65 protein-coding genes and 1 tRNA gene (2 of these 66 cut by a window edge) are annotated in these 54,309 nt (G+C 68.4%); 43 read left to right on the top strand and 23 right to left on the bottom strand.

Annotated elements, in window-relative coordinates; genetic code table 11:
* The 6 genes from ASF58_RS24475 to ASF58_RS27585 all read left to right on the top strand — a co-directional run.
* Positions 1–154, top strand: partial view of a LapA family protein gene (locus tag ASF58_RS24475; RefSeq protein ID WP_055959105.1) — the end only. The gene continues 221 nt to the left of window position 1, outside the view; the window shows 154 of its 375 coding nt (coding positions 222–375); its start codon lies beyond the left edge, outside the window; its stop codon occupies positions 152–154.
* A gap of 161 nt (positions 155–315) precedes the next feature.
* Positions 316–957: a phosphoribosylanthranilate isomerase gene (locus ASF58_RS24470; RefSeq protein WP_055959201.1), complete on the top strand. Its 642-nt coding sequence runs from the start codon at positions 316–318 to the stop codon at positions 955–957.
* Positions 958–1,104: 147 nt separating this feature from the next.
* Complete coding sequence (gene trpB / locus ASF58_RS24465; protein ID WP_055959198.1) at positions 1,105–2,346, top strand: tryptophan synthase subunit beta; 1,242 nt, start codon at positions 1,105–1,107, stop codon at positions 2,344–2,346.
* 111 nt (positions 2,347–2,457) lie between these two features.
* Positions 2,458–2,534: transfer RNA gene (locus ASF58_RS24460), tRNA-Met, on the top strand.
* A gap of 245 nt (positions 2,535–2,779) precedes the next feature.
* Positions 2,780–2,998, top strand: a complete 219-nt coding sequence (locus ASF58_RS24455; protein WP_156375895.1) for a hypothetical protein — start codon at positions 2,780–2,782, stop codon at positions 2,996–2,998.
* Positions 2,999–3,121 carry a hypothetical protein gene (locus ASF58_RS27585; protein WP_272481521.1) on the top strand — a complete coding sequence of 41 codons (123 nt, stop codon included), beginning with the start codon at positions 2,999–3,001 and terminating at the stop codon, positions 3,119–3,121. It begins immediately after the preceding gene.
* 76 nt (positions 3,122–3,197) lie between these two features.
* Here the strand turns inward: ASF58_RS27585 and ASF58_RS24450 are convergent, their stop codons facing one another.
* The 10 genes from ASF58_RS24450 to ASF58_RS26455 all read right to left on the bottom strand — a co-directional run bounded on the left by ASF58_RS24450 (position 3,198) and on the right by ASF58_RS26455 (position 6,947).
* A complete protein-coding gene (locus tag ASF58_RS24450) occupies positions 3,198–3,665 on the bottom strand; it encodes a hypothetical protein (protein ID WP_055959100.1) in 468 nt (155 codons plus the stop codon).
* 34 nt (positions 3,666–3,699) lie between these two features.
* Positions 3,700–3,921: a hypothetical protein gene (locus ASF58_RS24445; RefSeq protein ID WP_243214760.1), complete on the bottom strand. Its 222-nt coding sequence runs from the start codon at positions 3,919–3,921 to the stop codon at positions 3,700–3,702.
* A gap of 75 nt (positions 3,922–3,996) precedes the next feature.
* A complete protein-coding gene (locus ASF58_RS24440) occupies positions 3,997–4,788 on the bottom strand; it encodes a hypothetical protein (protein WP_055959093.1) in 792 nt (263 codons plus the stop codon).
* Between the two features lie 61 nt (positions 4,789–4,849).
* On the bottom strand, positions 4,850–5,044 hold the full coding sequence (locus tag ASF58_RS24435) for a hypothetical protein (RefSeq protein WP_055959090.1): 195 nt from the start codon (positions 5,042–5,044) through the stop codon (positions 4,850–4,852).
* Positions 5,041–5,496, bottom strand: coding sequence for a hypothetical protein (locus ASF58_RS24430; protein ID WP_055959087.1), 456 nt, complete (start codon positions 5,494–5,496; stop codon positions 5,041–5,043). The genes ASF58_RS24435 and ASF58_RS24430 overlap by 4 nt, the downstream gene beginning before the upstream one ends.
* Positions 5,493–5,723: a hypothetical protein gene (locus tag ASF58_RS24425; RefSeq protein WP_055959084.1), complete on the bottom strand. Its 231-nt coding sequence runs from the start codon at positions 5,721–5,723 to the stop codon at positions 5,493–5,495. The genes ASF58_RS24430 and ASF58_RS24425 overlap by 4 nt, the downstream gene beginning before the upstream one ends.
* On the bottom strand, positions 5,720–6,079 hold the full coding sequence (locus ASF58_RS24420; protein WP_146180520.1) for a hypothetical protein: 360 nt from the start codon (positions 6,077–6,079) through the stop codon (positions 5,720–5,722). The genes ASF58_RS24425 and ASF58_RS24420 overlap by 4 nt, the downstream gene beginning before the upstream one ends.
* Before the next feature lie 2 nt (positions 6,080–6,081).
* On the bottom strand, positions 6,082–6,462 hold the full coding sequence (locus ASF58_RS24415) for a hypothetical protein (RefSeq protein WP_055959078.1): 381 nt from the start codon (positions 6,460–6,462) through the stop codon (positions 6,082–6,084).
* Positions 6,463–6,464: 2 nt separating this feature from the next.
* Positions 6,465–6,743, bottom strand: a complete 279-nt coding sequence (locus tag ASF58_RS24410; protein WP_146180521.1) for a hypothetical protein — start codon at positions 6,741–6,743, stop codon at positions 6,465–6,467.
* A 9-nt stretch (positions 6,744–6,752) separates the two neighbouring features.
* On the bottom strand, positions 6,753–6,947 hold the full coding sequence (locus ASF58_RS26455; protein WP_146180522.1) for a hypothetical protein: 195 nt from the start codon (positions 6,945–6,947) through the stop codon (positions 6,753–6,755).
* A gap of 110 nt (positions 6,948–7,057) precedes the next feature.
* On the opposite strand from ASF58_RS26455, the gene ASF58_RS26450 reads away from it, so the two are divergent.
* Positions 7,058–7,357, top strand: a complete 300-nt coding sequence (locus ASF58_RS26450; RefSeq protein WP_055959069.1) for a hypothetical protein — start codon at positions 7,058–7,060, stop codon at positions 7,355–7,357.
* Positions 7,358–7,368: 11 nt separating this feature from the next.
* On the opposite strand, the gene ASF58_RS26445 is transcribed toward ASF58_RS26450, so the two are convergent.
* A complete protein-coding gene (locus ASF58_RS26445) occupies positions 7,369–7,539 on the bottom strand; it encodes a hypothetical protein (RefSeq protein WP_156375894.1) in 171 nt (56 codons plus the stop codon).
* Positions 7,539–7,871: a hypothetical protein gene (locus ASF58_RS24395; RefSeq protein ID WP_055959066.1), complete on the bottom strand. Its 333-nt coding sequence runs from the start codon at positions 7,869–7,871 to the stop codon at positions 7,539–7,541. The genes ASF58_RS26445 and ASF58_RS24395 overlap by 1 nt, the downstream gene beginning before the upstream one ends.
* Positions 7,872–8,233: 362 nt before the next feature.
* Between ASF58_RS24395 and ASF58_RS24390 the strand changes: the two genes are divergently transcribed.
* From ASF58_RS24390 to ASF58_RS24360, 6 genes are all read left to right on the top strand, one after another.
* Positions 8,234–8,527, top strand: a complete 294-nt coding sequence (locus ASF58_RS24390; RefSeq protein ID WP_055959065.1) for a helix-turn-helix transcriptional regulator — start codon at positions 8,234–8,236, stop codon at positions 8,525–8,527.
* A gap of 185 nt (positions 8,528–8,712) precedes the next feature.
* Positions 8,713–10,401: an AAA family ATPase gene (locus tag ASF58_RS24385; RefSeq protein WP_055959062.1), complete on the top strand. Its 1,689-nt coding sequence runs from the start codon at positions 8,713–8,715 to the stop codon at positions 10,399–10,401.
* Between the two features lie 27 nt (positions 10,402–10,428).
* Positions 10,429–10,695 carry a hypothetical protein gene (locus tag ASF58_RS24380; protein ID WP_055959058.1) on the top strand — a complete coding sequence of 89 codons (267 nt, stop codon included), beginning with the start codon at positions 10,429–10,431 and terminating at the stop codon, positions 10,693–10,695.
* A 52-nt stretch (positions 10,696–10,747) separates the two neighbouring features.
* On the top strand, positions 10,748–11,347 hold the full coding sequence (locus tag ASF58_RS24375; RefSeq protein WP_055959056.1) for a hypothetical protein: 600 nt from the start codon (positions 10,748–10,750) through the stop codon (positions 11,345–11,347).
* Between the two features lie 320 nt (positions 11,348–11,667).
* A complete protein-coding gene (locus ASF58_RS24365) occupies positions 11,668–12,459 on the top strand; it encodes a metallophosphoesterase (protein WP_055959048.1) in 792 nt (263 codons plus the stop codon).
* A 2-nt stretch (positions 12,460–12,461) separates the two neighbouring features.
* Positions 12,462–12,782 (top strand): hypothetical protein, encoded by a 321-nt coding sequence (locus tag ASF58_RS24360; RefSeq protein WP_055959045.1) that lies wholly within the window; start codon positions 12,462–12,464, stop codon positions 12,780–12,782.
* Positions 12,783–13,045: 263 nt separating this feature from the next.
* On the opposite strand, the gene ASF58_RS24355 is transcribed toward ASF58_RS24360, so the two are convergent.
* Both ASF58_RS24355 and ASF58_RS26590 read right to left on the bottom strand, forming a co-directional pair.
* A complete protein-coding gene (locus ASF58_RS24355) occupies positions 13,046–13,912 on the bottom strand; it encodes a phage antirepressor KilAC domain-containing protein (protein ID WP_055959042.1) in 867 nt (288 codons plus the stop codon).
* Positions 13,909–14,541, bottom strand: a complete 633-nt coding sequence (locus ASF58_RS26590; protein WP_162238979.1) for a hypothetical protein — start codon at positions 14,539–14,541, stop codon at positions 13,909–13,911. Before ASF58_RS26590 ends, ASF58_RS24355 begins: the two co-directional genes overlap by 4 nt.
* Positions 14,542–14,746: 205 nt before the next feature.
* Here ASF58_RS26590 and ASF58_RS24345 point away from each other — a divergent pair, with 205 nt between their 5' ends.
* The 3 genes from ASF58_RS24345 (at position 14,747) to ASF58_RS26440 (ending at position 18,004) form a co-directional block, all read left to right on the top strand.
* Positions 14,747–15,010: a helix-turn-helix domain-containing protein gene (locus tag ASF58_RS24345; protein WP_146180523.1), complete on the top strand. Its 264-nt coding sequence runs from the start codon at positions 14,747–14,749 to the stop codon at positions 15,008–15,010.
* An 802-nt stretch (positions 15,011–15,812) separates the two neighbouring features.
* Positions 15,813–17,051, top strand: a complete 1,239-nt coding sequence (locus ASF58_RS24340; protein ID WP_055959032.1) for a hypothetical protein — start codon at positions 15,813–15,815, stop codon at positions 17,049–17,051.
* Between the two features lie 800 nt (positions 17,052–17,851).
* The gene (locus ASF58_RS26440) at positions 17,852–18,004 is read left to right on the top strand and encodes a hypothetical protein (protein WP_156375893.1); all 153 of its coding nucleotides are present in this window, start codon (positions 17,852–17,854) and stop codon (positions 18,002–18,004) included.
* Positions 18,005–18,521: 517 nt separating this feature from the next.
* On the opposite strand, the gene arsH is transcribed toward ASF58_RS26440, so the two are convergent.
* Positions 18,522–19,274, bottom strand: a complete 753-nt coding sequence (gene arsH / locus ASF58_RS24335) for an arsenical resistance protein ArsH (protein ID WP_055959029.1) — start codon at positions 19,272–19,274, stop codon at positions 18,522–18,524.
* A 47-nt stretch (positions 19,275–19,321) separates the two neighbouring features.
* Between arsH and ASF58_RS24330 the strand changes: the two genes are divergently transcribed.
* The 6 genes from ASF58_RS24330 to ASF58_RS24305 all read left to right on the top strand — a co-directional run bounded on the left by ASF58_RS24330 (position 19,322) and on the right by ASF58_RS24305 (position 24,080).
* A complete protein-coding gene (locus ASF58_RS24330; RefSeq protein ID WP_055959026.1) occupies positions 19,322–19,669 on the top strand; it encodes a metalloregulator ArsR/SmtB family transcription factor in 348 nt (115 codons plus the stop codon).
* Positions 19,669–20,094 carry an arsenate reductase (glutaredoxin) gene (arsC, locus tag ASF58_RS24325; protein WP_055959023.1) on the top strand — a complete coding sequence of 142 codons (426 nt, stop codon included), beginning with the start codon at positions 19,669–19,671 and terminating at the stop codon, positions 20,092–20,094. Before ASF58_RS24330 ends, arsC begins: the two co-directional genes overlap by 1 nt.
* 36 nt (positions 20,095–20,130) lie before the next feature.
* The gene (locus ASF58_RS24320) at positions 20,131–21,426 is read left to right on the top strand and encodes an arsenic transporter (RefSeq protein ID WP_055959020.1); all 1,296 of its coding nucleotides are present in this window, start codon (positions 20,131–20,133) and stop codon (positions 21,424–21,426) included.
* Positions 21,427–21,433: 7 nt separating this feature from the next.
* A complete protein-coding gene (locus ASF58_RS24315; protein WP_055959019.1) occupies positions 21,434–22,606 on the top strand; it encodes an MFS transporter in 1,173 nt (390 codons plus the stop codon).
* A gap of 113 nt (positions 22,607–22,719) precedes the next feature.
* Positions 22,720–23,106: a metalloregulator ArsR/SmtB family transcription factor gene (locus tag ASF58_RS24310; protein ID WP_055959016.1), complete on the top strand. Its 387-nt coding sequence runs from the start codon at positions 22,720–22,722 to the stop codon at positions 23,104–23,106.
* On the top strand, positions 23,103–24,080 hold the full coding sequence (locus tag ASF58_RS24305) for an arsenic resistance protein (protein ID WP_055959013.1): 978 nt from the start codon (positions 23,103–23,105) through the stop codon (positions 24,078–24,080). Before ASF58_RS24310 ends, ASF58_RS24305 begins: the two co-directional genes overlap by 4 nt.
* 127 nt (positions 24,081–24,207) lie before the next feature.
* On the opposite strand, the gene ASF58_RS24300 is transcribed toward ASF58_RS24305, so the two are convergent.
* Complete coding sequence (locus tag ASF58_RS24300) at positions 24,208–24,621, bottom strand: helix-turn-helix domain-containing protein (protein ID WP_055959010.1); 414 nt, start codon at positions 24,619–24,621, stop codon at positions 24,208–24,210.
* Between the two features lie 44 nt (positions 24,622–24,665).
* Here ASF58_RS24300 and ASF58_RS24295 point away from each other — a divergent pair, with 44 nt between their 5' ends.
* From ASF58_RS24295 to ASF58_RS24265, 7 genes are all read left to right on the top strand, one after another.
* Positions 24,666–25,103, top strand: a complete 438-nt coding sequence (locus tag ASF58_RS24295) for a mercury transporter MerT (protein WP_162238978.1) — start codon at positions 24,666–24,668, stop codon at positions 25,101–25,103.
* Positions 25,104–25,111: 8 nt separating this feature from the next.
* Positions 25,112–25,342: a GDCCVxC domain-containing (seleno)protein gene (locus ASF58_RS24290; protein ID WP_055959007.1), complete on the top strand. Its 231-nt coding sequence runs from the start codon at positions 25,112–25,114 to the stop codon at positions 25,340–25,342.
* Between the two features lie 286 nt (positions 25,343–25,628).
* A complete protein-coding gene (locus ASF58_RS24285) occupies positions 25,629–26,024 on the top strand; it encodes a hypothetical protein (protein ID WP_055959004.1) in 396 nt (131 codons plus the stop codon).
* An 81-nt stretch (positions 26,025–26,105) separates the two neighbouring features.
* Positions 26,106–26,510 carry a FixH family protein gene (locus ASF58_RS24280; protein ID WP_055959001.1) on the top strand — a complete coding sequence of 135 codons (405 nt, stop codon included), beginning with the start codon at positions 26,106–26,108 and terminating at the stop codon, positions 26,508–26,510.
* Positions 26,507–28,033 carry an efflux RND transporter periplasmic adaptor subunit gene (locus ASF58_RS24275; RefSeq protein ID WP_055958997.1) on the top strand — a complete coding sequence of 509 codons (1,527 nt, stop codon included), beginning with the start codon at positions 26,507–26,509 and terminating at the stop codon, positions 28,031–28,033. The genes ASF58_RS24280 and ASF58_RS24275 overlap by 4 nt, the downstream gene beginning before the upstream one ends.
* Complete coding sequence (locus ASF58_RS24270; protein ID WP_055958995.1) at positions 28,030–31,206, top strand: CusA/CzcA family heavy metal efflux RND transporter; 3,177 nt, start codon at positions 28,030–28,032, stop codon at positions 31,204–31,206. The genes ASF58_RS24275 and ASF58_RS24270 overlap by 4 nt, the downstream gene beginning before the upstream one ends.
* Positions 31,207–31,366: 160 nt before the next feature.
* A complete protein-coding gene (locus tag ASF58_RS24265; protein WP_055958992.1) occupies positions 31,367–31,699 on the top strand; it encodes a four-helix bundle copper-binding protein in 333 nt (110 codons plus the stop codon).
* A 28-nt stretch (positions 31,700–31,727) separates the two neighbouring features.
* Here the strand turns inward: ASF58_RS24265 and cueR are convergent, their stop codons facing one another.
* Positions 31,728–32,201: a Cu(I)-responsive transcriptional regulator gene (gene cueR / locus ASF58_RS24260; RefSeq protein WP_055958989.1), complete on the bottom strand. Its 474-nt coding sequence runs from the start codon at positions 32,199–32,201 to the stop codon at positions 31,728–31,730.
* A 137-nt stretch (positions 32,202–32,338) separates the two neighbouring features.
* Here cueR and ASF58_RS24255 point away from each other — a divergent pair, with 137 nt between their 5' ends.
* Positions 32,339–33,088: a glutaredoxin gene (locus ASF58_RS24255; protein WP_055958985.1), complete on the top strand. Its 750-nt coding sequence runs from the start codon at positions 32,339–32,341 to the stop codon at positions 33,086–33,088.
* 5 nt (positions 33,089–33,093) lie between these two features.
* Positions 33,094–33,837, top strand: a complete 744-nt coding sequence (locus tag ASF58_RS24250) for a DUF4396 domain-containing protein (RefSeq protein ID WP_055958982.1) — start codon at positions 33,094–33,096, stop codon at positions 33,835–33,837.
* A gap of 92 nt (positions 33,838–33,929) precedes the next feature.
* Here the strand turns inward: ASF58_RS24250 and ASF58_RS24245 are convergent, their stop codons facing one another.
* A complete protein-coding gene (locus ASF58_RS24245; protein ID WP_055958979.1) occupies positions 33,930–34,196 on the bottom strand; it encodes a hypothetical protein in 267 nt (88 codons plus the stop codon).
* Positions 34,197–34,428: 232 nt separating this feature from the next.
* Positions 34,429–36,612 carry a heavy metal translocating P-type ATPase gene (locus ASF58_RS24240; protein WP_055958976.1) on the bottom strand — a complete coding sequence of 728 codons (2,184 nt, stop codon included), beginning with the start codon at positions 36,610–36,612 and terminating at the stop codon, positions 34,429–34,431.
* A gap of 99 nt (positions 36,613–36,711) precedes the next feature.
* Between ASF58_RS24240 and ASF58_RS24235 the strand changes: the two genes are divergently transcribed.
* Positions 36,712–37,113, top strand: a complete 402-nt coding sequence (locus ASF58_RS24235; RefSeq protein ID WP_055958972.1) for a helix-turn-helix domain-containing protein — start codon at positions 36,712–36,714, stop codon at positions 37,111–37,113.
* A 222-nt stretch (positions 37,114–37,335) separates the two neighbouring features.
* On the opposite strand, the gene ASF58_RS24230 is transcribed toward ASF58_RS24235, so the two are convergent.
* The 3 genes from ASF58_RS24230 to ASF58_RS24220 form a co-directional block, all read right to left on the bottom strand.
* Positions 37,336–40,581 (bottom strand): CusA/CzcA family heavy metal efflux RND transporter, encoded by a 3,246-nt coding sequence (locus ASF58_RS24230; protein ID WP_055958969.1) that lies wholly within the window; start codon positions 40,579–40,581, stop codon positions 37,336–37,338.
* An 11-nt stretch (positions 40,582–40,592) separates the two neighbouring features.
* Positions 40,593–41,900 carry an efflux RND transporter periplasmic adaptor subunit gene (locus ASF58_RS24225; RefSeq protein ID WP_055958966.1) on the bottom strand — a complete coding sequence of 436 codons (1,308 nt, stop codon included), beginning with the start codon at positions 41,898–41,900 and terminating at the stop codon, positions 40,593–40,595.
* A 139-nt stretch (positions 41,901–42,039) separates the two neighbouring features.
* Positions 42,040–42,438 carry a hypothetical protein gene (locus tag ASF58_RS24220; RefSeq protein ID WP_243214755.1) on the bottom strand — a complete coding sequence of 133 codons (399 nt, stop codon included), beginning with the start codon at positions 42,436–42,438 and terminating at the stop codon, positions 42,040–42,042.
* A 388-nt stretch (positions 42,439–42,826) separates the two neighbouring features.
* Between ASF58_RS24220 and ASF58_RS24215 the strand changes: the two genes are divergently transcribed.
* From ASF58_RS24215 to ASF58_RS24200, 5 genes are all read left to right on the top strand, one after another.
* Positions 42,827–43,144, top strand: a complete 318-nt coding sequence (locus ASF58_RS24215) for a type II toxin-antitoxin system MqsR family toxin (RefSeq protein WP_055958963.1) — start codon at positions 42,827–42,829, stop codon at positions 43,142–43,144.
* The gene (locus ASF58_RS24210; RefSeq protein ID WP_082473294.1) at positions 43,141–43,743 is read left to right on the top strand and encodes a type II TA system antitoxin MqsA family protein; all 603 of its coding nucleotides are present in this window, start codon (positions 43,141–43,143) and stop codon (positions 43,741–43,743) included. The genes ASF58_RS24215 and ASF58_RS24210 overlap by 4 nt, the downstream gene beginning before the upstream one ends.
* Positions 43,740–44,405: a hypothetical protein gene (locus ASF58_RS24205; RefSeq protein ID WP_056149076.1), complete on the top strand. Its 666-nt coding sequence runs from the start codon at positions 43,740–43,742 to the stop codon at positions 44,403–44,405. Before ASF58_RS24210 ends, ASF58_RS24205 begins: the two co-directional genes overlap by 4 nt.
* Before the next feature lie 168 nt (positions 44,406–44,573).
* Entirely contained in the window at positions 44,574–45,317 is a 744-nt protein-coding gene (locus ASF58_RS26435; protein ID WP_146180524.1) for a hypothetical protein, read from the top strand.
* Positions 45,318–45,577: 260 nt separating this feature from the next.
* Positions 45,578–45,823, top strand: coding sequence for an SDR family oxidoreductase (locus ASF58_RS24200; RefSeq protein ID WP_055958954.1), 246 nt, complete (start codon positions 45,578–45,580; stop codon positions 45,821–45,823).
* Between the two features lie 229 nt (positions 45,824–46,052).
* Here ASF58_RS24200 and ASF58_RS24195 read toward each other — a convergent pair whose 3' ends face one another.
* Positions 46,053–48,659, bottom strand: a complete 2,607-nt coding sequence (locus ASF58_RS24195) for an AAA family ATPase (RefSeq protein ID WP_055958950.1) — start codon at positions 48,657–48,659, stop codon at positions 46,053–46,055.
* Between the two features lie 338 nt (positions 48,660–48,997).
* On the opposite strand from ASF58_RS24195, the gene ASF58_RS26430 reads away from it, so the two are divergent.
* The 6 genes from ASF58_RS26430 to ASF58_RS24170 form a co-directional block, all read left to right on the top strand.
* Positions 48,998–49,153, top strand: coding sequence for a hypothetical protein (locus ASF58_RS26430; RefSeq protein WP_156375892.1), 156 nt, complete (start codon positions 48,998–49,000; stop codon positions 49,151–49,153).
* Positions 49,154–49,522: 369 nt separating this feature from the next.
* A complete protein-coding gene (locus ASF58_RS24190) occupies positions 49,523–50,161 on the top strand; it encodes a 2,3-bisphosphoglycerate-dependent phosphoglycerate mutase (RefSeq protein ID WP_055958948.1) in 639 nt (212 codons plus the stop codon).
* A gap of 182 nt (positions 50,162–50,343) precedes the next feature.
* On the top strand, positions 50,344–51,405 hold the full coding sequence (locus tag ASF58_RS24185; protein ID WP_055958946.1) for a putative sulfate exporter family transporter: 1,062 nt from the start codon (positions 50,344–50,346) through the stop codon (positions 51,403–51,405).
* 244 nt (positions 51,406–51,649) lie between these two features.
* Entirely contained in the window at positions 51,650–52,873 is a 1,224-nt protein-coding gene (locus tag ASF58_RS24180; RefSeq protein WP_055958942.1) for a molybdopterin-dependent oxidoreductase, read from the top strand.
* An 11-nt stretch (positions 52,874–52,884) separates the two neighbouring features.
* A complete protein-coding gene (locus tag ASF58_RS24175) occupies positions 52,885–53,223 on the top strand; it encodes a cytochrome c (protein ID WP_055958939.1) in 339 nt (112 codons plus the stop codon).
* Positions 53,224–53,408: 185 nt separating this feature from the next.
* Positions 53,409–54,309, top strand: partial view of a beta-propeller fold lactonase family protein gene (locus ASF58_RS24170; protein WP_055958936.1) — the 5' portion only. The gene runs 83 nt beyond the window's last position; the window shows 901 of its 984 coding nt (coding positions 1–901); the start codon lies at positions 53,409–53,411; the stop codon falls past the right edge of the window.

The raw sequence follows: 54,309 nt of genomic DNA, 5'->3' as shown, positions 1-54,309 counted from the left end.
CCGCCGCACCAGCGCCGAGCGCCGGCGCGAGATCCGCCGCCTGGAGGGCGAGACCGCCCGTCTCAAGACCTATGCGCCGGCCCCGACCCATGAGGGGCCGAACGGCATCTACCGCAACGCCTCGGACCGCGTCGCCCTGCCGGCGCCGCGCTGAGCGCGGCGGCCGGCTTCGGACCCGCAGGGGTCCGAACCGCGGGCCTCGACACCGCAGATTTGGCGAAACCGCAGAYYTCGAAACCGCAGACCTCGAAACCGCAGACCTCGAAACCGCAGACCTCGAAACCGCAGACCTCGAAACCGCAGACCTCGAAACCCATGTCCGCCATCGCGATCAAGATCTGCGGGCTCAGCACGGCGGCGACCCTCGACGCCGCCCTGGAGGCCGGTGCCGATCTCGTCGGGTTCGTGCACTTCCCCAGGAGCCCCCGCCACGTGGACCTGGAGACCGGCCGCGCCCTCTCGGCGCGCGCGAAGGGCCGGACCGAGCGGGTGGTGCTCCTCGTCGACCCGGACGACGCTGCGGTGGCGGCCGCTGTCGAGGCCCTCGACCCGGACTGGATCCAGCTCCACGGCCGCGAGACGCCCGAGCGCGTGGCGGCCATCCGCGCCGCGACGGGTCGCCGGGTGATGAAGGCGATCGGGGTCGCCGGCGCGGCGGATCTCGACGCGGTGACCGCCTTCGCGGGCCGGGCCGACCGCATCCTCCTCGACGCCAAGGCGCCCCCGGGTGCGGCGCTGCCCGGCGGCAACGGCCACGCCTTCGACTGGGACCTTCTGGGGGGTGCCGTTCTCCCGGCGGATTACATGCTCTCGGGCGGCCTCACCCCCGACACCGTGGCGACGGCGCTCGCCCGCACCGGCGCGCGCGCCGTCGACGTCTCGTCGGGCGTCGAGACCGGTCCGGGCGAGAAATCGGCGGCGCGGATCGCCGCCTTCATCGCGGCGGCGCGGGGCTGAGGGGGCAGGGGACGCGCGCCCGGGAGCGCCTTGCTTTCCGCGCCGAAAGGCCCTGAATTCGCGATTCGACGCGTTGGCCGCATTGTCGGCGCCCCCCGTGCGGGTCTAGGCCTATCGACAAACGCAGCTCTGACAAGGACCATGCCCGTGACCATCGCTCCCCCTCCGAACTCGTTCCGCAACGGCCCGGACGAGCGCGGCCGCTTCGGCATCTTCGGCGGACGCTTCGTGGCCGAGACGCTGATGCCGCTGATCCTGGACCTGGAAGCGGCCTACACGGCCGCGAAGGCGGACCCGGCCTTCCAGGCCGAGATGAACAGCCACCTGACCCACTATGTCGGCCGGCCGAGCCCGCTCTACTACGCCGAGCGGATGACGGAGCACCTGCGCGCGCAGGCCGCCCCGGGGCAGGGCGCGAAGATCTTCTTCAAGCGTGACGAGCTGAACCACACCGGCTCGCACAAGGTGAACAACGTGCTCGGCCAGATCATGCTGGCGCGCCGCATGGGCAAGCCGCGCATCATCGCCGAGACCGGCGCCGGCCAGCACGGCGTCGCCACCGCCACCCTCTGCGCCCGCTTCGGCCTGAAATGCGTGGTCTACATGGGCGCCGTCGATGTGGCGCGCCAGGCGCCCAACGTGTTCCGCATGAAGATGCTCGGCGCCGAGGTGGTGCCGGTTCAGTCCGGGACCAAGACCCTGAAGGACGCGATGAACGAGGCCCTGCGCGACTGGGTCACCAACGTCGCCGACACCTTCTACTGCATCGGCACGGTGGCGGGGCCGCACCCCTACCCGGCGATGGTGCGCGACTTCCAGTCGATCATCGGCCGCGAGACGAAGCAGCAGATGCTGGAGATGGAGGGCCGCCTGCCGGATTCCCTCGTCGCCTGCATCGGCGGCGGGTCCAACGCCATGGGCCTGTTCCACCCCTTCCTCGACGATCCCGACGTGGCGATGTACGGCGTCGAGGCGGCGGGTCACGGCATCTCCAGCGGCCTGCACGCGGCCTCGCTGTCGGGCGGCAAGCCCGGCGTGCTCCACGGCAACCGCACCTACCTGCTGCAGGATGGCGACGGCCAGATCGCGGACGCGCACTCGATCTCGGCCGGCCTGGACTACCCGGGCATCGGTCCCGAGCACGCCTGGCTGCACGAGGCCGGCCGCGTCACCTATCTCTCGGCCACGGACAACGAGGCGCTGGAAGCCTTCAAGATGTGCTCGATGCTGGAGGGCATCATCCCGGCCCTGGAGCCGGCCCACGCCCTGGCCAAGGTCCAGGAACTGGCGCCGCAGAAGCCGCAGGATCACCTCCTGGTGGTCAACCTCTGCGGACGTGGCGACAAGGACATCCCCCAGGTCGCCGAGATCCTCGGCACCCGGCTCTGACGTTCCCACGGGGCCGGCCATTTTCTCCGGGCGGACCCCGTTGACACCTCACGGCGGGGTTCCCTATACCGCCGATCTCATCGCGGCCACGTTCTTCGGCGGCCGCGGTCTGGCGGGGTAGCTCAGCTGGTTAGAGCAGAGGAATCATAATCCTTGTGTCGGCGGTTCAAATCCGTCCCTCGCTACCAACAATTCCAAGTCATCACAGCGACTTAGACGACAAGCCCTGGACACCGTGTCCGGGGCTTTTTGCTTCTCGGGCGGAGTTCGGGCGGACTTTTCTGCACGGCTGCCGGGAGGCCCGCCCGAAATCCATTCCCGGGCGGGTCGAAATCCGACGCTGGCACGCGCCGTGGACAGTCCCAAGCCCAACCGGTTGGATTTGAGTGATCGGCTTAGCCAGCCCTCAACGCGGGCCTGCCACGGTGACCGCGTGAGCCGCGCACCTTCACTCCCCCCGTCCTATGCCCGCATGCGGAACCTGCAGCGCGAGGTTCACGACCTCTGCTACCTCGCCCTGCGGAAGGACCTGACGCGTCCTGAGCGGCGCGCCCGTCTGCAGGAGATCGACAGCCGGATGAGCGATCGGCTGCCCCTCGACGGGCGGGGGATCGACGCCACCATCGAACGGCTGGAGGCCGACCGGGCCTAGGTGCTGGAGGACCACCGCATCAGTCGCGGCGTCATCTACGACGGGCTGACCGACTTCACCCGGCCCTACCGGTGCATGGCCGAGGACCCCGGGCCCTACGTCTACCAAGCCGAGCACGTCTAGAGGCGGGCGGGTTTCAGCCGAGCGGGTGATTTCGGCGCCGGCCGCTTGGATTCCCGCGAGCGGCTAAACCCGGATCTCAGGGTGCGAGGCCGCCGAGGTCCCCGCGATCCTCGGGATCGATCGGGGCCGACAGGTGCCGCTCGCTCTCGACAACGTGCGTCACGCTCTGGCCTAGCCGGCGCTCGGTCAGGAGCCGGTAGGTGCCGTTCCGGAGCAGCGTCACGCCGAGGCAGCGCTCCTGCTTCTTGGCGCCTGGTACCGACGTCAGGAAGATCCCGGCGTACTCGCCGCGCCACGGCTTGAACCAAACCGTCAATGCGACGGTCGTCGCCGGGCCGTCCTCCTGCGGTTTCGGGAGCCACTCCGTCGTCGCGACCCAGGCCTCCTCCGCCTCCTGGAGCACGCGCTTCCGGTTGACGCCCGACAGCGTGGAGGCCGCCCACAGGGGATGCGCCTCGATCGCGTCGACAGGAATCGGCGTGAAGACGACCTCGCCGTCGGGGGCCCAGGCGCGCGTGAATTTTTCGGTGACCGGATCTCGCATGCCCGCATGATGCGGGCGAGCCGTTAACCGGCCGTCAGCCGGCGGAGCGGGCAGCCTCTCGGGCCCGGCGCTCCGGCCCCAGCTTCCGCGCCAGGTCCGCCGGCCGGGACGCCCTCACGAACCCGCGGCTGACCTTCCCCGAGATCTCAGCCATCTCGATCAGGGCGTCGCCGAGCGCCCGCCTCAGGGCGTCCCGCGCGTCGCCGTCGGCGGCTTCCATGTAGGCCCGCTCCATCTCGTCCACGATCCGCTCCATCGATTCTGTCATAGAACGAATGGAGAACAAATCCGCTCGGGAGTCGATCCCTGGACGCGACGTTTCGGCCCTTGGTCAGACGAACCAGCTGACCACCAGTGCGACCGCGATGCAGAGGCCGACCTGCAGAACGGTGGAGCGCAGGCGGTCGATCGCTGCGGCGAGGTTGGCGGTATCCAGGTTGGGGGCGGGATCCGCGGGAGCCTGAAGCGGCGGCCCCTGTTCCGGCACCCCATCATCCTCGTCGACCTTTGGCTGCGGCGCGTCGCTCCAGCTGAGATGCCGGACCGTGCCCCGTGCCACCTCTGGGCTCTCGCTCGCGTGGTCCGCGTGGGGAGCCAGATACCAGGTGACCCCGTAGCCGGGCGGCGTGTGCTCGTCGCCCTTCGTGATCCAGAGATCGAGCTTCACGCCGAGGTGGAACGACGGCATCTCGCCAGCGCGGTAGGCCGCGAGCATCGCGGCCATGTCCATCTCGGGGATCCAACACTCCAGGAACCAGGCGTCCTCGCTCCTGAACTCCCGGTCTCCGGCGATGAAGCCGAGCACGCCGGTGAACGGGGTGTAGCCGTTGCCGTCCTCCTGAGGGATGGCGGGCCGGATCGTCACGGGCAGGACCCGGCAGGTGTCGCCCCATCCAGCGAGCCGGACAGTGTCCCTCCGGATCGCGGCCATCCCGGACAGCTGGGGTGTCCGGCTGATGGTCCCGTAGTCCGTGGAGACGGCCTGGCCCATCTTGAGGTTCGAGACCTCGACCCAGAGGGTCCGATAGGGGTCGTGGTGCCACTCTCCCTCGACCTCCGGGATCGCCATCGTCCCGTCCGTGACGATCGATTTCAGCCGCGCGCGCTTGTCCTGTCTCACCATGTGCCCCCCGAGGTTGAGGCACTCTCGCGGGCTGGCAAGGCCCCGTCCAGGGTTCCCGTCCTTAAGCCTGCCTGCGTCCCACGCGGCGCCGGTCGTTGATGACCTCCCGCTTCACGGCGTGCGAGATCCACAGGGCGAGCTCCCTCCGGAGGCGGGCCGGTCGCTCCACCGGGGTGTCCGCCGGGTTCTCGGAGATGACCTTCTCGACGGTCCAAGCGGCCCCGCCGGCGATCTCGTCGATCGTGGACTGCCTCATGCCACCACCATCAGCTGGACCTCGACGACCTCCGCCTCCAGCCGCTCGGGGAAGAGCGTGGGGTGGTGCAGGCGGAGGTCCTCCCACTGCTCGCGGACCTGCCGCGCCGTCGCCTCGGCCGCCTCGCGCTTGAGGTAGACCTGCGCGGTCGCCAGCCCGTCCCACTCCTTCCGGTTCGGGTGCATGGACCGGTTGCAGAACAGGAGCCCCGTCACGGTGTCCCGGACAGCGAACCTGGTCACCGGCGCGGAGGCCTGCTCGGCGCTCGGCGGGTAAGCCTCCGCCTTTCGCAGGGCGGCGACCGCGCAGGTGCGGCAGCGCTGCGAGCGCTTCTCGCCGACCGCGCGTTCCCGGCAGTCCCGGCATCGGAACGAGTACAGCCCCGACGACCACCCGAACGGACGGAGGGCGTCGTCGGTGTAGCCGTCGTGGATCGGGCAGGATCTGATCATGCTCGCCTCCGCGCCTTGGCCTCGGCGGCCCGGCGCGCCTTCCGGTTTGGGCCGGCGTCGTCGGGCCGGCGGAAGGCCAGAGACGCGACGAACGGGCTCATCTCCCGGCAGGTCACCTCGAACTCGGCCGCGAGCTCGGTGGATCGTGCCATGCGCTCGACCACCTCGCGCACGCCCATGCGCCTCAAGGGGATCCGGCGACCGGCGATGTGGATGCTCTCGCTCATGCCCGTAGCCCCTGCAGCTGCCTCTCGATGCCGAGGCGGACGGCGATGGCGTGGCGAACCTGGCGGACGAATTCCTCGGAGGGGTCCTCGCGGAAATCGTTCGGGGTGCAGTGCCAGGCGCAGTAGACGATCACGGCGTCGCCCTGCGTCACCCTCGCGCCGTTGACGGTGACGACGTCGCCTTGGGTCCCGATCCGGATCTCTTCGCCGTCCGAGGGGAGGCCGATCGCTTCGAGGGCTTCCCTCGCGATCGGCCCGTTGATGGGGGCAACCCATAGGGACGACATCTCTCCCGGCATGACCACGGCCATCCGGGGCGGCGTCATGCGGAAGGGCGTCTCGGTGTAGATGCGCATGGTCAGGCCCTCCACTCGTACCGATTGACCTCGTCGTTGAGCTTCTCCTCGGAGAGGACGATCTCCCCGGCAGGCGTGCGGACGTCGGCAGGCCACCAGTCCCCGTTGTCTCGACCCCAGAACGCCGTGCTGATGGCCTCGTCGAGGGAGTAGACCTCCACCGTCATCGGGGAGTGGAAGCGCATCCCGTGCACCACGTGAGTGACGACCCGGGCCGCCAACTCGGCCTCCCGCTTCAGAAAGGCCGACACCGCCTTGCTCAGGGCCGTCTCGGCCGCGCCGAGGTCGGTCCATACGGTCTTGTCGCCCCAGGGGGCCGCGCAGGCCTTCACGCGGACCTCGTTCCAGGAGACGGCGGCCGCCTCGATCGGGGAGCGGTGCATGCTCAGGCCTCCACCTTCGGCAGGTGCTTCGAGATATCGTTGAGGAAGCACCACAGGCCTGCGGCGCCAACGTCGTCCTCGTCATTGAAGTGCGCGATGATGGCCGCCTTCACCACGGCGGGGTCCCGGGCGAACAGGGCGTCGAGATCCCGAAGGGTTGCGAGCTTGCTCTCGTGCCGGCCGGCCCGGTACTGAGCGTCATCGCCCTCAAAGACCGTGCCGTCCTCGGCCGTGCGGATCTCCACTTGGACCTTGCGGGTCACGGTCTTGTAGCTGCTCACCGCCATCGCTCAGGCCCCCCTGCGCTGCTCGGCGAGCAACCCGTCGAGGCTGTCCCGGAGCGCCCGGACGTGCGTCGTCCCGTCGAGGTCGTCGGGGTCCGTGCAGGCCTCGGCCTCGCGCAGGGCGGCCCGCACCGCGGCGATGTCGTCCTCGATCGCGACGTGGCGCTTTGGCGCCTCGGTGTTCGTGTCCCTGATGTCCATCGTCCTCTCCATCACCACGCCGACCACACCGCCGGCAGACCGCCCGCCGGGGCCTTCTCCGCATCGTCCCGGGCTTGCCTCCCCGGCGGGGCGCGCCCAGACTCCCGGGCATGCCCGAGGACGCCTACGACGCCGCCGACGCCCGCCACCTTGAGGGCATGCCGCTGCCCCGGGCCCGGCCGGCCGGGCATGTCGAGGACCGCTACCCCGTTGAGGACGGCCCGGGCTCCGGGGAGCGCGTCGAGCTGGTCGTGCGGGTGCTCCGCGGAACGGCACGGTCCACCGTCATCGTGGCCGACCCGGCCACCGGGCGGGCCCTAGCCCAAGACGTCGTCCCGCACGGGGGCGAGGCCGGCGCGGCGGCCGCGGCCGTCTACGCTGCGCTGAAGAAGGCCAACGCTTGCCTGTAGAGATCCGAGGCTCACGGGCAGTCCTCCCCGCGGGCGGCCTGACGGCGCTGGACGGCCGCGACGATGCGGGTGACCTCCGTCGGCGGCCGCGGGCCATCCAGGCGCGAGAGGACGCCCACGCCGAGGATGAGCGCGAAAACCAGGGCGATCGAGACCATCGCGACGATGAGCGTGAGGTCCATCAGGACGAGGCCCCCGCGGACCCGGAGACGGCACGGCGTGCGATCTCGCGTGCGACCGAGGCGTCGATCCAGAACGTGCGCCCGTCCTCCATCCGGTAGGCACCGCCGACCTCGGCCTCGATCGCGGCCGCGGTCCGGGCGTCCTCAACCGCCATCACGGCCGCAGCGTCGTCGAGGAAACCCTGGCGGTAGGAGTGCGGCAGGTTCTGAACCTGCTCGCCCTCAGTGTAGGAGAAGGGCCCCTGAAAGGCCGTCCTGCGAGCGTTCGACCGCCGAACCCAGCGCACGAACAAGGCCTGCGCGATAGCAAGCTGGCGCTCTTGAACGCTCACGTCCGGCCCTCCGAGATGAGGCCCTTGGCCACCAGCACCGCGTAGACGCCCCCGGCGAGCTGCAGGTCGTCGAGCCCATCCTTGCGTCCCTACGTGAGGACGGCGCGGATGAGCTCCCACGGGGCGGGGGACGGCGGCGGGGCCGGGGCCCACCGGGGCTCGTTGGGGAACCGCCGCTGGAGGTGGACCCTCAGTTCCTCGGTAGCCTGTGCCTGGTGCGCCATTCCATTTCCCCCATCGAATCCGTGCAGATGAGAGTCTGCCATGGATCGCCGATTTCCACTGGACGGTGTCCAAAAAATCGCGCAGCCGACTGAGTCGCGGGTAGGTGCCTTGCATGCTGATGCGGTAGGCTCCGGGTCATGAGCATCTTCAACCTCGGCGAGGAGCTTGCCCTCGCCCGCCGCCACCGCCGGCTCTCGCAGCGCCAGCTCGCCGCGAAGGCGGACGTGAGCGTGTCGTGGCTCTCGGCCTTCGAACGGGGAGACAGCTACGAGCCGAGCATGCACCGGGTGATGAGGTGCCTGCACGCCCTCGGGCTCGACCTGCGGCTGTCGACGTACAACCAGGGCCGGCCGTCGCTGGACGACCTCCTGGCGCAGGACGAGGAGGCCGACCGCAGCCCGGCCCTGAAGGCCGCGCTAGGGCTTGGTTAACCCTAGGAACGCGACCCAGTCCGCAACGAATGCACATCCCTTGCACATTGGACCGGCCTGGTGCACATAGGGGTCACACCGGAGTTCTCGCCATGACCTTCCCTCGCTCGAAACGGATGCACCGCCCCGCCGCCTGAGCCCTGCTCGGCGCGCCCCGCGTGCACTCCTTTCCAGCGAGACCTCCCATGACCGACGACGCCTCCCGGGCGCGCGCCGCTGCCGTCCAGGCCGCCCGTGCCACGCTCCTCGACTCCACCGCGCTGACGGGGCCCCGTCAGCCCGAGGCTTCCCTCGGACCGCGAAAGAAGGGCTACGGCGCCGAGTTCGTCGGGTACGACGCCCGCCGCGACGCGGGCCTGGCGATCGCCGCGTTCCTAGCCGAGGAGCCTCAGCTCCCGGCGGCGCTCGTCAGGACCCTCGGGCGGACGCGGCGGGACGTGACGATCGCGTCCCTGCAGAAGGCAGACGACGCGCTCCGCGAGCACGCCAACGCCGATGGCGTTTCGGACGCTGGGCAGGACGCCGCGGCGCATCTGGCGGACGACCTCTTGTTCGCCCAGGCGGCCCTGGGGAACGCCAAGGCCGCGGCCTACTGCGCCAGCATCTGCCTGCGCCTGTTCCACGCCTCGTTGGCGAACGGCAACCATGCGGCTGCCTGGCTCGCCCTGCGGAACGGTATCCGGTACTCCACCGACGCGACGGTGGACCTGCAGGAGTCCGAGTACGTCTCCGATCAGCAAGCGTCGCTGCTCGCTCCCTACGATGGGCTGGCGCTCAAGCTCGGCGAGACGGCCGCGATCGTCGCGGCTGCGCACAGGCAGATCGGGGTCGAGGAAGATCTGCTGCGCGGCGGCGCCGGCGGCGCCGGCGGCAGCGCGAGGGCGTGGGTCGACGAGCAGGCCGACGACCTGGCGGCGCTGGCTCAGCTGGACTGGCCCCTCGGCGACGGCGGGTGGCGGGACCGGGCGGCGCGCCCCGCCCCGACGCTCGTCGTCCTGGCCAAGGGGGCATTGGACCACCTGCCCGGGTCCGAGACCTCGGGGTCGTCCCGGTCGACGCGGGGATCGACGCCGCGCGCGGAGTTCAACGCGCTCGCCGGCGAGGCCCTCCCGCTCGTCCACGGCGTCGACGTCGTGGCCGTCGGCAAGCTGCTCGATGCGCGGTTCCCGTGGTTCAGGGATCTCACCGCGCTGCTGCTGCGGGACCTCGCCAACGGAGGTGTAGCCCGGCTGCGGAACACTCTCGCGGTGAGCCCGCCCGGCAGCGGGAAGACGAGCTACCTGCAGGCGTTCTGCCAGGCGGCCGGGATCCCGTGCGTCCTCTACAACGCCGCCGGCGTCGCCGACGCTGCGTTCGGCGGGACGTCGCGCCAGTGGAGCACGGGGCGCGCAAGCGTCCCGTTGCAGACGATCCAGCGGCTCCGCGTCGCCAACCCCGTCATCATCATCGACGAGATCGAGAAGGCGGGCACGAGGTCGGAGAACGGGCGCCTCACGGACTCCCTGATCGCCCTGCTGGAGCCGGCAGGGAGCCGCGCCTTCCACGAGGTCTATCTGGAAACGAACGCCGATCTGAGCGGCACCCAGTTCCTGGCGACGGCCAACGGGACGGGAGGCGTCCCCGGCCCCCTCCTGGACCGCTTCCGCGTCGTGCACGTCGGCCTTCCCAGGGCCGAGGACCTGCCGGTCGCGGCGGCCAACCTCGTCAGCGAAATCCGCGACGAGCGAGGCCTCGACTCCGGCTGGCTCCCCGATCTCGACGGCGACGAGCTCCACCTCCTTGGCCGCGTGTGGAAGGGGGGCTCGCTCCGCCCGCTCCGCCGCGCCGTGACGACGCTTCTCGACGGCCGCGAGACCCTCGCCCGTCGCCACTGACACCCCACCCCCTGAAGGAGAGATCCCATGACCGACGCACACCCGAGCCGCGCCTCGATCATCGTCCTGGAGGCGGCGATCACCCAAATGCGAGCCCGCCACGAGCAGGACGAACTACGCGACGAGCTCGCCGTCACCGGCCTGTCCGTCCTCCACCTGGCGAGCTGTGCCTACGCCCGCGGGGCCTTCCCGCCATCGGAGGCCCGCTACCTCTGCCCGGGCCTGCTCGCCCTCGCCGACGCGCTGCCTGCGAACCCGGACGACCGCCGTGAACCCCGCGAGGTCCGCGCGTGAAATCGGCGCGCGGTCCCCCCTCTGCTCACCCCTCAGCCCCCAGGAGACCCCCATGCTCATCGACGAATTCCGCACGATCGCTGACGACGCCGTGTGCCGGCACGTAGGCCACGTCGACGTCGTCCCCACGGGCGTCAGCCCGAGCGCCCACGGTCCCCTCGTCACGTGGACGGGTGGCTCCCCGCTGCCCCGTCAGGACGACGGCCGCTTCGTCCCGCCGCCCCCCGCGCAGGACGTCCTCCGCGTCCTGGCGCGCGTCCTCGCCCTGCGCTGGCAGACCGGCCGCGCGGTCGTCCCGGACGATTGGGACGCCACGCTGCGCGGGCGCTACCCGACAACGTTCGAACCCGGGGGGCCGTACTCGGGCGGCGGCTGGCGCTGGCTGTGGGAGGCGGGCGCGAGCCTGGTCTCCGAGGCTGGGGCGACGGGATTCCGGACCGAACAAACGAAGGAGAAGTTCGCGCAGGCCCGCTGGCATTACTCAATCGAAGGCAAGACTAGGAAGGCAACGCGCAATGAAGTCTCGACTATAGTTGACTGCGTGGAGCACCTGTCGGCCTATGTCTGTGAGACCTGCGGGGCCCCCGGCCGTATCCGCAAGGGCGGGTGGGCGAAGACGTGCTGCGATCTCCACGCCAATGGCAAGGCATGACGTCTACCGGAACCTGACCCGCCGCGCCTGGAGCGTGCGCGAGCGGGGCAGGGTCGTCGGCCACGTGCCGGCGATCGTGCTTGCCGACGTCGTCCTCCGAGCGTCGGAGGCGGGGCGCCAGCGGTGCCTGCGGACGGGGGCCCGGGACGTCCACGCATGGGCCACGGGCACGGTGGCCGAGGGGGCGCGGCCGCCCTCGGCGGTGAGGCTCCGGTACGGCCTCTGGTGTCCCGGATTTAGGACGAACGGCCTCCTGGTTACCCGGGCGTCGATGGCGTGGTTCGAGGCGGACGGGTCCGCGTGGATTGAGGGAGGTTGGGATGACAAGGGCATGGATTTTCTCTGACGTGCACGACGATGCCGACTGCTGGGAGGCCCCGGCCGTGCCGGTGTGCGACGTGGCGATCGTGGCCGGCGACGTCGCCGATGGCTTGACGAAGCGCAGCCTGCCCTGGCTCGCGGCGTGCGTCGCGCCGTACGTCCGGCATGTCGTCTACGTGCCCGGGAATCATGATTTTTACGGGAGCCGCTGGCAGAGCGAGCTCGAACGCGGGCGCGAGGCCGCTGCGGCCGCGGGCATCCACCTGCTCGCCGTCGGGGAGGTCCTGGCCATCGAGGGCGTACGGATCATCGGCGCCACGGTCTGGACGGACTACGCCTTGCTTGGCGAGGCATGGCGGGCTCCGACGATGGCCTCCTGTGGTGACCGCAACGGGGGGATGCGAGACCATCGGAAGGTCAAGGTCCGTACGGCCTCGGGCGAGACGAACGCCTTCAGGCCGAGCGCCGCCGCCGCCGAGCACGTCGCCCAGCTTGGGCGGATCGAGCGCGCGCTTGCGGAGACGTGGGACGGCCCGACGGTCGTCGTCACGCATCACGCCCCCCACCCCGCGTCGCTCGGGAGGCAGGGCCCCCTGCAGGCGATCGACGCGGCGTACGCGACCGACCTTACGCGCGTCCTCGAAGGTCCGGACGCACCCGCCCTGTGGATCCACGGCCACATCCATCGGTCCGCTGACTACGTCGTCGGCGGGACGCGCGTGCTGGCGAACCCACGCGGCCGGCATGGCGAAAACCCGGCGTTCGACCCCGCCCTCATCGTGGAGATCTGACCGTGCGTGCGCTCGCCATCTTCGCCCTGCTCGCCGGCCCCGTCGAGGCGGATGCCTTCCAGCCCGCCCCGGGCCTCTACTGCCCCGAGGGGGCCGACGTCCCCGCGATCGTCGTCGGTCCCGAGGCCGGGGTCGTCGGCATCGACCTGATGGAGTGCCACGGCGCCCGGATAGCCGGCGGCCGGGTGACGTCCCGCCAGTGCTACGGCAACGGGGGCAGCGTCGTCCCCTACGACGCGGAGCTCGTCCTCCTGCCCAGCAGCGTCCTACTGCACGACGGCGTCCGGTACCGGCGGCGGCTCGAAGGGGAGCCGTGCCCGTAGGCCGCCGAGCGCCTGGATCGGGGGTGCTGCAGCGCGCCCCACGAGCGAGGCCGGATTCCGCTCTCGGTGTAACGCCGATCGCGCGGACTGAAACGCGCGAAAATATGCTGAGAGCGTGCCGAAACCGTGCGCAGGCGTGCCCGGGCCGGGTTGCCAATGATAGCGAACCGGCCTTCGCTCCCATTTCGCTGCACAAGATTTCAGGCACGAAAAAGGGGCCCGGTCACCCGGGCCCCTCGTCACCACTCAGAGTCTGAGTGGTGTCAGTCGAACAGGTCGGGCTCCCGTGCGGCCCGCCAGTCGACGGAGACGCAGAGCTCGCGTCCGTAGTGGAGGATGCCCTTCGACGTCATCTTCGGCGTCGCACGGGGCTTGCCGCCGTACTCCTCGATCCGGACGCGGAACGGGGCACGGTCGATGAGGTCCTGCCGGGGGAGGTTCGACCTGTTCAGATCCAACAGGTCGCCGCGCTCCTTCAGCCAAGCGATGAACTTGTTCGGCTTTTGCCCGAGGGCCTTGCCACCGGCCTGGAGGCTGTAGAGCCCCTCGCTCTCGGCGAACCGCTCGACGCACTCCACCGCCGGCCGGGCCCGCTGTACCTGCCGCTGCGAGGCGGTGAGCTGGCGAGAGGTGTCGATGAGCTCCTGGTCTGTGATGACGAGGCGCTCGACGAGGGCGTCCTCCCGATCCATCCGGGCCAGGAGCATCCTCCTCAGCACCCTGTTATCGTCGAGGTCCTCGGGGATCGCGACCGGCGTCGGGGCGGGTGCCACGGCGTAGGAATCGGTCCGCCGGATCTCGGGGAGGACCTCGTTCATCGCCCACCGACGGAACCGCCATGCCGTCGCGCCCTTCACGAGGGCACGCTGGCTGCGCATCAGCAGGGTGTAGAGACCGCCCTCGGTGATGACCAGGACCTCGCCCTGGGGATGCCCTAAGAAGATCTTAGCCCTCTCGTCCTCGTCGAGCGCCTTGAGCGAGACGGACGGGTTCGAGAGGCGGGCGGCCTTGCAGACGTCGGCGCCGACGAACCAGGGCAGCCCGTCGATCTCCACGACGCGGATGTCGTGGTTGTCGAAGCGGAAGATCGAGATCGCCGGCGCGGCCGGGATGCGGACGATGGCGTTCACGCGCGCCTCCCGTCGGTGGCGAGGGGTACGGCCACGAAGGCGATGTTCGGGGGCAGTAGGCCGGCGATGTCCCGCGCGGTCTCGGGCGCACCGATGACGATGCCCCGCTCGTACTGTCTGTTCTCGGCCAGGCATTCGACCATGTCGTGCAGGTCGCTCACGACGGCGGCCCGGCAGACGTAGACGCAGGGCACGTCCTTCCCGTCGATCAGGACGTGCCAGAAGGCCCGGGCGAACGGGCGGACTTTGCTGACCTCGGCGCCTGGCAGAAATGCGCCCGGGTCCCGGCGGAAGATCGCCTCGCGCGCCTTGTCGCTCTTCCCGCCCGGCGCGTCGTCGCCGGTCACCAGGAGGAGGCGGTCACGCGCAGCGGCTTTGGCGGCCTCGATCCGGAGCTCGATCGTACCGAGGACGCTCCTGCGCAGCATCGGGAACGCCGGCTCGGCAGTGCGCTCCAGGAGGAACGACCGCGCCGCGTGGGGATCCTCGACGCTCATGGCCGCCGCGATCTCAAGGACCGAGGCCTCCTCGAAGCGCTCGGCGTACTGCGAAATTCCCTGGGCGAGGGACGCGGCGAGGCTACCGTTCGGGGCGGTCGTGGTGGTAAGGTGGGTGCACGGTTCGGTCACGGGGATGCTCCTGTGGCTGACCAGGCCTCGGCGGCGTTCGCGCGCCTCCGGGGCCATTTTTTTTCGCCAGTGGATCCGGCGATGTCGGCACGAATCGGAGGATATCACCTTCTTCTGAGAACGCGAGTCGATGTGCCGTCATTGCACGTTTCGGGCGCTTTGGTGATAATGGCCTTCCATCGAATCCGGCTCGGAGTGCCTCGTCGTGTATCCCTCCCCAATGCAGCTGCGCGCCGCGCGGACCCTCGTCGGCCTGACGCAGGACGAAATTTCCCGACGCGTCGGCCTGTCCCAGAGGACCATGGTCGCCGTCGAGATGAGGAAGTCGTCCCTGAGCGCGCTCCACTCCGTGATGGGGTTTTACGCCGGCTTGGGCATCAGCTTCTCAGGCACGCCCGACTACACGGTGCAGACCGTCACCTACACGCAGGCGACGCCTCCGGACGTGCCCCCGATCCCGGCCACGTAAGGGGATGTCTGGCGGGCGGTGACCTGCGCGCGGCGCGGTTCGCTGCCGCGATGAGTTTGCCTCGGTAGCGCCCGCCCCACCGTGCCAGGACGCTCTCCACGCCCTCGCTCGCCAGCGTTGCCCGCACGGCGGCCGCGGTTGGGGTGACCCTCAGCCGACTCTCCCAATCCTCCTCGTGGACTAAGCGGACCGCGCGAATCGGTCAGGTGTAGTCAACGGGCACGAATGCGTCCCCAAGGGCGGCGCAAGCCGATCGGCATGCCCGGTAGGTCGGGACAGGGTCGGCGAGGATGCCGACTCGCAGCAGGCCTGCGAAGGTGAGTAGGAACGCCTGGTCACTGGGCATCACGCCTCGGCTCCGATCCTACCGGCGTCGATGTGCTTCACGGCCGACAGGGCCCGCTCCAGGGCCGCCGCGAGGTCGTCGGGTAGACCCCGATCGGGTTAGGAGTTCGAGCCACCAGCTCACCAAGCTGTTCGCGGATTCGATATGTCCTCACGGCATCAGGCGACGGCCGCATGCGAGCACAAATAAATTTTCGACCGCATTAGAGCCCCGTGGAGCCGTCCACGGGGCTCGTTGGCTGAATCCTCCGGTGCCTCGAAGTTAGGCCGTGGGCGAGGCTGAAATCGATGCTTTACCCCCGTGAGATCATGCACCCCGTCGGGGCGGTTGAACTACTGGTCTCGCGAAGTATATCAGCGGATCTCCAAAGCACATACCCATAGACTAAGGCTAATGTCGAGCGGATCATCGGTCCCGACACGGCGGTGTGGTGCCTGACGTGTCGATGGATACGACATGCTCAACACGGCACAGGCGCGCGACCGCGCCCTCGATTTCCACTGGCGCATCCCGGAGAACATCCTCTCGGCCGCCGGCATCCCCGACATCCCCGATCGCAGGCAGGACGTCGCCAGGCGCAGCGTCCTCGCGGCCGCGTGCATCGCGGCCGACATGGCGCCCGGCGAGGATCGCTGGGTCAGCTACTCGCGCCGCAAGGCGTTCTACGCCGGTCAATCGCGGTACATGGGCCTGCCCTACACCTACGACCGCGTGCTCGCCGCCGTGGCTGAACTCGTCGAGCTCGGGCTGATCGAGGAGGTCCGGGCCCGCCCTGGCGACCACCTCTCCACCGGGATGCAGAGCCGCCTGCGTGCGACCCCCGACCTCGTCCACGCCTTCCGCGACGCGCCCTTCGAGTACGAGACGCGTCGCTGCCGCCTCATCCTCAAGGACGAGGCCGGCGACGTCATCGGCTACGACCCGACACGTCAGACGCGACGCCTGGAGGCCGAGCTCGACCGCATCAATGCCTACCTCGGCAAGGTCTCGGTCACGATGCCGACGGGCAACGGGTGGGAGCACGCCACGCGCGTTGTCCGAGCCCGCAACGACCGCAAGGAGAAGGGGACGTGGGCCAGCGTCGTCCCGACCCCGAGCCCCGAGGTTTACCGCGTGTTCGGCCGTGGCCGTTGGGACCGCCATGGCCGGCTCTACGGATGGTGGCAGAACCTCCCCAAGGGACGCCGCCGGGAGCTCCTCATCAACGGCGAGGCGGCCTTCGAGCCGGACTTCGCCACCCTCCATCCGCGGATCCTCTACGCAGCCCGTGGTCACGTCTTGCGCCACGATCCCTACGTCACGGGGACATTCCCCCGTGACGAGGGCAAGCTCGCCCTCAACGTCGCCTTGAACGCGAAGACCATGAACGCGGCAGCGGCGGCCATTATGGACAAGGACGACTGGGAGCACGGCTGGGACTACACCCGCGGCCTGCTCAAGGCCGTCGTGGCGCGGAACACCCCCATCGCCGCAGACATCGCTGCAGACCGTGGGATCCGCTGCATGGCCGTAGACAGCGCCATGGCGGTGGATGTCCTCAAGGCCTGCGAGAAGGCGTCCATCCCCTGCCTGCCCGTCCACGATAGCTTCATCGTACCGGCCTCCAAGGGCCCGTGGATGGAGGCCAAGATGGACGAAATCCTGACGGGCGTTCTCGGCGCTGTAACCCGTTCTCCCTCAACGATAATCGGGTAATTGGTTCCACATATGGGCCCCTGGGCCCCCGTTGTACCCTTGGGCCCGGGCCTCCTGGTTCCCCGCAGGTCGTCATCCCGCCGTCGTCCCCCTGCTACCTTCCCCGTCGCTGCCGCCTGCCCCGTTCCCCGGTGTAGCTCACTACCGTGACGCTCTGCGCCGCCCTCCCTGGATGTGGCTGGCCGTCGACGCTCGGGGGGGGTCGTAGGAATGGCTCTACCCCCTACTGGACCGCCGTCGTTCCAAGTCTAGAACCGCCGCTTACCCCTTGCTAGACCGTCGTTATTCGCCCTCTTTTGCTTGTCCGATGCTGTTCGGTGGGGTATATTCTAGACTGTCGACGTATCCGTCGTCCTCGCGATGCACCACATCCTGAGCGCACCCTCCGGCCCCCGGGGTCGGGGGGTGTTATGTTTCAGGGCCCCACGTGACGTTCACCCCCTTAACGCCCCCGGTCCACGCTATCTTACATGGTTAGTCTCTCCCTCGACGTCATCTGCGACGCGGTCGGCGCCTGGCTGTGGCTCAGGTAGGCCCAACAGGCCGATGGCTCCTGGCTCGATCCGAACGCTCCGGCTCCGCCCGACGCGGCCGCTGTCCTGGCCTACGCATACGAGGCGCACCTAGCGGCCGAGGCGGGCGGCACAACGTGGGACGGCTGGGCGGTCGCCGTCAACGAGCGGGCCCTGACGCGCACGCTAAGCGAGGTCACCGCGACGCTGCTCGACGCCCGGAAGGACAGCGACCCGTGGACGTTCGCCGACGGGGTAGATCGGCCCCTCACGAACGACCGCTTGAAGGTGCTGAGCCTGCAGATCCGGAGGCATATTGGCGTCTGTCTGGCGGTCTACAACCAGGTCGCTGCCGGCATCGGCGCCGGCGCCATCACCACCGCGGAGGTCGACGGCGCCTTCGCCGACGTCGACGCGATCGTCTTGAAGGCGGCGTCGTGACCATCCCACTCCTGGCCATCCTCGCTCGCCCCCTGACCGCGTCGACCCTCTCCGAAGTGGCGGTGCTGGAGACAGCGACGCACGGGACCGTCCGGACCTGGGCGGGGTTCGTTCGGCGCAAGGCCAAGGAGGACGTGATGCCTAGCGAAATTTCTGCTCCTGACTGCGGAGCCGATCGCCTCCATCGCCGAGGCCGACGCGCCGGGCACGGACGTCGGCGACCTCGTCTACGTCTCGGGGACGCTCCACTCCGTCCGGTCCCCCTCGCTGACCGAGGCGGCATGCGGAAGCTCCAGCTGAGCCTAGTGAAGCTGACCGCCGTCGACGTTGGCGAAGGATCCGTCCACGTCGCGATCGTCGGCGCCCCGACGAGACGGCCCCCGTGGTCGCCATCGTGGCGGCCGACATGCCCCAGCGCTCAGACTCTTGTGCTTACGGTCGTGGAGCCCTTGAAATAGGGATCGCTATCCTACCGGGCGAGGCGATGGCGTAGAAGAGGTCGGCGTGGACGTGCAGATCAGGAGGGTCGCTTCACGAACCCGATGTCGACGGCGACGGCCTTGAGCCTTTCGGGCTCGCGCTCCTTGCGTTCCGAATACCGGTCGACGAGGTAGTCGGATCGCTCGCGGGTGAGGAGCGTGAACTTCATCAGCTCCTCGCAGACATCGACCACCCGGTCGTAGAGCGGACCCGGCTTCATCCGGCCGGCCTCGTCGAACTCCTTGTACGCCATCGGGACCGAGGACTGGTTCGGGATGGTGATCATCCGCATCCAGCGACCGAGCACGCGGAGGCTGTTGACCGCGTTGAACGACTGCGAGCCGCCGGAGACCTGCATCACGGCGAGCGTCCGCCCCTGCGTCGGGCGCACCGAACCCTCCGAGAGCGGCAGCCAGTCGATCTGGCTCTTGATGACCCCGGTCATGGCGCCGTGTCGCTCGGGGCTGACCCAGACGTGGCCCTCCGACCAGATCGAGAGGTTTCGGAGTTCCCGGACCTTCGGGTGATCGGCAGTGGCGTCGTCGGGCAGCGGCAGGCCGTGCGCGTCGTAGATCCGCACCTCGCCGCCCATCGCCTCCAACAGGCGCGCGGCCTCGTAGGCGAGGAGGCGGCTGAACGAGCGCTCACGGAGCGATCCGTACAGGATCAGGAAGCGCGGGGCGTGGGTGAACGGTGTCTTCACGTGCAGGGCGTCGGTCGTCGGGACCACGAAATGCCCCTCGCTTAGGTTCGGCATTCCATCGGCGAAGGGCTGCAGGGGCTTGTCCAAGACGTTTCATTCCTCTACGTTTCAACGATGGTTGAGATATTGACATCATGATGGACGAACGGCAAGCCGTGGCGGCCTTCGCGGCCCTCGGCCAGGAGCATCGCCTGCGTATCGTGCGCCAGCTCGTCACCGCCGGCCCTGACGGCACGGCGGCCGGGACGCTCGCCGAGGCGGTCGGCGTGTCGGGCACTAACCTGTCGTTCCACCTGAAGGAGCTCTCGCATTCCGGGCTGGTCACGTCCCGGCGCGAGGGGCGCTCGATCATCTACAGCGCCGCCTACCCGGACCTGTCCGAGCTCATCCAGTTCCTGATGCGCGACTGCTGCCAGGGACGCCCTGAGGTCTGCGCCCCGGCTGTCGCTGCCCTTGCCGCCTGTTGCACGGAGACCACCTGATGGACGTCGTGATCTACCACAACCCGGATTGCGGCACGTCCCGCAATACCCTAGCCCTCATCCGCAACGCCGGCATCGAGCCGCACGTGGTCGAGTACCTGAAGACGCCCCCAAACCGGACCCTGGTGCGCCAGCTTGCCGAGCGGGCGGGCGTGAAGGTCCGTGATCTGCTCCGTGAGAAGGGAACGCCCTTCGGCGAGCTCGGCCTCTCGGACCCGAGCCTGACGGACGATCAGCTTCTGGATGCCATCGGCGAGCATCCGATCCTGCTGAACCGCCCCTTGGTCGTCACCCCACTGGGTGTTGCCCTATGCAGGCCCTCCGAGGCGGTCCTCGACCTCCTTCCCGCCCAACAGGGCGAGTTCGTCAAGGAGGATGGCGAGCGCGTCGTCGACGAGCACGGGCGCCGCGTCGCTACCGCCTGACCCCACCCACACCCCCAAGAACAAGAAACAGTCCCGATGCTCGCGCTCGCCATCTTCGTGGTCACCCTCGTCTTCGTCATCTGGCAGCCGCGGGATTTCGGCATCGGGTGGAGCGCCCTGATCGGGGCCGCCGTGGCACTGGGCACCGGGGTCATCCATCCCGGGGACATCCCGGTGGTCTGGCACATCGTCTGGGACGCCACCTTCACCTTCGTGGCCCTCATCATCATCTCGCTCCTGCTCGACGAGGCCGGCTTCTTCCACTGGGCGGCGCTCCACATCGCCCGGTGGGGCGGCGGCCGGGGGCACCTGCTGTTCCCGCTGGTGATCCTCCTCGGTGCCGCCATCGCGGCGGTGTTCGCCAACGACGGGGCGGCCCTGCTGCTCACCCCCATCGTGCTCGCCATCCTGCTGCGCCTCGACTTCAAGCCGGCGGCGGCCCTGGCCTTCATCGTCGCCTGCGGGTTCGTGGCGGATTCGACCAGCCTGCCGCTGGTGATCTCCAACCTCGTCAACATCGTCTCGGCGAACTTCTTCGACATCACCTTCAGCCGCTACGCCGCCGTGATGGTCCCGGTGAACCTCGTCTCGCTGGCCGCGACCCTGGTGGTGCTGTGGTTGTTCTACCGGAGCGACCTGCCAACCACGTACCCGGTGACCGAGCTCGAACCGCCGCGCCACGCGATCAAGGATCCGCTTGTCTTCAAGGCGGCCTTCCCGCTCCTCGCCCTGCTGCTGGTGGCCTACTTCATGACGGCCCCGTTCGGCGTGCCGGTCTCGGTGGTCACCTGCGCCGGCGCACTGGTCCTGCTGGCGCTGGCGAACCGAAGCCGCGTCATCCCGATCCGCAAGGTGCTCGCGGGTGCCCCCTGGCAGATCGTCCTGTTCAGCCTCGGCATGTACCTCGTAGTCTACGGCCTGAAGAACGCCGGCCTGACCGATTACCTGGCGCAAGGCCTCGTGCGGCTCTCGGGCTTCGGTCCGTTCGTCGCCACCCTCGGCACGGGGGTCGCCGCCGCGATCCTGTCGTCGGTGATGAACAACATGCCGAGCGTGCTCGTCGGCGCGCTCTCCATCCAGCAGGCCCCGGACCTGTCGCCCCTGATGCGCGAGCTGATGGTGTACGCCAACGTCATCGGTTGCGACCTCGGCCCGAAGTTCACGCCCATCGGCAGCCTGGCGACCCTGCTCTGGCTCCACGTCCTCGACACCAAGGGCCAGCGTATCACCTGGGGCCAGTACATGCGGGTGGGCCTGGTCATCACGCCACCGGTCCTCTTGGTCACCCTGGCGGCCTTGGCGGTCTGGCTACCCGTTCTCGGGGCCCGGTAGCGATCCGATGGCCCCGGCGCGCCGATGGCCCGTGATCTCGGCCCTGGGCGTGATCCAGATCCTGACCTGGGGCTCCTCGTTCTACCTCCTGTCGGTGCTGGCCGCGCCGATGTCGAAGGATACGGGATGGCCCCTCGGCTGGGTTATCGGAGGGCTGTCCCTTGGCCTCCTCGTCGCAGGCCTCGTCTCGCCGCGGGTGGGAGCCTTCATCGGGGAGCATGGCGGGCGGCCGGTGCTGGCCTTCGCCGCCATCGCGCTGGCGCTGGGCCTCATGGGCCTTGCCCTTGCCCCGAACCTCACGGCTTACCTCGCGGCCTGGCTCCTCGTCGGCCTCGGCATGGGCACCGGCCTGTACGACCCCGCCTTCGCCACGCTCGGGCGCCTCTACGGCGCCGAGGCAAGGCCCGCCATCACGACCCTGACCCTGTGGGGCGGCTTCGCCAGCACGGTGTGCTGGCCGCTCTCGGCCTTCCTGATCGAGCGGGTCGGCTGGCGCGGGACCTGCCTCGCCTATGCCGGGCTGCACCTCTCGGTCACGCTGCCGCTCGTCCTGCTCGCGATCCCCCGGCCCCCCGCGCATCCGGTCACGCGATCCGAAGGCGCGATCCCCGGCGTCCGGCTCGATGGCCGGGAGCGTCGTGCCTTCCTCCTCATGGCAGGGGTGCTGACCCTCGGCGGCACGGTGATGGCCATGGTCTCGGTGCACCTCATCACCCTGCTCCAGGCCCGTGGCGTGGCTCTCACCTCGGCCGTCGCCTATGGTGCCCTGATCGGACCGGCACAGGTGGGTGCGCGCATCGTCGAGATGGCCGGCAAGGGTCGGCACCATCCCCTCTGGACCCTGACCGCCGCCATGGTCCTGGTGGTCCTCGGGATCGCGATGCTGACGGCCGGCCTACCCTTGGTCGGGCTGGCGCTGGTCCTCTACGGGGCCGGCAACGGGATCTACTCGATTGCACGGGGTACGGTGCCCCTGGCCCTGTTCGGTCCCGAACGCTACGCCGCGCTCGTCGGCCGCCTCGCCCGCCCGGGGCTGGTGGCCCAAGCGCTTGCACCCTCCGTCGGAGCCTTGGTCCTGACCCACGCGGGCGCGGACGCGACCTATGCACTGCTCAGCGTGCTCGCCGTGGCGAACGTTGCGCTTGCCCTATCGCTCTGGCGTGTCCGGCCGCGAAGCTAGGAAAGCGGAGGCTGCCTGGGACGTCCGCCGTGATCCGGTCCAGATCCGGTCCTTGCCTCCGACCCGTCGTGAGCCTACTGACGCTTAAACGATTCCATAACGGTTTAAGTGTCGTGCAGGAAAAGCAAGCGCTCGACGGCTTCGCGGCCATCGCGCAGGAAACCCGCCTACGCATCATCCGCATGCTGGTGACCGCCGGGGCGAAGGGCATGGCCGCCGGTGCCATCACCGAGGCCATCGCAGGTGCCTCGGCGCCGCGCATCTCGTTCCACCTCAACCACCTGGAGAACGCCGGCCTCGTCGAGAGCCGCCGCGAAGGTCGCTCGATCATCTACAGCGCGATCTTCCCGGCCCTGTCCGACCTCGTCGCCTTCCTCATGCGCGATTGCTGCGAGGGTCACTGCGAGGTCTGCGACCGCGCCATCGACCTGTTCGCCAAATGCACCGGACGGCCCCAGCGGGTCGAGCAAGCCCCCAGGATCGCCTGCGAGGAAGCATGACCACCTTGCGCGACATCCTCGAAGGCCGCCAGATCCCGATCTACTTCGCCGCCATCGGCCTGGCCGTCGTCGTTGCGCTGTTGGTCCCCGGAACCACGGCCCTGGACGTCGGGATCAACCCGGCCCTGGCGTTGATGCTGTTCGTCACCTTCCTCCAGGTACCCCTGCCCGAGTTGGGGAAAGCCTTTACGCGGGTCCGTTTCCTGGCGGCGCTCCTCGCCACGAACTTCGTCGCGCTGCCGATCCTGGTGGCCTGCCTGATCCAGTTCCTGCCCGCCAATCCGATGCTGCGGCTGGGCGTGCTCATGGTCCTGCTCACGCCGTGCATCGACTACGTTGTCACCTTCGCCCACCTCGGCCGCGCGGACGCCAAGGTGCTGCTGGCCTCCACCCCGGCGCTGCTGATCGCGCAGATGCTGCTGCTGCCGGTCTACCTCAACGTCTTCCTCGGCGAGGACGCCGCCAGGTTCGTCCAGGTCGGTCCGTTCGTGCACGCCTTCGTCTGGCTCATCGCGGTTCCCCTCGGACTTGCTGCGGCCGTGCAGATCTGGGCCGCACGCAGCCGCACCGGCCAGCGGATCGCCGCCGGGCTCGGGCTTCTGCCGGTGCCGGCAACGGCCCTCGTCCTGTTCGTGGTGATCGCGTCCGTCCTGCCCCAGCTCGGGCCCGCCCTGGACGACGCCCCGCGGGTGGTCCCCGTCTACGTCGTCTTCGCCGTGGCGGCTCCGCTGCTGGGTTGGGCGGTCGGGCGCGCGTTCCGCCTGGATGCCCCCACCGTCCGCACGCTGGCCTTCAGCGCCGCCACGCGAAACTCCCTGGTGGTCCTGCCGCTGGCGTTTGCGGTTCCGGGTGCCGTGCCACTCCTGCCCGCCGTCATCGTCACGCAGACGCTGGTCGAGCTCCTCAGCGAACTCATCTACGTCCGCCTCATGCCAAGGTTCGGCGCCCCGGCATCCTCGCCGGTCGACGCCTAGGTCGACGGTCGTTCCACGGACGAGCGGCTGCGTGACCCCGCATCGCCACCCGCTTCCGGCCTCTTGGGACCAAGACAAGGACGACCGGCGGTCCCGTTCCACTGCTGGGTGTCGGATGGGCCGGCTTTCACATCGGTGCATCGAGCATATCGAGAACCGGGCAGGCCGGCGTCGGGGCGCCGCTGCACCGCTCCACGGTGTCGCTCAGGATGCGCTCAAGCCGCGCGAGACGGGCGAGCTTGGCGCGGACCTCGGCAAGGTGGGCGGCTGCGACGTCCCGGACCTCGCCACAGGACCGGTGCCCGGGCGCGGCCAACGCCAGCAGGGTCCGGATGTCCTCGATCCCGAAGCCCAATGCGCGAGCCTGACGGATGAACGCCAGGCGCCGGACATGGGCAGGATCGTAGGCCCTGTGACCGCCCTCCGTGCGAGCCGGCGGCGGCATGAGCCCGATGCGCTCGTAGTAGCGGACGGTCTCCAGGTTGATCCCGGCCGCCGCCGCGATCTGCCCTATGGAGAGACCTCGCGCACCCTTCGCCATTTTTCGCTTGATCCCGTAGTGGCTACGGGATGCAGGGTGGCACGATGATGATCGACACACCATCCATGGCGCCTCCCGCAAGACCCGCCTCACGTCCGCGGGACGGCCTGCCGATTCCCTCGGGAAGCTGGTTCGCCGGGCTGGGCACGGTCGCCGGGCTGGGTGCCCTGGCGGCCTCGTCCTGCTGCGCCCTCCCGGTGGCGCTTGCCGGTCTCGGCGCGACAGGGGCGGTTTTCGGAGGATTGGCCATGTTGGCTAGCATCCGGCCGATCCTGCTTGGCGGGGCCGCCCTGGCCCTCCTCATGGGTTGGGCGCTGTTCTTCCGTTACCGGGCGACGGCATGCGACATGGCCGAACCATGTGCTCGCATGGGGCCGTCATGGCGTACCCCTGGCCTTCTGGGACTTGGGACGGTGCTGGTCGGTTTGGCGCTCGCGTGGGAACCATACCTTGAGCCTGTCGTGCTCAAGGCGATGCGGTGAGGCGGACGATGCAGCTTCGGTCCACCCTGACCTGCCCGCACTGCGGTCATCGAGCGACGGAGACGATGCCGACCGACGCCTGCCAGTTCTTCTACGAGTGCACCGGCTGCGGCACGCTCCTGCGCCCGAAGGCGGGCGACTGCTGCGTCTTCTGCTCCTTCGGCGAGGTCCCCTGTCCGCCCATCCAGGAAGCCCGCGAGAACGGCGGGTCCGCATCCTGCTGCTCGGGGTCCTCCTGAGCTGCGGACCGGACAGGAGGCATACCCGCTTGGTCCCGGTCCGGGCATGGTGCCGTGCTGGACGATCCGTCCTCTCCCGGTCACGATCCGACGCTCGATGGAGCGCGTCCGGTAGCCTCGGGTGCATGGCTCCGGGTCCCCGGGCGCGGGGCGTCCGGTCGTCGCGCGACACCTACGTCTTCCGTCCCGTGCCCGTCATCGCGAAACTCGCGCTCGTCGTATCCCCTTGGCGCGTCCGGTAGTCCCGTCCCTTCCTTGCCGGTCTGTGATGTGGCATCGTCGGACGGTGACCTTCTGGCTCGCCCTTCGCAGGCTGCTCCCGCTCCTGGCGGTCCTCAGCCTCGCCCTTGCGCCGGTGACCGCATCCGCGGCTGCCGCAGGCATGCGCGCGCCGACGGGCGTTCACGGTCACGCCATGGCGATGTCCGACGAGGCCATGGACGGCATGGCCGGGATGGCCATGGACGAGATGCCGTGCTGCCCCAAGGAGCGGCCGGACATGCCCGACTGCTCGAAGGGCTGCCCCCTGATGGCGCTTTGCCTGGCTAAGGTCGCCACCGGACTTCCGGTCGCCCTCGGACTTCCGGGTCGCGTCGCCCGCTTCGAGGGACCCACCTGGGCCGTCATCGCGTCCTTCGACAGCCTCTCGCAAGGGCCGCCCACCGAGCCTCCCCGAGCCTGAACCCGATGCCGCCGGCGTGAGCGCCGGCATGACGCCGCGCGTCCACGCGCGGCCCGCCATCGCGTTCAGGAGACAACACCCGTGACCCAGAAGCCTTTTCCGCGCGCCGTCTCGGCGGCGCTGCTCGGTGCCGCCCTGTCGGCGACCGCGTTCCCGGCGCTTGCCGACATCAAGGACTACCGCTTCGAGCTCTTGCAGCAGGAGGCCAAGGTCGGCGAGGCTGTCCTGTCGGTGCGCCTTCTCGATAAGCGCAGCGGCAAGCCGGTTCCCGACGCCGTGATCTTCGCCAAGCGCATCGACATGGCGCCCGACAGCATGGACGAGATGACCTCGAAGATCGAGCAGCTCCCCACGACCGAGCCGGGCGTCTATCGCTTCAAGGCGAAGCTCACGATGGCCGGCGGCTGGCGCCTGTCGCTCGGGGCCAAGGTCCAGGGCGAGACCGGCACGGTCGAGGACAAGCTGGTCTTCAAGGCCGTCAAGTGAGCCGCGCGGCCTGGTTCGCCGGGACCCTCGCCGCACTCGCGGCGGGGGGCGCCGGCTATGTCGCGGGGCATGGGGAGAACCCCGTGCCGGCGCTCGCCGAGCGCGCCCGGACGGAGCTCGCCCGGTGGTCTCCGGCCCCCATGCCGGCCGCGCAGGCTACGGCCCCCACGAAGGCGGCCGGACCGGTGGTCTACTACCAGGACCCGGACGGGAAGCCGGTCTACTCGCTGTCGCCGATGGCGACCGCGGATGGCCGGGAGTTCCGCGCGGTCCACGCCAGCGAGGACGTGCGCTTCGACGCTTCGGACGACGGCGAGGCCATGCCTGCCGACATGGCCGGCCAGGGGATGGCCGGGCATGACTTGGCCGCCCAGGACATGGGGAAGGCCGGGGACGCGAAGCCCGCCGCGGGCGCCCGCCGCATCCGCTACTACCGCAACCCGATGGGGCTGCCGGACACCTCGGCCACGCCCAAGAAGGATTCGATGGGGATGGACTACATCCCCGTCTACGAGGGTGAGGACAGCGACGGCAACGTCGTCACCGTCTCGCCCGGCAAGGTGCAGCGCACCGGCGTGCGGACCGAGGTCATCGAGCGCCGGGTGGTGGCGCAGCCCGTCCGGGTGCCCGGCACGGTCGCCCTCGACGAGCGGCGGGTGACGGTCATCGCGACCCGGTCGGACGCCTACGTCGACCATGTCGAGAACGTCACCACCGGCGACCGCGTCCGCAAGGGCCAGGCGCTGGTCCACGTCTACTCGCCCGAGATCAACGCGGCGGCGGCCCAGCTCATCGCCAACCCGGGCTTCGACGGCGCGAGGCGGCGCCTGCGGAACCTGAACGTCTCCGAGGCGGTGATCGACGAGATGGAGCGGACCCGGAACGTGCCGATGGCCATCACCTGGTCGTCGCCCCGGGACGGCATCGTCCTGCAACGGACCGCCATCGAGGGCATGAAGGCCGCGGCCGGCGATACCCTGTTCCGCATCGGCGACATCGCGACGATGTGGGTGCTCGCCGACGTGCCCGAGCGCGACCTTTCCAACGTCCGCGTCGGGCAAGCCGCCACGATCCGCCTGCGCTCGGCCCCGGGGCGCATCTACTCCGGCAAGGTCGGGACGATCTATCCGCAGGTGAACCCGGAGACCCGGGCCACGCGGGTGCGCATCGAGCTCCCGAACCCCGACGGCACCTTGCTGCCCGACATGTATGCCGACGTCGAGGTCGCGACCGGCGACACCAAGCCCGTGGTCGCGGTGCCGGACGACGCCGTCATCGACACCGGCGAGCGGCAGGTGGTGCTCCTCGACCGCGGGGAAGGCCGTTTCGAGCCGAAGGAGGTCAAGGTCGGCGTGCGCGGCACCGGCTACACCGAGATCCGCGACGGCATCTCGGCCGGCGACCGCGTCGTGACCTCCGCGAACTTCCTCATCGACGCCGAGAGCAACCTGAAGGCGGCCCTCCAGGGCATGGCGCCGCCCAAGGACGACCGGCTGGCCGCCGACGCGGGAGGCACGCCATGATCGCGCGCCTCATTGGCTGGTCGGCACGTAACCTCGTCCTGGTGCTGGTTGGGACCGTGTTCGCCGTCGCGGTCGGGGTGATGTCGCTGCGCACCCTGCCGCTCGACGCCATCCCCGACCTCTCGGACGTGCAGGCCATCGTCTACACGGAGTACCCGGGCCAGGCGCCACAGGTCGTGGAGGATCAGGTCACCTACCCGCTGACCACCGCCATGTTGACGGTGCCGAAGGCGAAGGTAGTGCGCGGCTTCTCGTTCTTCGGCGTGTCGTTCGTCTACGTCATCTTCGAGGACGGCACCGACCCGTACTGGGGCCGCTCGCGGGTGCTCGAATACCTCAACGCCGCGGCGAGCCGCCTGCCGGCCGGGGTAACCCCGACACTCGGCCCCGACGCCACGGGCGTGGGTTGGGTCTACCAGTACGTCGTCGTCGCAAAGGAACGGACGCTCGCCGAGCTTCGCTCCCTGCAGGACTGGGTGGTCCGGTTCGGGGCCTCGCGGGCAGAGGGCGTCGCCGAGGTCGCCGGCGTCGGCGGCTTCGTCAAGCAGTACAACGTCGTGGTCGACCCGAACCGGCTTCGTGCCCAGGGCATCTCCCTCAACAAGCTCCGGGACGCAATCCGGTCGAGCAACGCCGACGTCGGCGGCCGCACGGTCGAGCTCTCCGAGTTCGAGTTCATGGTCCGCGGTCGCGGCTACCTGAGGGGCGTCGCCGACATCGAGAACATCGTCCTCAAGACTTCCGGCGGCACGCCGCTGCGGGTCCGGGACGTCGCCCGGGTCGAGCTCGGACCGGACGAGCGTCGGGGCATCACCGAGATGAACGGCGAGGGCGAGGTCGCCGGCGGCATCGTCCTGCAGCGCTTCGGCGCGAACGCGCTGAACGTCATCGAGGGCGTGAAGGCGAAGCTTGCGGAGGTGGCGAAAAGCCTGCCCGCGGGCACCGAGATCCTGCCGGTCTACGACCGCTCCCAGCTCATCGACGCGGCCATCGACACCCTGCGGCACACGCTGGTCGAGGAGAGCGTCGTCGTCTCGCTCGTGTGCGTCGTGTTCCTGCTGCATGTGAGGAGCGCGCTCGTCGCCATCCTGATGCTGCCGGTCGGGATCCTGATGGCGTTCGTCGGCATGCGAGCCCTGGGTCTCGGCGCCAACATCATGAGCCTGGGCGGCATCGCCATCGCGGTCGGCGCCATGATCGACGCCGCCATCGTGATGATCGAGAACGCCCACAAGCACCTGGAACGGGCGCCGCCAGGCAAGCCGCGGACGGAGATCCTGGTGGAGGCGGCGTCCGAGGTCGGCCCATCCCTGTTCTTCTCGCTCCTCATCATCACGGTCAGCTTCCTGCCGATCTTCACACTGGAGAGCCAGGAAGGCCGGCTGTTCGGGCCGCTGGCCTTCACCAAGACCTTCGCCATGGCGGCAGCCGCGATCCTGTCGGTGACCTTGGTCCCCGCGCTGATGGTGCTGTTCGTGCGGGGCCGGATCATCCCGGAGCACAGGAACCCGCTGAACCGGCTCCTGATCTGGCTCTACCGGCCGCTCATCGCGGGCGTCCTGCGGGCGCGGGTGCTGACTGTCCTGCTCGCCCTCGGGGTGCTGGCGGCGACCGTGTGGCCGGCCCGTCAGCTCGGCTCGGAGTTCATGCCCGACCTCAACGAGGGCACGCTGATGTACATGCCGACGACCCTGCCGGGCCTGTCGGTGACCAAGGCCGGCGAGCTCCTCGCGACCCAGGACCGCATCATAAAATCCTTCCCGGAGGTAGCCTCGGTCTACGGCAAGGCGGGCCGCGCCAACACCGCGACCGACCCGGCGCCGATGGAGATGTTCGAGACGGTCATCGCGCTGAAGCCGCCGTCCGAGTGGCGCCCCGGCGTGACGCTGGCGAGCCTCAAGGCCGAGATGGACAAGGCCCTGCAGTTCCCGGGCGTGTCGAATGCATGGACGCAGCCGATCCGCGCCCGCATCGACATGCTCTCGACCGGCATTCGCACGCCCGTCGGCATCAAGGTGCTGGGCACCGACCTTAAGGAGATGGAAGGGGTCGCTCGCCAGGTCGAGGCGGTGGTGCGCAACGTGCCGGGCACGTCGAGCGCCTACGCCGAGCGGGTCATCGGCGGCTACTTCCTCGACATCACGCCGGACCGGGAGGCGCTCGGGCGCTACGGGCTGATGGTCGGGGACGTGCAGGACGTCATCGCGACGGCGCTTGGCGGCCAGAGCGTGACGAACACCGTCGAGGGACGCGAACGCTACACCGTCAACGTCCGCTACCCCCGGGCCTTCCGGTCCGATCCGCGGGCCATCGCCGACGAGGTGCAGGTGCCACTCCCGGCTGGGGGCACGGTGCCGTTGCGCGAGGTCGCCAAGGTCGAACTCACCCGGGGCCCGACCTCGATCCGCACGGAGAACGGACAGCTTGCGGTCTACATCTTCGTCGACATCAATGGGCGCGACCTCGGCGGCTACGTGGCCGAGGCGCGCAAGGCCGTGGTGGACGAGGTCAAGCTCCCACAGGGCACGACCCTGCAGTGGAGCGGGCAGTACGAATACCTGGAGCGGGCCGAGGCGCGCCTGAAGGTCGTGGTGCCGCTGACGCTGCTCGTCGTGTTCCTGCTGCTGTTCATCAACTTCCGGCGCCTGACCGAGACGCTCATCGTCATGCTGTCGCTGCCGTTCGCCCTGGTCGGCGGCATCTGGCTGATGTGGTGGATGGGCTTCAACATGTCGGTGGCCGTGGCGGTGGGCTTCATCGCGCTCGCCGGCGTCGCCGCCGAGACAGGGGTGATCATGCTGGTCTACCTCGACCACGCGCTCGACGAGGTCCGGGCCGCCTGCGCACGCGAGGGGCGGCCCCTGAACCGCGAGGACCTGCGGCGGGCGATCATGGTCGGTGCGGTCGAGCGGGTTCGCCCGAAGATGATGACCGTGACCGCCATCATGGCCGGCCTGATCCCGATCCTGTGGAGCACGGGCGCCGGCTCCGAAGTGATGCAGCGCATCGCCGTGCCGATGATCGGCGGGATGGTGTCCTCGACCGTGCTGACGCTGGTCGTCATCCCGGCGGTCTACGCCCTCGTGAAGGGATGGGGTCTGTCCGCGGCCGCCGAGACGCCGGCGAGCGTCGCCCCGGCCGAACGACCCGCTTACCGCGAGGCGGCGGAGTAGGCGCTTGCGGACGGATTGAGTATCCCGGGCATGAGAGAAGGAATTTATTAGAACGAACTATAGCCGTCTGAGTTGACAGAATGAGCAAGGCAATACTGGAGGGGTACTGTCATCCAGTGCTGACGCTCGTTTCTTTTTGTCTAACATCAAGGAGCTTCACATGAGCAATATGTCGAGCGAGATGCAGTCCTGCATCGACGAATGTCTTCGCTGCTACCAGACCTGCCTCGGCATGGCCTCGAACCGCTGCCTGCCGGCCGGCGGCAAGCACGTCGAGCCCGAGCACTTCCGCCTGATGCTGGCCTGCGCCGAGATGTGCCGGACGTCGGCGCACTTCATGCTGATCGGGACGAGGCATCACAAGCACACCTGCGCCGAGTGCGCCGACGTCTGCGAGGATTGTGCCCGAAGCTGCGAGCAGGTCGGCGACATGCAGCATTGCGTCGAGCAGTGCCGCCGCTGCGCCGAGAGCTGCCGGAAGATGGCTGCCTGACCGAAGCGCCGCCGGGGCCGGTTCGGACTCAGCGACCGGCCACGGCCTTCCGGCGCGGTGCGGGGGGCGGCATCGCCCCCGGGGAGGCGCCCGGATGGCAGGGCGGGACGTTCGCCCCGGTCTCCAGGCTGGCGATGATCGGGCAGTCCGGCCGGCCGTCGCCATCGCAGGCGTCGGCCAGGGACCGGAGGGCGTTCGCCATCTCGTTGAGTTGGCGGGCCCGCTGTTCGAGCTCCTTCACGTGGGCCCTCGCGATGGCCTTCACCTCGGCGTTGCTGCGGGCAGGGTCGCTCCAGAGCCCGAGCAGCACCCGGATGCGGTCCAGCGAGAAGCCCAGGTCCCGGGCGTGCCGGATGAAGCCGAGCCGGTGCAGGTCGGCGGTGCCATAATCGCGATAGCCGCTGTCGCGCCGGTCCGCCGGGGGCACGAGCCCGATGCTCTCGTAGTGCCGGATCATCTTGGCCGAGACCCCGGAGGCCCGGCTCGCCTCGCCAATGTTCATCGTGAGAGTCCCTCCGTTGACCTTCCTATGATGGGAAGGTGCAGGAAGGTCCGCAAGCCCAATCGGCCGCTGCCCGCACCCTGCTTCCACTTCGAGGCCCGGACGGCATCGCGCCCCGACAACCCACGGAGTTTCCGATGCAAGCCACCGCGTCCCGCAAGGCCGTCCTGTACCGCATGATGATGCCGCAGCACACGTGCCCCTACGGCCTCAAGGCGAAGGACCTCCTCGAACGCCAGGGCTTCCAGGTGGAGGACCATTGGCTGACCACCCGCGAGGAGACCGACCGCTTCAAGGCCGAGCATGCGGTCAAGTCGACGCCCCAGACCTTCATCAACGGCGAGCGCGTCGGGGGTTTCGACGACCTCAGGCGGCATTTCGGCCAGGCCGCCAACGACCCGAACGCGACGACCTACACGCCGGTGGTGGCGGTGTTCTCGATGACCGCGCTGATGGCGCTCGCGGCGAGCTACGCCGTGTACGGCACGCCCCTGACGGTCCGGGCGGGCGAGTGGTACATCGCCTTCAGCATGTGCGTCCTCGCCCTCCTCAAGCTGCAGGACGTCGAGACCTTCTCGTCGATGTTCCTCGGCTACGACCTGCTGGCCAAGCGCTGGGTGCGCTACGCCTACGCCTACCCGTTCCTGGAGGGCATCGCCGGCGTCCTGATGGTGGCCGGCGCCCTTAACTGGCTGTCGATCCCCGTGGCCCTGTTCATCGGCACCATCGGCGCGGTCTCGGTGTTCAAGGCGGTCTACGTCGACAAGCGCGAGATCAAGTGCGCCTGCGTCGGCGGATCGAGCAAGGTGCCGCTCGGCTTCGTCTCGTTGACCGAGAATGTGATGATGGTCGCCATGGCCGTCTGGATGCTGGCGATGGGGCATTGAGCGGCATGGCCACGACGTTCCCCGCCTGGCTCCACGCGCTCTCGATCCTGGCCCTGCTGCTCGGGGCCGCCTGCTCGTTGCTGCTGTCGGTGCAGGTCATTCGGCATCCGCAGCACATGACCGTGATGAACGTGGTCTGGCCGGTCAGCGCCTTGTTCGGCACGGTGGTCGTGGTCTGGGCCTACTTTCGCTATGGCCGCCTCGCGACCATGGAGGCGCATCACCGCGCGATGGAGCGGGACGAGAAGCCGCCGAACATGACGCAAACGCCGTTCCCGGTGATGGTGGGCAAGGGCGCGCTCCACTGCGGGAGCGGCTGCATGCTGGGCGACGTCGCCGCCGAGTGGCTCGCCTTCCTGGCGCCGGTGGTGGCGGTCTGGTTCGGCTGGCAGTCGCTGTTCGAGGAGAAGATGTACGCGGTCTGGGCGCTGGACTTCGTCTTCGCCTTCGGGCTTGGGATCGTGTTCCAGTATTACGCCATCGTGCCGATGCGCGGGCTCTCCCCGGGCCGGGGCATCGTCGCCGCGCTCAAGGCCGACACCTTGTCGCTGATCGCCTGGCAGGTCGGCATGTACGGCTTCATGGCGCTCGCGCAGTTCGCCGTGTTCCCGCACCTTGCCGGTCAACGGGCGCCGGTGAACTCAGTTGAGTTCTGGTTCGCCATGCAGGTCGCCGTGGTCGCGGGATTCATGACCAGCTACCCGGTGAACTGGTGGCTCGTCGGCTCCAGCATCAAGGAGCGGATGTAAGCTCGCTTCCGCCAGGCCGCGCGACCTGCCTGCCTTGAGGTCCGTCGTTTTAATAGAGAAGGAATAAGGGGCCCCGAAGGGCCCCTGGACGATCACATGCGGTGGTGGCGATGACCATGACCGTGGCGCATCATGTGGCCGCGGTGGTGATGGTGGCGCATCATGTGGCCGTGCCCGTGACGATGGCCCATCATGCGGCCATGGCCGCGGTGGCCGTGCATCCCGTCCATGCGGACGTCGACGATGCTGGTCTGGGCCTCGACGGCGCCGACCATGCCCGGGGCTGCCGACGCGGGGGCGGCGATGCCGATGGCGCCGAGCGCGGCCAGGGCAGCGACGGCGAAAAGGGACTTCCTCATGGGGGCTTCCTCGTGGGTTGTTGGTGGCTCGGTCTCGCCCGAGCCGATCATGGGACCGGCACGGACGGTACGGGAGCGACGAGGAACGGCTCCGCTTCTGAGACGGTTCCGTGGGTGCGCAGTCTCCCGGTCGCCTTGGATAAGGAAAGCTTTTCCGGAAACTCGGCGTCGTGGTTTCCGGCCTCCGGTCACAACGATGGCACCGGCGCGTAGCCAGCACGAAACCGTCGTCTCAGGCCCGAAGCAGGCGAAGGGCGTTGGCCGTCACCAGGACGGTCGCCCCGGTATCCGCCAGAATGGCCGGCCATAGCCCGGTGATGCCGGCGAGTGTCGTCACCAGGAACACGCCCTTCAGCCCGAGGGAGATGGCCACGTTCTGATGGATGTTGCCGAGCGTCGCCCGGGAGAGCGCCACGAGCGCCGCCACGTCCGTCACCCGGTCGTTGAGGATGGCCGCATCGGCTGTCTCCAGCGCCGCATCGGTGCCGCCGCCCATCGCGATCCCGACGCTGGCGGAGGCGAGCGCGGGGGCATCGTTGATGCCGTCGCCGACCATCGCGACCGGCCCGACCTCCTTCAACGCGCCGATCTCGGCGAGCTTGTCGGCCGGCAGCAGGTCGGCCCGGACCGATAGTCCCAGGCCCTTGGCGATGGCCTCGCCGGTGCGCCGGTTGTCGCCGGTCAGCATCACGCATTCGACCCCGAGCCGGCGCAGGGCCGCGACGCCGGCGGCCGCATCCTGTCTGGGCTCGTCCCGGACCGCCACGACGCCGAGCGCCTCTCCGTCCCGAACCACGACGACGGCGGTCTTGCCCGCTTCCTCAAGGGCCCGCACCGTTGCTTCCGCTTCCGGCGAGAGGCTGGCCAGTGTCGCGGCGTGGCGCGGGGATGCCACCGCGACCGTGCGTCCCGCAACCGTGGCCTGGACGGCCTTGCCGGGAACCGCACGGGCATCGCGTACGGGGCGCAGGGGGATGGCGTCGGCCTCCGTACGTTCGAGGATCGCACGAGCGATGGGGTGGCTCGATCCGGCCTCCACCGTCGCCGCGAGCCCGAGCAGGGTGCGATCCGTCATGTCCGGGGCAAATCGGAGGACGTCGGTGACCCTTGGACGCCCTGCCGTGAGCGTCCCCGTCTTGTCGAACGCGACGGTACGCACCCGTCCGATGGTCTCCAGGGCGGCGCCGCCCTTCACCAGCAGTCCCCGCCGCGCTCCGGCGGCAAGACCCGAGGCGATGGCGGCCGGGGTCGAGAGCACGAGGGCGCAGGGGCAGGCGATGAGGAGCAACGCCAGTCCGCGATAGATCCAGGTGCCCCAGTCGGCGCCGAGCAGCAGCGGCGGGCCAAGCGTCGCCAGCGCGGCGACCGCGAAGGCGACCGGGGTGTAGACGGCGCTGAAGCGGTCGATGAACCGGGCGGTCGGCGACTTCGACGCCTGCGCCTCCTCCACCATGTGCAGGATGCGGGCGACGGTGTTGTCCGACGGCATCCGGGCGACCCTGACCTGCAGGGCCCCGTCCGCATTGACGCTGCCGGCATAGACGGCGTCCCCGACCTCCTTTGGCCGGGGCACCGATTCCCCCGTGATCGGGGACTCGTCGAGGCTCGACGTGCCGTCCGTGACCTCGCCGTCCGCAGGGACGCGGTCACCCGGGCGCACCAGCACGGTTTGGCCGATCACCAGGGAGGCGGCCGCCACCTCACGCACGGCGCCGTCCCCCTCGACCAGGCGCGCCGTCTTCGGCACCAGGCCCACGAGGGCCTTGATGCCGGCCCGGGACCGGCCGGCCGCAAAGCCTTCGAGCATCTCGCCAACGGTGAAGAGGAGGACCACCACCGCCGCTTCCTCGGCGGCATGGATGGCGAGCGCCCCGATGGTGGCGACCGACATCAGCATCTCGATGGAGAAGGGCGAGCCGTTGCGGGCGGCGGCGATGGCGCGGCGTCCGTAGAAGGCGAGACCCAGGAGCGCGCCGGGCCAGTAGGCGTATTCCCCGGCCAGCCCGGGCCGAACCGTCTGCAGGAGAAATCCGCTTGCGAACAGGACGGCGATGCCCAGCGCCAAAAGCCCCTTGCGGCTGCGCCAGGCGGGGGTCTCCGCCTCCTCCTCGACGATGGCCGGGGCCGCGATGCCCGTCGTCTGCGAGCGGGCGAGGTCGGCCGCGATCGGCAGGGACCCGACGCCATAGCCGAGCCCCGTGATCCGGTTCTCCAGGTCCGCCCTGGGCGTCGAGCCCTCGTCGAGCACGAGGTCGAGGACCTGGGCCGTGTAGTTCACGCGCACGTCGCGGACGCCGGGCAGGCGGGTTACCGCCGTTTCGATCTTGGTCGCGCAGCTCGGGCAATCCATGCCCTTCACGCGGTAGCGCAGCGCGGCGCCCGCGGGGACCGCTCCCGATGTTCCTAGCCCTGACATGGCAAGCTCCGTCGACCCGGGCCTCGCGCCGAAGGGTCTGAGGCCCTACATGCACCCTGTAGGAACTACAGGGTCAAGGCCATGGCGCACGCACCCCCCATGACCATCGGCGACCTGGCCGCGGCGACGAACACCCGCGTCGAGACGGTCCGGTGGTACGAGAAGGTGAAGCTCCTGCCGGCGCCGGAAAGGTCGGCGGGCAACTACCGTCTCTACGGTCCGGAGCACCTGCGCCGCCTGAGCTTCATCCGGCGGGGACGGGACCTCGGCTTCACGGTCGACCAGATCCGGGAGCTTCTCGCCATGGCCGACGACCGCGACCGGTCCTGCGCCGAGGTCGACACCATCGCCCGCGCCCACCTGGCGCAGGTCGAGCGCAAGCTGGCCGACCTGACCCGGTTGGCGCATGAGCTGCGTGACGTCATCGGTCAGTGCGGCTGCGGGTCCGTCGCCGACTGCCGCATCATTGAGGCTTTGTCTCCCCACGGGGATCCGTCCTGAGGATGGATCGGCCTCGTCGGCATCAGGTGGAAGTGCGTCCTCCCGCCGATGTTGCAGAGGCAGTACAGAAGGTAGACGCAGGCCGGGATGGCGATGAGGGCCAGGGCGAACGCCCGGCCGGCCGCGCGACGGACGTGGGGCCTGACGCGGCGTCGGCGACGTGAGCCGCCGCCGCCCCAGTCAGCGATGGTTCGGGCGACCTTCTTGCTCATGCCGACCCTCCTACTCGGCGGCGCGGAGATGCGGTTGGACCGGCATGGGCCGATCCTTCCTCTCGGGGGCGACCGCACCGGCGAACCTGGCATAGAGGGCCGGCAGGACGACGAGGGTCAGAAGGGTCGCCGAGATGAGGCCGCCGATGACTACCGTCGCCAGGGGGCGCTGGATCTCTGCCCCGGTCTCGGTCGCCAGCGCCATCGGTACGAACCCGAGAGATGCCACCAGCGCGGTCATCGCCACTGGACGGAGCCGGGTCATGGCGCCCTCCATGATGGCCTCGCGCCTTGGCCGTCCCTCGGCGATGAGCTGCTTGATGTAGGTCAGCATCACCAAGCCGTTGAGCACCGCCACCCCGGACAGGGCGATGAAGCCGACGGCCGCGGGCACCGAGAACGGCATGCCCCGCAGCCATAGGGCGGCGATGCCCCCGGTCAGCGCCAAAGGAACCGCGCTGAACACCAGGAGCGCGTCCCGGGCCGAGTTCAGGGCCGAGAACAGCAGCAGGAAGATCAGGAAGAAGCACACCGGGACGACCACCATCAGGCGCTGGCGGGCGGAAGCCAGGTTCTCGAATTGCCCGCCCCAGGTGACGTAGTAGCCGGCCGGAAGTGAGACCCCCGTGGCCACCTTGTCTTGCGCCTCGGCCACGAGCGAGCCGATGTCGCGGCCCCGGACGTTGGCGGTGACCACGACCCGGCGCCGGCCGTTCTCGCGCGAGATCTGGTTCGGGCCCTCCGTCACCGAGAAGCTCGCGACCTGCTTCAGGAGCACGGACGCGGCGCGCCCGTTCGGTCCGGGAGGCAACGGCACCGGGATGTTCTCCAGGGCCTCGCGGTCCTCGCGCACCTTGTCGTTGAGGCGCACGACGATGGGGAAGCGCCGGTCGCCCTCGAAGACGACGCCCGCCTCGCGGCCCCCGATGGCCGCCCCGATGACGTCCTGGATCGCGGACGTGCTCAGGCCCAGGCGGGCCGCCTCGGCCTTGTTGATCCCGATCTCCAGGAACGGCAGCCCAGCCGTCTGCTCGACCTTCACGTCGTCCGCGCCCTCGACCCCGCGCAGGATGCCGGCGATCTGGTTCGCGGCCGCGGTCATCGCGCCCAGATCATCGCCGAAGACCTTTACGGCGAGGTCGCCGCGGGTGCCGGCCAACAGCTCGTTGAAGCGAAGCTGGATGGGCTGGGAGAACTCGTAGACGTTGCCCGCGAGCGCCCCGAGGGCCTTCTCGATGCTCTCCTGCAACTCGGCCTTGGACAGGTCCGGGTCCGGCCATTCGGCTTGCGGCTTCAGGATGACGAAGGTGTCCGACGAGCTCGGCGGCATCGGGTCCGAGGCGACCTCGGCGGTGCCGGTCTTCGAGAAGACGTAGGCGACCTGGGGGAACCGGCCGATGGCCTGCTCGACCTTCAATTGCATCGCCTGCGATTGCGACAGGGACGTCGACGGGATGCGCTGGGCGTTCAACGCGATGCTCTTCTCGTCGAGCTGCGGGATGAACTCCTGCCCCAGACCCCTGAACAGGACGCCGGCTCCGACGAGCAGCACCAGGGCGACCGCGACGAAAAGCATGGGCACGCGCAGGGCGGCCCCGAGGACCGGGCGGTAGGCGGCCTTGATCGCCCGGACGAAGAAGTTGTCGGTCTCGGTGACCTTGCCGGTGATGACGATGGAGATCATCGCCGGGACGAAGGTGAGCGACAGGACGAAGGCCGCGACCAGGGCGATGATGACGGTAAGCGCCATCGGCTCGAACATCTTGCCCTCGACCCCGGTGAAGGTGAGGAGCGGCACGTAGACGAGGATGATGATGGCCTGCCCGTAGAGGGAGGGCTTGATCATCTCCTCGGCCGAGGCCCGCACGGTGGCGAGGCGCTCCTCCAAGTCGAGCTTTCGCCCGAGTTCCCCTTGGCGTTCGGCGAGGTGGCGAAGGGCGTTCTCGGTGATGATGACTGCCCCGTCGACGATAAGGCCGAAATCGAGGGCCCCGAGGCTCATCAGGTTGGCGCTGATGCGCCCCTGGACCATGCCCGTCATGGTCATCAGCATCGCCACCGGGATGACTAGGGCCGTGACGATGGCCGCGCGGATGTTGCCGAGCAGCAGGAACAGGATGACCACGACGAGGGCGGCGCCCTCGGCCAGGTTCTTGGCGACCGTTCGGATGGTGGCCTCGACCAGGACCGTGCGATTGAGGACCGTCTGGACCTCGACGCCGGGCGGGAGCGTGCGCCGGATGCCGGTCATGCGCGCGTCGACCGCGGCGGCGACGGTGCGGCTGTTCTCGCCGATGAGCATCAGGGCGGTGCCGATGACGACCTCCTGCCCGTCCTCGCTGCCCGACCCGGTGCGCAGATCGCGCCCGATCCGCACCTCGGCGACGTCGGAGATGCGGACCGGCACGCCGCCGCGTGTGGTCACGACGACCGACCCGATGTCCTCCATGCTCTCCAAGCGGCCGGCGGCGCGCACGACGTAGCCCTCGCCGTTGTCCTCCAGGTAGCGCGCGCCCTGGTTGGCGTTGTTGGCCTCCAGCGCCCTGCCGATGTCGGCGAAGGACAGGTCGAGGGCCGTCAGCCTCATCGGGTCGGGCTGGACGTGGTACTGCTTCTCGAAGCCGCCGATGCCGTCGACGCCGGCCACACCTGGGACGGTCCTCACCTGTGGGCGAATGATCCAGTCCTGGACCGTGCGCAGGTAGGCCGTGCGTTCGAGCTCCGTCGAGAGCCTGTGGCTCTCGGGTGTGAGGTAGCTGCCGTCCGGCTGCCAACCGGGTTTACCGGGCTTCGAGACCTTGCGCTCGGCAGGTTTCGCGTAGTGCACCGACCACATGTAGATCTCGCCCAGGCCCGTCGAGATCGGCCCCATGCGCGGCTCGACCCCGGACGGCATCGCCGCCTCGGCCTCCTGAAGGCGCTCGGCGACCTGCTGGCGGGCGAAATAGATGTTCGTCGCCTCGGAGAAGACGGCGGTGACCTGGGAGAACCCGTTCCGGGATAGCGAGCGGGTGTATTCCAGGCCCTTGATGCCTGCGAGCGCGGTCTCGACCTGGTACGTGATGATGCGCTCGATGTCGTTCGGCGAGAGCGAGGGCGCCGTGGTGTTGATCTGCACCTGGTTGTTGGTGATGTCCGGCACCGCGTCGATGGGAAGCTTCGTCAGTGAGAACACGCCGAACCCGGCCGCGAGCAGCGACAGGAGCACCACGAGCCAACGCTGGCGGACGGAGAAGTCGAGGATCTTCGAGATCATGGCGGCCGCCCTCAGTGGTCGTGGTCGGCTTCGGCCTTGCCGAGCTCGGCCTTCAGGACGAAGGAGTTGGCCACCGCGACCTCGTCGCCGGGCTCCAGGCCGGCGACGACCTCGTAGGCATCGTCGTCCGCCTTGCCGAGGGTCACCTCCCGCTTCGAGAAGCCCTCCTCGGTCCGCACGAACACCACCTTCTCGCCACCGATGGTCTGGATGGCGGACTTCGGCAGCCGCACAACGACCTTGTCCTGGGCGATCTCGATCTCGGTCGTGACGAAGGTGCCCGGGCGCCAGGACATGTCCTTGTTCGGCAGGGCGACGATGACCCGGGCCGAGCGCGTCTCCGGGTTGAGGATCGGGCTGACGAAGACGACCTTGCCCTCGGGGCGGGGAGCGTCCTCGCTCCCGACGATAGTCACCCTGGCGCCCTCGCGGACCTTGGACAGCTCGGTGGTGGGGACGGGGAGCTCGATCCAGAGGGAGGAGAGGTCGGCCACGGTATAGACGTCGGCCGGGTCCCCCTCGCTGCCGACCTTCGTTCCGACGTCGACCTTGCGCTCCACGATCCGCCCTGCGAGGGGGGACCTGAGCTCGAAGCGGCGAAGCGACGACAAGTTCGGAGTGGTTTCGTCCTTCTTGGCCGCGGCGGCGACCTCGGTCGCGTTCAGCCCGAGGGCCGATAGCTTCTGGCGGGAGAGATCGACCCGCAGGCCCGCCTCGGAGTAGGCGGCCTTCGCGTTGAGGAAGGCCGATTCCGCCGAGATCCTCTTGTCCCAGAGGGCCTGCTGCCGGTCGAAGTTGGTCTTTTCCAGATCCGCCTTGACCGTCGCGGTGAGGAAGTCGCTCTTGGCATCCGCGACCTCGCGGCTGTCCAGGACGGCGACGATCTCGCCCTTGGCGACGTCTTCGCCGAGACGCTTGCGCATCTCCGCCACTGTCCCGGCGACCCGCGCAGGCACCCGGGCGATCCGGTCGGCGTCCTGGGTGATGGTGCCGGGCACCAGGAGATGGCGCGAGAGGATGCCGCCCTCGACATGCGCCAGCTTGATGTCCTGCTCGGCGGCCTGCTCGGCCGTCATCTTGATCTTGCCCTCGCTTGCCTCGTCGTGGCCGTGCGCCTCGCCCTCGGCGTGTTTGTGGTCGCCGTCGACCTTGGTGGCCTGCGCCCCGGTCACGGCCGCGTTGGTCGCCGGAGTCTTGGCCGCGGTGGAGGACAGGCCGGCGGCGGCCAGCGCGCCCCGCACGGTCTCGGACACGCGGGGGACGGCACCGCCGATGGCGACGCCTATGGCCAGGAGGGCCACGGATATGATTGCACGCATGGAAGGGAGGCCGTTCGCATAGGACCGCGGTCACCGCCTGGGGCTGGGTCGACGGTCCGGATCAAGTCAAGCTCGCTCAAGGAGCCGGCATCCGCTGGGATGTCCGGTCTGCATCCGCCACAGCCGTGGCGGTGCCGCCTCAGGCGCGAGGGGGCCTTGGAAGGCGACCGGCGGAGATCGAGGCTACGGTGACGTCGGCCGTGGCATAGGACGGGCGTCCGGCGGTGGCGATCGGAATCCCGGGTGACGCCTCGATGCAAATGGCCAGATGGCAGCCGCAGGTCGCATGGCAGGCCGGGCACCCGTCGGGCTGGTCCGGCGCACCCTTATGCGAGGACGTGGCGAACGCGGGCGCGTGATCAGGAAGGCGATGGGCGTCGGCGGAGGAAATCGCACAGGGCGCCATGAGCGCCAGGAGGAGGACGAACGACAGCAGGCGGACGGCGGTCGCCCACCAGCCGCGCGACGCCTCGTAGGCCCTGATCGGGAATCCCGCGCTCATGACTGCCTTATGGACGATCCGGAGGCGCTCGTACATGCCGGACGGGCGTCCCAGGACGCCTATCCGAATGCCGACATGCTCGGGGGTGCGTCCGCGGAGACGTCGCCCCCCTCTGCGACTTGGGTCGCCGTAGCGTCGCGATTCCCGCCCGCCCGAGCAGGTCGGCGAGGAGCGGGACCGGGCATCGGACATGCTGCGCACCTAGTTTTGGAACCGGTCCTGGCGATCGTCCGACAAGCCAAAGATGGAGCTGGGTTAGGCACGGGCGGCCCCTTCCACGAAGGGACGGAACCGCGCACCGGCCCATGCGTAAAACGCTCCAGGCCACGCTTACCGAGGATCAACCAAGGGAGCCGGGCCGCCAGCCTCAGCAGAATGCCGCGGTTGAAGTTCGGGTAGCATGGTGCTACCTCTTGGAGGCTGGATGGCGCCGCACAATCCCCTGGCAAAGGTCCGCGCGCTCGCCGCCGACGAGGAGGCCTGTTCGTTCTTTTCTCCCGTCCTCGAAGAGCTCAGGACCCGTAAGCTCGACACTGACGACCTGCGGGCGATCATCCAGACGGAATTGGGCGAGGCGCACTTCAGCAAGTCCGAGCCGACGCGAAGACACCACCCGACCACCGTGTCGGACTACTACTCGATCTGGGTCGACGACTGCGCCGACTGGATGTTCCTGAAGCTGCTGGTCACCGGCGCTGACGTCCTGGTCGTCACCTCATTCAAGAAGGATATCGATCGATGACGATGGAGGCCTGCCAAGCCTGCGAGGCGATCGCGGTCTGCGAGCGCGTCGAGCCCTTCGTGGTCGAACGGTCGGGGAAGAGCCTCGCCATCCAGGACCGTCGCATGGTCTGCGCCGAATGCGGGAACGTCAGCTATCAGGGCTCTCAGATCTCTGAGCACGAGCTCGCCGTCGCCAACGCCGTGCGAGAGATGGACGGGCTCCTGTCCGCCGCCGAGCTCAACGCCATCCGCCTCAAGTACAAGCTCCGCCAGGCCGACATGGAACAGATCCTCTCCACCGGCCCGAAGACCTGGACCCGCTGGGAGCGCGGCAAGGTTCCTCAGAGCAAGGTCGCCGACCGCTACATCCGCGCCCTAGCCCGGGACCCCTACCTCGCCCGCCGCGAGATGCTTGCGGCCGGGGTCGTAAACCCGGAGGCCGAGGGCGTCTTCGCCCAGATCGAGCTTGACGATCGCAAGCGCGCCCACGCCGTCATGCGCGACGCCCTCGGGCGGCGCACCGAGATCGACCACGAGCGCTTCGCCGCCCTCGCTGCCGACGCGGCCTTCGACGCCTTCCACGGTAACCACGCGAACCCGGAAGCCGTCGCCGCATGAGCGAGAAGCCTCCCATGGGCGTGCTCCACCACCTTCCGCCGAGGAAACCCCTCGCGGATATGGAGGATTTCCGGCGCGACGTGGGAGAGACCATCGCGGCACAGTTCCGGGAGCAGAACGAGATCCTCCGCGCCGAGCGCGGTGAGCATCTAGCGCGTGTCCGGGAACAGGATGAGCGCCTCCAGCGGCAAGGCGAGCTCATTGAGCGGCTCACCCGCGGCGTCGAGCTCCTCGTCACCGAGATGCACGGCGTCCGGACCGGCAAGGCGGAGGAGGCCTTCGCCCGCGTCGGCGGCGAGGGCGCCGCCCCGGACCTGCCCACCGTCTCCGCGGAGTCCGCAGTGGTCTACATCTGTACCGCGGGCAGTATCGGCCGGAAGCTCGACTTCCGCGCCAGCGAGATCGGTACCCTGCTCGGCGCCAAGGGCCTGCGCTGGGCGGGCAACGGCGCCTACCAGGAACTCGGACGCGAGGTCGGCCCGAACCATACCAAGTTCTGGCACCGCGACGTCCCCGCCCGGCTCCGGCGCGTCCTGGACGAGAACAACCCAGCCCGCCACGGCATCACCGATCGCAGTGTCCTCGCGATCTTCCGCAAGTGGAGCGCCCGCCGGACCGGCGGCCCAGACCTCCTCGACAGCATCGAGGCGCTCAAGGCCTGAGCCCGGGCATCAGTTTCGGTGTGCCGCGGCGATTTGCTGTAACCTTGGTAACGGGGTTTTGATGAAAGCGCATCTAAGAAGCTATAAGCGTTGTCACGCGATCTATATCATCGGATTGTATTGTACTTGTATATATCAATCACGAACTAATTATCACGCATTCTCTACGTGAACCTCTCAACGAGAGATAATAATGGCATGATAGGTATCGGAGGCACGGAATTCTACAAAATATTTCACGAGGAAATAGAAAAACCTCGAATATTTGCTGATATAAATCAGCTTGCGCCGTCCGACATCGAACTCAGAATTCGCGCAATCTTCACTGCGCATAATTTTGATTTGGATGCTGTCGGCTTCGTACAAGCCTGTATGTATCAGCGAGAACAGAAGCTACCTTTCATAAAAATTGGACCCAAGCGACTTACTGAAGATGTTGACCTACTCGTTAAGGCCGTCGCATTCGGAATAGTTGACTGTCAAGAAATATCAACTGATCTCAGATTTAGTCTGTCAAGACCAGAGTCAAATCTATATGTAAACGGATTTCCTGCATGTTGCTTGAGAGATATAAATCGGATGCACGATGATGATCAAGATATGGATCACTTAGAATTCACGCGATTACATGGGGCTGCCGTGCTTGATCAAATCCAGCCTGTCATTCGTGATTTAAAAACATATTGGGGGAAAGAACCTCTCAATAAAAGCGTTCTGAAAAAGAGTTTGTTCTTACCAATAAAAGATCAAACAATTTCAGATATTCTCGAAACTGTCCCCGGTGAAATCATGCGAAGTTCACTCAGAGGACAAATTGAAAGGGCAGCATATGTAAGACATGAAAGATTGAGACTGCTTAGGAGCCCCCGATTACCTTCGATAGACGATGAAAAGGCGATTTTTGATATTTGAAAAATTGCCTTTTAGACTGATCAGTGCAAACTACAAACGGCCGGAAGTGAACAGAAGCCGGGGCTGGCTTAATAGCCGGGAAGTCAGCCGACGACGCTGGTTCCCATCGCGTCGGGAGCCTTCAGGTCACACGACTGCATCCCGTGGGGCGATCACGTTAATTGCGCGGCCTCGAAGGGCGGCACGACGACGCTGATGTGCACCCTCGCCCAGGAATTCGCCCCGCGCGGGGTGCGCGTGAACGCCATCGACCCGGCGCCGTGAGGACCGGCATTAACGCGGGCGAGATGCAGGGTAAAAATCTCCGCAGTGCGGTGTCGCAGATCCCGTATGGTCGCATCGGACGGGTCGAGGACATCGCCGCGGCCATCGCGCTCCTGGCCTGCGACCTGTCCGACTACATCGTCGGCGACACCCTTCTCGTCGATGGTGGGATGACCACTCCTGGCACGATGCCTATCGGCGGTAGGCCGGGGCCCGCACCTCCAAATCCGATTGATAGGTGAAAACCGTTAAGGCGCATCAGGGCTCGTCGCAGCCTGCGATGTTCCGGTCGGCATCCCGCTCGAAGGTCGAGGTGGTCAGCGCGTCGGGGATCCGCTCGGCGATCATTAGAAAGGGGCCTTGCATGGTGTTGGGGGCGAGCAGGGCCAGGCTGCCGCGGCGGAGGGCGCCGTCGCTCTCAACCAGGTGGCCGCGGCACCTACTGCGGCAGGCGACGATGACAGAAGGCCGTCAAACGCCCTTTTGCTGCTCACGAAGCTGGTCCACCCAGGCCCTCAGGTCCCCGACGGCCTTGAGCAGTTCGTCTGGGCGCAGGGGAGCAGCGTTCCGCCCGGGAGATGGATCGTGGGCTTCCGTCTGATCGCAGCACCGTTTGAAGCCGGCGGCGAAATCCTCGACGTTGGCAACGGTCAGGCTCGCCACCTTTCTCAGGTCCTTGGTGCTGATGTAGTCGCGGTGCCTTTGGATGACACAGTTGAAGGCCACCTCCTCAAGGGCCCGTTCCCACGTACTTCGTAACCTGCTGAAGAAGTGGGAGGCCGCAGCCCCGTACTCATCATCCCGATTGTCGTCGTAGAGGACCTTGGCCGCCCGCGCGTCCTTCTCAAGAGCGTCGAGGCGCTCCCGGACCTTAGCCCCGATCCAGGGCAGTCCCTGGTTCACGACGCCCGCGCCGACAGAGGTGTGGGTGAGCGAGATCAGGGAGACCGGGATCCTGCCGTCGATTGACAGCGCATGCAGGTCGTTCAGGAAGACGAGGTCATGCGTGAAGACGATAATCTGCCGGACGCCCCCTTCCTCGACCAGCCGCTCGGCGACCTTGCGCCGCCACCGATGGTCCAGCGAGGAGACCGGATCGTCGAAGACCAGCGTCGATCCATGAGCCGCGGTAGCGAGCTCGGTCAGGAAGGCGGCCAGGGCCACGCAGGTCTGCTCGCCCTCGCTCAGGATCTCGCCGACCTTCGCCCTCTCGTTGGCGAACAGCCGGACCTGGTACTGCGGGGAGCCGTACCTGCCGCCCGAACGGACGATGTCGACCCTCACCCTGTGGGCGGCCAGCTTCTGGATCTCTTCCTGAAAGCGATCGCGGACCTTCGGCGTGATGACCTTGTCGGCGATCGTGTTGCCGAGCGTCGTGATGGCATTCGTCGCCATCTCGGACAGGCAGTCCTTCAAACCCGCCAGCTCGCTCAGCCGTGCCACCTCGATCCTCGCCTTCGGCAGCAGTGCCTCCAAGAGTGCGCGGTCACGCAACTCGTCCCGTTCCGCAACCAGCCGTACCCGACCGGCGGGATCGACCGCCGTCAGAAGCTCCTTGGCATAGGCCTGCGTATCATCCGCAAGAGTCGTTAGCGTGCCGATGATGCCGGCCGCAACCACGGGCATTGGACCCGCGCCGCGGTCGGCGAGTGCCCGCGTGCAGATCCATCGCCGAAGCCGGACGGTCGCCAGCCCGCGCAGGATCGCGGCGGCGACATCCGGATGGGTCACCGACAGCTGGCGGCGCAGCGGAAACCCGGACATCCGCAGCGACAGACCCGACAGCTTCCCCAGGGCCTCCTCGTAGGCCACCTCGGCCTTCCGCGCCTCGCGCTCGCTGTCGGCCTTCACGAACTCCTCAAAGGTCAGCTTCAGATCCCCGGTCCCTTCGGAGATCGGCTGGTGGCAGAGCACGCAGACCGCTTCCGCGTCCGTCCGCGGGAAGTCGTGCCCCTCGTAGGCGACATGCTCCGAGTAATGCCGCGCCGCGTCCCATAGGGCTCGCCAGGTCGCCTCCCCGACCCCCTTCAGGGCGCTTCCGCCGAAGGCGCGTTCGGCCGCGAGCGAGGCGGCGGAGCGTTTGGAGCGGGCGGTCCCGGCGAGCGCCGCAAGCTGCGTGAGCTCCGCATCCGACACCGCCCCGAAGACCCTATCAAGCTCCTCGGAGAGGCGGCGTACGGCCCGGGCCAGCTCGCGCTGCTCCCCCGAGGCCCGGACCGGGTCGCGGGCCAGGTCCTCCTCAAGCCGGCGAAGCCTTGCGCGCTCCTCCGCTGACAGGTTCGACAGCTTCTCCAGGGGTCCGAGGTCGGTACCCGGAGCGAGCGCGCCGAGAAGCCGCCCGACCCGGGTCCCAGACCCGAACGCGGGTTCCGTGAACGCCGAATCCCGCGCCTGCTCAAGCGCCCCCTGTTCCGCCGTCAGCGCCGTGCGGATCGCTTGGCAGACGCCGGCGAGCTCATCGGGGATGTCGAGCCCGAACGGACGGAACGCGACCTCGTTCCTCTCGCGCACATGGACCATTCCGCATTCGCGGTCGAAGACGCTGACGCTGGAAAGGAGGGCGTGGGGAGAGCCCGCGTCGGTCCAGGCCAGCGGCGCGATCGGATCGCCCGATACGACGCATCCGATCGTGGCGGATCCCGCATCGGCACCGCCGCCGAAGGCGTTCGGCAGGATCTCGCCGGGGGAACGCGCGCGGCACGCCCGCTTCAGGATGCGGGCGTACCCGGATTTCCCCACCCCGTTGTCGCCGTAGACGATCGTGATCCCATCGGGTTGAAACTGGAGTTCCTGGCCGGGAGCCAGCCGATTGACACCCATGACGTCCCTGATCGAGGTTAGCGCCACCTTCTCGCTAGTGGTGGCCATGGACGGAACATGCTCGACGCCAAAGGGCGACGGGGTCACCTCGATCCCTGGGAAGCCGCATCCCCTCTTACAGAGTAGCGCAAGCTCGCGGTGATCGTCGGCGTCGAGGGTGCGCTTTGCCACGATGCGACGCAGAGCGTCCCGCTGCCAGTCAGGCTTATTCCTCGACCATTGTAGGATGATCTCGAAGACCGAACCCGTCGCCGCCATCGAGACCCATTCCCCCGCATGGGTTCGAGCTTAGCAGCAGGCCACGGATCTGTAAGGGGCGCCGACGTCGTCGCGGGCTCCGCCCCGTTAGTCCTCGGGTCGCCGCCTATAGGCCTTGTCCACTTTGTTGAAGAAGTTCACGTGGCTCAAGCGCATGTCCATCTTCCTGCGCGGCGTTAGAGCGTCAAAGGGCTTCTTTTAGAGCGTCACGCTACCCACACTTCGTCGATCAGGTCGCCCGCGCCCAAGCCGCCCAGGTCATCTCAGCCACCCGCCGCCTCCTCGGCATCCGCAACGACCGCATCATCAAGAGCTACGACGCGTCCCGGGGCGCGGCGATGGCCGACCGGACCCGCGACGACGCGGCCCAGCAACTCGCCGTCGCTCATGCCGGCACGATGGACGCCTTCTGCGAGCGGGTGAAGAAGGTCGTTCCCTCGGCCAAGCCGTGCCGCCTCAGCTACCGCGAGGGGATAAAGGATTCCCACGGCTAGACCGAGTTGAGGGCCGGGCACCTAGTACTGCTGTGTCACAAAATTTTCTATGTTCCTGATATTGCTCACTCTTTCTCGGCGCGGCAGCGAGAGAAAAACGCAGGTTCTGCAGTCTGTTATGGGCTTCGTGACACAGTCGTACTAGTGGTCGGAACCTGACGCTTGGTACTCATCCGTGAACGTCCGAGAAGGGTGGCAAGCAGCTTGGCTGCTTTCAGTCGCAAGACGTTCTAAAGCGGACCAAGGATGAATCACCGTCTCCGGACGGTCGGTCCAACTCATCTCAGGGTCGAATTTTGTTAAAGCCGGATGCCGACTTCATCAGAGGCGATGCCACCGGCGCGAAAGTGCTCTGCCTCGGGAGACAGCGTGATTCACGATTGCAAAGCCCCGGTCACGCGACGTCTCGTGCTGGTCCGGCATGGCCAGAGCGTAGCCAACCGATCCGGCCTGTTCACGGGATTGCTGGACTCGCCCTTGACCGAGCAGGGCCGGATGGAAGCCGAGGCAGCCGGCCGGCGTTTGGCCGAGCGCCGCTGGCGCTTTTCTGTTGCCTTCACCTCGACGCTGACGCGGGCCGTCGTGAGCGGCCGGCTTATCCTCGATGCGCTCGGGCAACCCGGATTAATCCCCCAACGCTTCGCCGCGCTCGACGAGCGAGACTACGGCGACCTCAGCGGGCTCGACAAGACCACCGCCGATGCGCGCTGGGGGGCGGTGCGGATTGAGACCTGGCGCCGCTCCTACGCTGATGCGCCGCCGAATGGTGAGAGCCTGCGCGACACTGTCGCGCGCATCGTGCCCTGCTACCTCCGATCCATCCTACCGGCGGTCATGGGCGGGGACGTGCTGGTCGTCGCCCACGGTAATTGCCTGCGGGCGCTTGTGATGGCGCTCGAAGACCTCAACCCGGCGGAGGTCGAGCACCTCGAACTCGCGACGGGCTCCGTCAGGATCTATGAGTTTGCCGCGGACACGACGATCAAGGCACGCTGGATTGACGGGTGAATGCGCTTGTCGGCCCCCCAGAATGGATCTCCGCAAGCCGCGAAGGGGCCCCTTTTCATCTATTCCGTTGATGGGAAACATCTGATCATTCCGTTGGAGTGAATGAAAGGGACATGGGATTCTCTGGCATCACATCGGAGCCATCCATGTCCATGCCCAGACTTTTCTCCCACCCTCGATCGATGGGCGCCTTGGCCGGCACGAAAGCCATCCTTCCGGGACTGGGCCTCTGCGTGGCGGTCACCGCCGCAGCGGTCGGCTTCGAGGCCGTCGAGGCGCATCTGTTCGGTCGCGCCTGGCTCGAAGCCCTGGTGCTGGCGATCCTGCTCGGCAGCGCGATCCGCACGGCCTGGACCCCGTCGCAACGTTTCTTTCCCGGCATCGCCTTCGGGGCCAAGACCGTACTGGAGATCGCGGTTGTTCTTCTCGGGGCCTCGCTCAGCCTCGCGACGATCTTGGCGGCCGGTCCGGGTCTGCTCTTCGGCATCGCGGGCGTCGTCACGGTGGCGATCCTGTCGAGTTACGGCATCGGTCGGGCGCTCGGGCTGCACCCGCGCATGGCGATCCTCGTCGCCTGCGGTAACTCGATCTGCGGCAACTCGGCCATCGCCGCCACGGCGCCGGTGATTGGTGCCGACGGCGAGGACGTCGCCGCCTCCATCGCCTTCACCGCGGTTCTAGGCGTGCTGGTGGTGCTCGGGCTGCCGCTACTGGTGCCCCTGCTCGGTCTCTCGCCGATGCAGTACGGGGTGCTCGCCGGCCTCACCGTCTACGCTGTTCCGCAGGTTCTCGCCGCCACCGCGCCGGTCGCGGCACTCAGCGTCCAGGTCGGAACCCTGGTGAAGCTCGTCCGGGTGCTGATGCTCGGCCCGGTCGTCCTGGTGCTCTCGCTCGGCGCGAGCCGGCTGGGCGAGAAGACCGACGAGGCCGCCCCCGGCGTCACAGCCGGCGACCGCCCGGCCCGCGCCAGCCTCGCGATCCACCGCCTGGTGCCGTGGTTCATCCTCGCATTCCTCGCGCTCGCGGGACTTCGCTCGGCCGGGCTGATCCCGCAGGTCGCGCTCGCGCCGATGTCGGAGACCGCCAACGTGCTGACCGTGGTCTCGATGGCGGCGCTCGGCCTCGGGGTCGACGTGCGCAGCGTCGCCAAGGCCGGGGCGCGGGTGACGCTGGCGGTAGTCGCCTCGCTCCTCGCGCTCGGCGCCGTCAGCCTCGGCCTGATCCACGTGCTGGGCCTTGTCTGATCCGGGTGTGGATCCGGCTCCACCACCGATCCAGGTTTTCATCCGGCGCGATGCCCCGAAGAAATCCGGATTAAGCGGGAGATTGAAAATTCTCGAATCATCGCACCGGGAGATCGTTCGCATCGCGAAAGACCGTTGGAGGGAATAAATCGCTTTCCGTAGCATCTCCCTTGTCGCGAGGAATCGCCACGAGGCCCGATGCGCTCGAACGCATCGACGCCGACATTCTTCAAGGGGAGAGACCATGCACGGATTGGACAGACCGACGAACCGCCGCCTCGTCCTGGGTGGACTCGGGCTCGGCAGCCTCGGCGCCGCGTTGCCGGCCTGGGCCGCGGGCTCGGTGAAGCTGCCGCTGCCCGGCGGCCCGGACGAGCGGGCGCTGACCACCGCCTTTCCGGGCAAGGGCGAGATGATCCTCCAGCGCACCCATCCGCCGCTGCTGGAGACGCCGTTCTCGGTGTTCGACGCGGGCGTGTTCACCCCCAACGACCGCTTCTACGTGCGCTGGCACTGGGCCTCGATCCCGACCGAGGTCGATGCCGGCACCTTCCGGCTCAAGGTCCACGGCCATGTGGAGAAGGAACTCTCGCTCTCCCTCGATGCCATCGCCGGCCTGCCGCGCTTCGAGATCGCCGCGGTCAACCAGTGCTCGGGCAATTCACGCGGGCTGTTCGAGCCGCGGGTGCCCGGCGCGCAATGGGCCAACGGCTCAATGGGCAACGCCCGCTGGACCGGGGTGCGCCTCAAGGACGTGCTCGAAAAGGCCGGGGTGAAGGCCGGTGCCGTGCAGGTGCGCTTCAACGGCCTCGACGAGCCCGTGGTCGACGACGCGCCGGACTTCAAGAAGTCCCTCGATCTCGACCACGCCAACAATGGTGAGGTGATGATCGCCTACGCGATGAACGGCGAGCAGCTCCCGCTGCTCAACGGTTTCCCGCTCCGGCTCGTGGTGCCGGGCTGGTACTCAACCTACTGGGTCAAGATGCTGTCCGACATCGAGGTGCTGGACAAGCCCGACGAACAATATTGGATGAAGACCGCCTACCGTATTCCCGACGTGCCGGGTGCTAACATCAAGCCCGGGCAGACAGGGTTCAAGACAGTGCCGATTAACAGGATGGTGCCGCGCTCGTTCGTCACCAACCTGACCGACGGCGCCAAGGTGGCGGCCGGAACGCCGGTGGCCATCCGCGGCATCGCGTTCGGCGGCGATTGTGGGGTGAAGGCGGTCGAGTTCTCCGGCGACGGCGGGGCGACGTGGTTCCCGGCGCAACTCGGTGCCGACGAGGGCCCCTACAGCTTCCGCCGCTTCGACGGCAGCCTGCCGGCGCTGGCCGCCGGGACCCACACGGTCAGGGTCCGCTGCACCAATACCAAGGGCGTCGCGCAAGGCATGGACCGAGTCTGGAACGCCAACGGCTTCATGCAGAACGGCATCGAGACCGTGTCCTTCCAGGCCGCTTGAGGAGAACAGCCATGAACACAATTCGCCCTGCGGCCCTCATCGCCGCGCTCATCCTGTCTCCCCTGGTGGCGCTCGCGGCGCCTGCTCCCGAGCCGATGCGCTTCAGTTCGCAATCGATCGAATTTCCGACGTCCGACCGGATCTTTCCGGACGGGCCGGGAGCCGAGGCGGTCAATAACAATTGCCTCGCCTGCCACTCGGCCGGGATGGTGCTGACCCAGCCCAAGCTCACGAAGGCGCAGTGGACCGAGACCGTGAACAAGATGGTCCACGTCTACAAAGCGCCGGTCGATCAGGCCGATGTGCAGACCATCGTCGATTACCTCACGGCGTTGAAGCCCACGCCCTGAACCCTCGAATCCCGAGGCCGCCGTGCTTTTTTCGCCGGCCTCGGGGAATAGACCGCCCTCGCTGGCATCTCCCTAAGGCGATGCACGGCCTGACCGGTCCCGCACGACGCAATCCGATTTCGAACTCGCCCGCACGGCCGGCCCCAGGCCGTCGAACGAGGGCGCATGCCCGAGAGACACGCTTCATGACCCACGTCCGTACCAGCCTCCGCGCCCTCCTCGCCGGAGCTGCCTTGCTCCTCACCCAGAACCAACCTGGATTCGCCGCCGGCTTCGACGGCGCAATCAAGAACAACGCGCTCGCCCTGAACGCCGCCGGCACGGTCGCCGCGGTGTCGAACAGCGAGGAGAGCGCCGTCATCGTCTACGACGTCGCCAAGGGCACGGTGCTCCGCCGCCTCGACGGCTTCGTCACGCCGCGCAACATCGTGTTCGCGCCGGACGGCGCCCGCTTCTACGTCTCCGACAGCGGCACGGGCCGGATCACGGTCTACGAGACCGGCACCGGCAAAGAAGCCGGCGTTCTTGCCGCGGGCCCCGGTGCGTTCGGCACGGTGCTCTCGGCCGACGGGACAAAGCTCTACGTCAACAACGAGGCCGCGAGCACGCTGACCGTGTTCGACACCAAGACCATGCTCGCAGTCGCCGTGATCCCCGGCTTTGCGCAGCCGCGCCAAGGCGTGAAGCTGTCGCCGGACGGCAAGACCGTGTTCGTGACGAACTTCCTCGGCGACAAGATCACGTTGGTCGACACCGCCACCAACAAGATCACCAGCGAGATCGCCGGGTTCGACAAGCTGCGCGCCATCTCGATCACCAAGGACGGCAAGACGCTGTTTGCCGCCAACAGCGGCCGCAACACCGTCAGTGTGGTCGATGTCGCCGCCCGCAAGGTCACGTCAGAAGTCGCGGTGGGCAAGGACCCCTACGGTGCCGCGCTGACCCCGGACGGGCGCTTCGTCTATTCGGGCAACCTCAAGGACAACTCGCTCTCGGTGATCGACACCGACACGCTCAAGGTCGTCGCCACGGTGACCGGGCTGAACGAGCCGCGCCAGGCGATCGCATTCTCCAGTGACAACGCCC

It is taken from the genome of Methylobacterium sp. Leaf125 (genome assembly GCF_001423085.1).
In the GTDB taxonomy this organism is placed as follows: domain Bacteria; phylum Pseudomonadota; class Alphaproteobacteria; order Rhizobiales; family Beijerinckiaceae; genus Methylobacterium.
The sequence above is the reverse complement of the archived record's forward strand: the minus strand, read 5'-3'. Positions and strand labels throughout refer to the sequence as shown.

Coding starts and splice junctions, on each gene's coding strand:
- ASF58_RS24245 (WP_055958979.1), bottom strand. CDS start 34,196: ATGAGGAAGTCCCTTTTCGCCGTCGCTGCCCTGGCCGCGCTCGGCGCC.
- ASF58_RS24250 (WP_055958982.1), top strand. CDS start 33,094: ATGGCCACGACGTTCCCCGCCTGGCTCCACGCGCTCTCGATCCTGGCC.
- cueR (WP_055958989.1), bottom strand. CDS start 32,201: ATGAACATTGGCGAGGCGAGCCGGGCCTCCGGGGTCTCGGCCAAGATG.
- ASF58_RS24385 (WP_055959062.1), top strand. CDS start 8,713: ATGACCGACGACGCCTCCCGGGCGCGCGCCGCTGCCGTCCAGGCCGCC.
- ASF58_RS24205 (WP_056149076.1), top strand. CDS start 43,740: ATGAGCGAGAAGCCTCCCATGGGCGTGCTCCACCACCTTCCGCCGAGG.
- ASF58_RS24340 (WP_055959032.1), top strand. CDS start 15,813: ATGCTCAACACGGCACAGGCGCGCGACCGCGCCCTCGATTTCCACTGG.
- ASF58_RS24305 (WP_055959013.1), top strand. CDS start 23,103: ATGACCACCTTGCGCGACATCCTCGAAGGCCGCCAGATCCCGATCTAC.
- ASF58_RS24415 (WP_055959078.1), bottom strand. CDS start 6,462: ATGCACCGCTCCCCGATCGAGGCGGCCGCCGTCTCCTGGAACGAGGTC.
- ASF58_RS24440 (WP_055959093.1), bottom strand. CDS start 4,788: ATGGTGAGACAGGACAAGCGCGCGCGGCTGAAATCGATCGTCACGGAC.
- ASF58_RS24435 (WP_055959090.1), bottom strand. CDS start 5,044: ATGAGGCAGTCCACGATCGACGAGATCGCCGGCGGGGCCGCTTGGACC.
- ASF58_RS24235 (WP_055958972.1), top strand. CDS start 36,712: ATGACCATCGGCGACCTGGCCGCGGCGACGAACACCCGCGTCGAGACG.
- ASF58_RS24445 (WP_243214760.1), bottom strand. CDS start 3,921: ATGGAGCGGATCGTGGACGAGATGGAGCGGGCCTACATGGAAGCCGCC.
- ASF58_RS24185 (WP_055958946.1), top strand. CDS start 50,344: ATGGGCGCCTTGGCCGGCACGAAAGCCATCCTTCCGGGACTGGGCCTC.
- ASF58_RS24265 (WP_055958992.1), top strand. CDS start 31,367: ATGAGCAATATGTCGAGCGAGATGCAGTCCTGCATCGACGAATGTCTT.
- ASF58_RS24450 (WP_055959100.1), bottom strand. CDS start 3,665: ATGCGAGATCCGGTCACCGAAAAATTCACGCGCGCCTGGGCCCCCGAC.
- ASF58_RS24320 (WP_055959020.1), top strand. CDS start 20,131: ATGCTCGCGCTCGCCATCTTCGTGGTCACCCTCGTCTTCGTCATCTGG.
- ASF58_RS24225 (WP_055958966.1), bottom strand. CDS start 41,900: ATGCGTGCAATCATATCCGTGGCCCTCCTGGCCATAGGCGTCGCCATC.
- ASF58_RS24420 (WP_146180520.1), bottom strand. CDS start 6,079: ATGCGCATCTACACCGAGACGCCCTTCCGCATGACGCCGCCCCGGATG.
- ASF58_RS24195 (WP_055958950.1), bottom strand. CDS start 48,659: ATGGCGGCGACGGGTTCGGTCTTCGAGATCATCCTACAATGGTCGAGG.
- ASF58_RS24430 (WP_055959087.1), bottom strand. CDS start 5,496: ATGATCAGATCCTGCCCGATCCACGACGGCTACACCGACGACGCCCTC.
- ASF58_RS24380 (WP_055959058.1), top strand. CDS start 10,429: ATGACCGACGCACACCCGAGCCGCGCCTCGATCATCGTCCTGGAGGCG.
- ASF58_RS24270 (WP_055958995.1), top strand. CDS start 28,030: ATGATCGCGCGCCTCATTGGCTGGTCGGCACGTAACCTCGTCCTGGTG.
- ASF58_RS24330 (WP_055959026.1), top strand. CDS start 19,322: ATGATGGACGAACGGCAAGCCGTGGCGGCCTTCGCGGCCCTCGGCCAG.
- ASF58_RS26445 (WP_156375894.1), bottom strand. CDS start 7,539: ATGGACCTCACGCTCATCGTCGCGATGGTCTCGATCGCCCTGGTTTTC.
- ASF58_RS24295 (WP_162238978.1), top strand. CDS start 24,666: ATGATGATCGACACACCATCCATGGCGCCTCCCGCAAGACCCGCCTCA.
- ASF58_RS24300 (WP_055959010.1), bottom strand. CDS start 24,621: ATGGCGAAGGGTGCGCGAGGTCTCTCCATAGGGCAGATCGCGGCGGCG.
- ASF58_RS24210 (WP_082473294.1), top strand. CDS start 43,141: ATGACGATGGAGGCCTGCCAAGCCTGCGAGGCGATCGCGGTCTGCGAG.
- ASF58_RS24175 (WP_055958939.1), top strand. CDS start 52,885: ATGAACACAATTCGCCCTGCGGCCCTCATCGCCGCGCTCATCCTGTCT.
- ASF58_RS24290 (WP_055959007.1), top strand. CDS start 25,112: ATGCAGCTTCGGTCCACCCTGACCTGCCCGCACTGCGGTCATCGAGCG.
- ASF58_RS24220 (WP_243214755.1), bottom strand. CDS start 42,438: ATGTACGAGCGCCTCCGGATCGTCCATAAGGCAGTCATGAGCGCGGGA.
- ASF58_RS24470 (WP_055959201.1), top strand. CDS start 316: ATGTCCGCCATCGCGATCAAGATCTGCGGGCTCAGCACGGCGGCGACC.
- ASF58_RS24240 (WP_055958976.1), bottom strand. CDS start 36,612: ATGTCAGGGCTAGGAACATCGGGAGCGGTCCCCGCGGGCGCCGCGCTG.
- ASF58_RS24215 (WP_055958963.1), top strand. CDS start 42,827: ATGGCGCCGCACAATCCCCTGGCAAAGGTCCGCGCGCTCGCCGCCGAC.
- ASF58_RS24180 (WP_055958942.1), top strand. CDS start 51,650: ATGCACGGATTGGACAGACCGACGAACCGCCGCCTCGTCCTGGGTGGA.
- arsC (WP_055959023.1), top strand. CDS start 19,669: ATGGACGTCGTGATCTACCACAACCCGGATTGCGGCACGTCCCGCAAT.
- ASF58_RS24230 (WP_055958969.1), bottom strand. CDS start 40,581: ATGATCTCGAAGATCCTCGACTTCTCCGTCCGCCAGCGTTGGCTCGTG.
- ASF58_RS26455 (WP_146180522.1), bottom strand. CDS start 6,947: ATGGACATCAGGGACACGAACACCGAGGCGCCAAAGCGCCACGTCGCG.
- ASF58_RS24375 (WP_055959056.1), top strand. CDS start 10,748: ATGCTCATCGACGAATTCCGCACGATCGCTGACGACGCCGTGTGCCGG.
- ASF58_RS26430 (WP_156375892.1), top strand. CDS start 48,998: ATGGCCGACCGGACCCGCGACGACGCGGCCCAGCAACTCGCCGTCGCT.
- ASF58_RS24390 (WP_055959065.1), top strand. CDS start 8,234: ATGAGCATCTTCAACCTCGGCGAGGAGCTTGCCCTCGCCCGCCGCCAC.
- ASF58_RS24255 (WP_055958985.1), top strand. CDS start 32,339: ATGCAAGCCACCGCGTCCCGCAAGGCCGTCCTGTACCGCATGATGATG.
- ASF58_RS24315 (WP_055959019.1), top strand. CDS start 21,434: ATGGCCCCGGCGCGCCGATGGCCCGTGATCTCGGCCCTGGGCGTGATC.
- ASF58_RS24365 (WP_055959048.1), top strand. CDS start 11,668: ATGACAAGGGCATGGATTTTCTCTGACGTGCACGACGATGCCGACTGC.
- ASF58_RS26450 (WP_055959069.1), top strand. CDS start 7,058: ATGCCCGAGGACGCCTACGACGCCGCCGACGCCCGCCACCTTGAGGGC.
- ASF58_RS24425 (WP_055959084.1), bottom strand. CDS start 5,723: ATGAGCGAGAGCATCCACATCGCCGGTCGCCGGATCCCCTTGAGGCGC.